The organism is Streptomyces sp. NPDC020898 (genome assembly GCF_044333925.1).
Lineage (GTDB): Bacteria > Actinomycetota > Actinomycetes > Streptomycetales > Streptomycetaceae > Streptomyces.
This window is the reverse complement of the sequence record NZ_JBIRRV010000007.1, coordinates 112,517-169,028: the sequence shown is the minus strand read 5'-3', so window position 1 is coordinate 169,028 and position 56,512 is coordinate 112,517. Positions and strand designations below refer to the sequence as shown.

The window sequence follows — 56,512 nt, the reverse complement described above, 5'->3', positions numbered from 1 at the left end:
ACTGGGACGTTCCGGCGGTGATCGAGCAGCTCGCCGGGGTGGTGACCCTGTCCCGGCGGGCGGACCGGGCGGCGGACCGCGTCGCGGCGCGAGCCGGGGCCGGGACCGACGCGAAGGGCGGCCGATGAACGCCGACGCGCCGGGAACCCGGGACGCCGACAGGCCGGCAGGACCTCTGAACCCCGACAGGCCGGCAGGACCTCTGAACCCCGACAGGCCGGCAGGACCTCTGAACCCCGACAGGCCGGCGGGACCTCTGGACGTCGACAGGCCGGCGGGACCTCTGGACGTCGACAGGGTCCCGGGCACCCTGGACCTCGACAAACTCTTCGCCGCCCGGCTGCATGCCGTCCGGGCCCGGCCGTACCTGGCCACGGCACTGTTCGCCCTGCACCCCGTCGAGACACGGCAGGTACCGACGATGGCCGTCGACCGGCACTGGCGGTGCTACGTCTCGCCGGCGTTCGTGGACCGGACCCCGGTCGAGGAACTGGCCGGGGTGTGGGTGCACGAGGTGTCGCATCTGCTGCGCGACCATCACGGGCGCAGTGACCGCTTCGCCCGGGAGCACGGGCTGACCGGCCCCGGGGAACGCCTGCGGATGAACATCGCGGCGGACTGCGAGATCAACGACGACGTGTTCGGCGACGGGCTCGTCCGCCCCGAAGGCGCTGTCGAGCCGGAGGCGTTGGGGTTGCCCGAGGGGGAGCTCATGGAGGAGTACCTGCGCCGGTTCCGGCTCGGGCCGAACACGCTGGGCCTTTCCTGGCTGGACTGCGGCAGCGGTGCCGACGGGCTGGGGCGCGAGTGGGATCTCGGTCCGGACGGCGCGCACGGCCTCAGCGAGCAGGAACGGGACGCGGTGCGGTTCCGGGTGGCGCAGGGCATCAACGGCCGCCCGGGGGACACCCCGAAGGGATGGCGGCGCTGGGCCGAGGAGGCGTTCCATCCGCCGCAGGCGTGGCGGGAGTTGCTCGGAGCGGCGGTCCGCTCGGCGGCCTCCGGCTCCGGCGCGGGCGACGACTACACCTACGGCCGGCCGTCGCGCCGCTCGGCCGGGCTGCCCGGCGTCGTCCTGCCGAGCCTGCGGCGCACACCGCCGCGGGTGTCCGTGGTCGTCGACACCTCCGGGTCGGTCAGCGACGCCGAACTGGGCAGCGCGCTCTTGGAAGTTGCGGCGATCGCCCGGGCCGTGGGCGGCCGACGCGACCTGGTCTCCGTACTGCCGTGCGACGCGTCGGCGCGGATCGTGCACCCGCTGTGCCGCGCCGAGGGAATACCGCTGGTGGGCGGCGGGGGTACGGATCTGCGCACCGGCTTCGCGAAGGCGCTCCGGGCACACCCCCGCCCCGATGTCGTCGTCGTCCTGACCGACGGCCAGACACCCTGGCCGGACGCACGACCACCGTGCCGGACGGTGGTGGGCCTGTTCCGGCGGCACACGGTCCGGGCGTGGGACGAGAACGGTGACGAGTACGTGCCGGACGCACCGCCCGACTGGGCGCGGGTGGTCGACATCGGTTCGGCTCCGGCCGCCCGGTGAGCGCCCTCCGCGTACGGGGTGCGCCAACAGGGCTGATTGGATGGGCCGATGCGCACCCCTTCCTCACTGTTGTCGGCCTTCCGGCCCAAGGTCCAAGAGCGTCTCTACGACTTCTACGAGGAGGTGCGGACCGCCGACGACCTCTTCTGGGACAGCCGCACGGACGCCTGGATCGCGACCGGGCACGCAGTGGTCAGCAGCGCGGCGAGCCACCCGGGGCTGTCCTCGGTGCGTTATCCCGACATCGAGGCCGTCTCGGAGGAACTGCGGCCGCTGGCCCGGGTCCTGAGCCGGCAGATGCTCTACAACGACGCTCCCGAGCACCCCCGGCTCCGGGCCCTGATCAGCAAGGCGTTCGCGCCCCGGGCGGTGGCGGCACTCCGCGCCCGGATCTTCGAGGCCGTCGACCGGATCATCACCGCCGCGGCGCCGGACGGCCGGATGGACATCGTCGCGGACCTCGCCAAGCCCCTCCCGCTCACCATCATCTGCGACCTCCTCGACGTACCGGAGGAGGACCGCCCCGCGGTCGCCGCCTGGTCCGAGCCGGTCGCCGAGGCCATCGGCAACTCCCGTCTCGACGCCGACCGCAACCGCGAGGCCTCGCAGAGCATGGCGGACATGCTCGCGTACCTCCGCGAACTCCTCACCCGCCAGGACACCCCGCCGGCCCCGCACACCCTGCGCGCGATGGTGACCGACCGGGCGGAGAGCGCCGACCAGGATCTCGACGAACTCCTCGCCAACTGCGCCCTGTTGCTGATCGCCGGCCACGAGACCACCACCCACTTCATCGGCAACGCCACCCTCGCCCTGCTCCGCAACCCGGACGCGGCCGACCAACTGCGCCGCCGGCCCGAGCTGTTGCCCGCGGCGGTCGAGGAACTCCTGCGCTACGACGCCCCGGTACAGCTGATGCTGCGCCGGGCGCGGCACGACCTGGACCTCGCGGGCCGCTCCGTCGCCGAGGGGCAGACGGTGCTTCTGGTGTGCGGTGCCGCCAACCGGGATCCGGCGGTGTTCCCCGATCCCCATGTGCTGGACTTCGAGCGGCCCGTCTCCGGCGGACGGCACATGTCGTTCGGGCACGGCCCGCACTTCTGCCTCGGCGCGGCGCTCGCCCGCCTGGAGGGCGTGATCGTCCTGGAGGCACTCCTCACCCGCCTCCCCGCCCTCCGCCTCGACGACACGGAACCCCCCAAGTGGCAGCGCAGCCTCAACTTCCGCGGCCTCACCCGCCTGGACGTCACCTTCACCCCGCCCTCGGCCGCCCCCGCCGATCCCGACCCCGCCAGCGCCCCACGGTCCCTGCCGACCGACGCTTCCGCACCCGACCTCGCCCCCACGACACCCGCCGGCGTGTGCCCGGTCAGGCCGGGAACCGGCGGAACCACGGGCGCCTGACGGACTCTCGGTCAGTAAAGCCGCACACGGGTGTGCATGCCGGCCCGTGTGCTTGAGTTGGGCGCCCGACTGCCTCCGCCTCGCCGACACCCTGCGGCTCCGCCCCGCCCCGCACCGCTCATGAACGGACCCGGACCTCCATGCACGTACTGATCCTCGGCGGAACCACGGAGGCCCGTCGCCTCGCCGAGCTGCTGCACGGCACGCCCGGTCTGGAGCTGACCAGTTCACTCGCCGGACGGGTCGCCGGTCCCCGGCTGCCCCCGGGTGAGGTCAGGCTCGGCGGCTTCGGCGGGGCCGAGGGGCTGGCCGAGTGGCTGCGCGAGCACGCGGTGGACGTGTTCGTCGATGCCACCCACCCCTTCGCGGGGACGATCGGTTTCCACGCGGCGCGGGCCGCCGCCGAGGCCGGGGTTCCTCTGCTCGCGCTGCGGCGGCCGGGCTGGGTCCCGGTGGCAGGCGACGTCTGGCACGAGGCCGGCTCGCTGGAGGAGGCCGCGCTGTTGCTGCCCGCGCTCGGCCGGCGTGTGTTCCTCACCACCGGCCGTATGGGCCTGGCCGCGTTCGCCGCCCTCGACGACCTGTGGTTCCTCGTCCGTTCCGTGGACGCGCCCGTGGATTCGCCAGAGGCCCCGCATCCGGCCCGTATGGAGGTACTCCTCGACCGGGGCCCCTTCACCCTCGACGGGGAGCGCGAACTGCTGCGCCGCCACCGCATCGACGTGGTCGTGACGAAGGACAGCGGGGGAACGGCCACCGCGCCGAAGCTGACGGCCGCCCGCGAGGCCGGGCTGCCGGTGGTCATGGTCCGCCGGCCGCCGGTACCCGAGGGCGTCCTCGTCGCGGCTGATCCGGAGGAGGCGGCCCGCTGGGTCGGGGAGCGCCTCGGCGGGAGCGCTTTTCCGGACGCCGACTGAAACCTGACAAGGGCTTTGCCGCCGAGTAGTTGTACCTGCAAGTCATTCGCAGAAGCCTGAGGGGAGCGGTCGAAAACGATCGCTCGCCGACAAGTAAGGCCCGCGCCCCCATGACCACCGCTCCCGATTCCGCCCCTCCGGTCCCCGCCGGAGGACGCGGTCTCTCGTGGCATCGCATCCGCACGTCGATGACCCGCAAGGAGTGGGCGAGTCTCGGCGGGATGGCCGCGTTCATCCTGGCGCTGCATGTCATCGGCTGGTTCACGCTCGTGGCGATCGTCGCCCCCGAGCACTACAGCCTGGGCACCAAGACCTTCGGTATCGGCATCGGCGTCACCGCCTACACCCTCGGTCTGCGGCACGCCTTCGACGCCGACCACATCGCCGCCATCGACAACACCACCCGGAAACTGATGAGCGAGGGCCAACGCCCGCTGTCCGTCGGTTTCTGGTTCTCCCTCGGCCACTCCAGCATCGTCTTCGTGCTCGCACTCCTGCTGTCCGTCGGCGTCAAGGAGCTGGCGGGTCCGGTGGCGGACGACGACTCCGCGCTGCACAGCGTCACCGGCTGGATCGCTACGACGGTGTCCGGCACCTTCCTCTACGTCATCGCGATCATCAACCTGGTGATCATGACGGGGATCTGGAAGGTCTTCCGGCAGATGCGCTCCGGTCACTTCGACGAGGCCGCCCTCGAAGAGCAGCTCAACAACCGGGGGTTCATGAACCGGCTCCTGGGCCGCCTGATGAAGTCGATCACCAAGCCGTGGCAGATGTACCCGATCGGCATGCTCTTCGGCCTCGGTTTCGACACGGCGACGGAGATCGCCCTCCTGGTCCTCGCCGGTTCGGGCGCGGCCTCCGGGCTGCCCTGGTACGCGATCCTGTGCCTGCCCGTCCTCTTCGCGGCCGGCATGTCGCTGCTGGACACGATCGACGGGTCGTTCATGAACTTCGCGTACGACTGGGCGTTCTCCAAGCCGGTCCGCAAGGTCTTCTACAACCTCACGATCACCGGTCTGTCCGTCGCCGTCGCGCTCATCATCGGCACGGTCGAACTGCTCGGCCTGATCGCCCAACAGGCGGACCTGCACGGCCCGTTCTGGGACGGCGTCGCCGGGCTCGACCTGAACATCATCGGTTACGTCATCGTCGGGCTGTTCTTCGCGACCTGGGTGGTGGCCCTGCTGGTGTGGAAGTTCGGGCGGATCGAGGAGAAGTGGACGGCGGGCCTGGCCCAGGACGGTGTCCCGTCGGGCGGTGCGGCGGTCAGGATTCGTGAACGCGCGTCCGGTACTCGCTCGGACTGACACCGAACTCCCGCTTGAACGCGGCGCTGAAGGCGAAGGCGTTGGCGAAACCGACACGGTCCGCCACCATGGCGAGCGTAGCCTCGGGCGCGCGCAGCAGGTCGGCGGCCAGGGCGAGGCGCCGCTCCCGCAGATAGGTCATCGGCGGCCGGCCGACGAGGGCCGTGAAGCGCCGGGCCAGGCTCGCCCGGGACACACCGGTCCTCGCCACCAGGGCCGGCAGGGTCCACGGGTGGGCGGGGTCGGCGCGCAGCATGCGCAGGGCCGGCCCGACCACCGGGTCGCTGTGGGCCCGGTACCAGGCGGGGACCTCGGCGCCGGGGCGGGTGAACCAGGCGCGCAGGGCGGTGATGAGCATCAGGTCCAGCGCCCGGTCCAGCAGGATCTGCTGCCCCGGCTGCTCACGGGCGATCTCCTCGAAGGTCGCCCGGGTGACCGGGCAGGCGCCGACACTCGCCTCGACGACAGCCAGCGCCGGCAGCGCGGCGAGCAGCCGGCCGGGGGCGCCGCCGTCCACGCCGTACATGCCACTCACCAGGAGCGTGCCGGCCGCCCCTTCCGCGTCCCAGGTGCCGGCGCCCGGCGCCCGGGCACCGACCAACTCCTCGCCCCGGGCGCTCGTACAGCGGCCCCCGGCGCGGATCATCACGTTCGGTTCGGTGGCCGGATCGTCCGCGATCACGTACGGCGCGCCGCCGGACAGCACTGCGACGTCACCGGGTCCGATCCGGACCGGGTCGCCGCCCTGGGGAGTGATCCAGGCGGAGCCGTGCAGCAGGACCGCGAGGGCCAGCGGCGAGCCGTCCTCGAAGCGTGCCGCCCAGTCGCCGGTCAGCGCGGACAGGTTGAAGAGGGCGCCACTGGTCCGTACCCCGTTCAGGAGATCCGCCAGCGGATCCGTGCTGGTCAGCGCCGATGGATCCATGCCGGTCAGCGTAGACGAACGCGTATGGAGGTGAGTCCGCACGGCATGGCCGGGGCCCAGGGCGGCTGGTTCAGTTGAGGCCATGAGCGACGAGATGATTCTGGTGACAGGGGCCACGGGCAAGACCGGCCGCAGGGTGGCGCGGCTCCTTCAGGAGCGGGACGTGGCGGTCCGGGCGGCGTCCCGTTCGGGTACGCCGTCCTTCGACTGGACGGACCGCACCACCTGGGAGCCGGCCCTGCGGGGCGTGACGGGGATGTACCTGGTGCTCCCCGACCTCGGCACCCCTCGGGCCGCGGAGAACGTCGCCGCTTTCGCCCGGCAGGCCGCGGCTGCCGGCACGCGGCACGCGGTGCTGCTGTCCACACCCACCGACGCCTGGGGACCGGCCGAGAAGCACGTCCTGGACGCGGAACGGGCACTGGAACACGCGGGTCTGGAGTGGACCGTGCTGCGGGTGCGGTGGTTCTTCCAGAACTTCAGCGAGGACTTCCTGTACGAACCCGTGATGAGCGGCGAGGTGAGGCTGCCGGCCGCCGACGGCAAGGAGGCGTTCATCGACGCCGACGACATCGCCGAGGTGGCGGTCGCCGCCCTCACGGAGGCCGGGCACGCCGGGTGGCACTACGAACTCAGCGGCCCCCGGCTGCTGACCTTCGGGGACGCGGTCGCGGAGATCGCCCGGGCCACCGGCCGCGACCTTCGTTACGTCCCGCTGACACCGCAGGAGTACGCGGACGAGCAACGCGCGCAGGGCGTGCCCGAGGAATGGGTGCAGGCGTCGACCGGCCTGTACGAGCACGTCCGCTCCGGCGGCCTCGCCTCGCTCGGCGACGGCGTCCAGCGTGCGCTGGGCCGGGCTCCCCGGGACTTCGCCGGATACGCCGACACCGCCGCCCGCGAGGGCGCCTGGACCGTCTGACCGTGCCTGCGCTCGCGGCAGGTGGTCCTGTTCATTCGGGACGCCCTACACCTTGATGAGCCCCGCCCCCCCCGCCAGGCCGAGGCGATCACGCTCTCCGCGTGGGGCCACCAACTCGGCGTCACCACGGCGGCTGACCCGCGCGTCGAGCGGTTCATCACCGCCTACGTCCAGGGCCCGCAGACCCCCGAGCCGGGCGCCCCCTGCACGGGCGGCCTCACAACCCCTGACGACGGAGCGTTTTCCGCGCACAAAGATGCGTCAGTACGTCGTTGACCTGCACTCCGCGACAGGGCGAGGGTGAGGGAGCCACATCGGATCCCCAACCACTCGTTTCCGGTCACCGGACTGCGTGCAGGAGGCCGTGATGCTCCAGACAGACACCCGTGAACACACAGCGTTCAGAGAAGACCACGAAACCGCTGCCGCCGTCGCAGCCACCTCCCCGTTCGCCACGCCGAACGCACCGACCGTCTCCCGCGAACTCCACTTCCAGCGCTGCCTCTGGTGCGCCACTCCGGCCTACCGCCGCTCGTACTGCCGAGCCTGCGGGTCCACCGCCTTCACACGGCAACGCAGCGAGGGCGCCGGGGTCGTCGTGCGCCGGAACGGCCATGCCCCGCACAACACCTGGTTCGTCGCGATGGACGAGGGCTTCAACCTGCTCTGCGAGGTCACCGGGACGGCGCCGGTGGCGGTCGCGGTGGGCGCACGGGTGAGTGTCGTACGGTCCGTCGCCCCCCTCGGCCAGGGCCTGCCCCTCGTCGAACTCGCCTACCCGGCACGCTCTTTGGGGCGCTGGTGGTAACGGGGAAGGGCCGAGGCGCAGCCACCTCGCAGTACAACGCGCCGGACGGACCGGTCGCCGTTCCCGACGGAGCGGGACGCGGCGCGCTGGACGGTCTGCGCATCGCCGACTTCTCCCGGGTACTCGCAGGGCCCTACGCCACCATGCTCCTCGCCGACCTCGGCGCCGATGTGGTGAAGGTCGAACGGCCGGGCACCGGGGACGACACCCGGGCCTGGCACCCTCCGGCGGACCACGACGGCACCTCGACGTATTTCCTGAGCGTCAACCGGAACAAGAGGTCCGTCACCCTGGACCTCACGACCGACGCCGGCCTCGAACAGGCCCGCGCCCTGGTCGCCGAGTCCGACGTACTGGTGGAGAACTTCCGTCCCGGCACGATGGAACGGCTGGGCCTCGGCCCTCGCGAACTCCGGTCCCGGCACCCGGGGTTGGTCTACTGCTCGATCAGTGGCTTCGGCGCCGGTGCGGGCGCGGCGATCCCCGGATACGACCTGCTCGTACAGGCCGTCGGCGGGCTGATGAGTGTGACCGGGGACGCGGCCGGGGAGCCGGTGAAAGCGGGCGTGGCCCTGGTCGACGTGATCACCGGCCTGCACGCCTCGCTCGGTATCCTCGCCGCCCTCCGGCACCGGGACGCCACCGGGAAGGGACAGCACGTGGAGGTGAACCTCCTCAGCTCTCTGCTCTCGGCCATGGTCAACCAGGCGTCGGCGTTCGCCGTCGCCGGTGTGGTTCCGGGCCGCATGGGCAACGCCCACCCGAGCATCGCCCCGTACGAGACCTTCCCGGCCGCCGATCGTCCGATCGCGCTCGCGGTGGGCAACGACCGGCAGTTCGCGGCGCTCGCCGAGGCCGTCGGGGACCCAGGTCTCGCCGCCGACGACCGCTTCCGCACCAACACCGACCGGGTCGCCCACCGCGCGGAACTGCGGGACATCCTGAGCGAACGGCTGGGCGCGGCGGGCGCGGACCACTGGTCGGCCGTCCTGCTGGCCGCGGGCGTGCCCGCCGGACCGGTCAACACCCTCGACGAGGCATTCGCGTTCGCCCACAAGCTCGGCCTCCCCGGCATCGTCGAGATGCCCGGGGCAGCCGCCGACGGAGTAGACGGAGCAGCCGAAGCACCGGGCAGGCCCTCCCGCCAGGTCGCGAGCCCCATCGCGCTGAGCGGCACGCCGGCGCGGTACCGCCTGCCGCCGCCGAGCCTGGGCCAACACACCACGGAGATCCTCCACCGCGTTTCCGACCACACCTGAGCGCCGGGAAGAGCGGTCACCCGACCGTTCCCGGCGCGACTGCCACCACCGAACCGATCACCACAACCCCCAGGAGCTCACCATGAGCAGCGCCAAGCCGATGAAGGACCCCCTCGACCTGCTCGACTTCGCCTCCACCCTCACCGACGAGGAACGCGAGATCCAGGCCACCGTCGCCAAGTTCCTCACCGACCGGGTGCGCCCGCACATCGGCGAGTGGTTCGAGAACGCGCACTTCGCCCGCGAACTCGCCCCCGAACTCGGCAAGTTGGGCGTTCTCGGCATGCACCTCGACGGCTACGACTGCGCCGGGACGAACGCGGTCAGCTACGGCCTCGCCTGCATGGAACTGGAGGCGGCGGACTCCGGCTTCCGCAGTTTCGTCTCCGTGCAGGGCTCGCTGTCGATGTTCTCCATCTGGAAGTGGGGCTCGGAGGAGCAGAAGCAGGAGTGGCTGCCCCGGCTCGCCGCCGGTGAGGCGATCGGCTGCTTCGGCCTGACCGAGCCCGACTTCGGCAGCAATCCCTCCGGGATGCGCACCAGGGCCGTCCGCGACGGTGGGGGAGACTGGATCCTCAACGGTTCCAAGATGTGGATCACCAACGGCGGCATCGCCGATGTGGCCACCGTCTGGGCGCAGACCGAGGACGGCATCCGCGGCTTCCTCGTGCCGCGCGGGACGCCCGGCTTCACGACGCAGGACATCAAGCAGAAGATGTCGCTGCGCGCGTCGATCACCTCGGAGCTGTCCTTCGACAACGTACGGCTGCCCGACTCGGCGCGGCTGCCCCTCGCGGAGGGCTTGCGCGGCCCGCTGTCCTGCCTGAACGAGGCCCGCTTCGGCATCCTGTTCGGCGCGGTCGGCGCGGCTCGCGACTCCCTTCAGGCAGCCATCGAGTACGCCGACTCCCGCGTCCAGTTCGACAAGCCGATCAGTGCCTTCCAGCTCACCCAGAAGAAGCTCGCCGACATGAGCGTGTCCGTCGGCAACGCCGCCCTGCTCGCCGTCCACCTGGGCCGGCTCAAGGACCAGCACCGTATCCGGCCGGAGCAGATCAGCGTCGGCAAGCTCAACAACGTCCGGGAAGCGATCGCCGTCGCACGGGAGTGCCGCACGATCCTCGGCGCCAACGGCATCTCCCTGGAGTACTCGCCGCTGCGCCACGCCAACAACCTCGAGTCCGTCATGACCTACGAGGGCACCAACGAGATGCACACGCTGGTCATCGGCCAGGCGATCACCGGATACCCGGCCTTCCGCTGACACTGGTCGTACGCGAGCAGTGAGCCAGGACGATCCCCAGTCCGGCTCTCGGGCCGTGATGCCGCCCGGCCGCCTTCGGCTCTCGTGCCGGCTGCGGGGCCGCACCAAGACGCGACCGGTCAGCGAGGCTCTCCTTGCGAACGCCGCGGAGTGGCAAGCGGCGATGAACGCCGGACGCAGGTCAGTCCGTTGACCGCGTTCCGCCCGCGTCGGCGAGGGTCTCCTTGGCGTACTGGAGGAACGTGCGGGCCCGGTGCGTGGGAGTGACGTTCGAGGCGTGGGCGATCACGAGCGCGACGTCGTCCAGCGGGTCGCTGAGCGGCACGGATGCCAGGGGGAGCCCTTCGACGCTCGTGTCGGTGGGCCAGGACTGGATCAACGTGGCGAAGCCGAGGCCGCGGGCGACCATGCTGCGGACCGCCTCGATGCTGGAGGTCCGGTACCGGATGTTCGGTCGTGCTCCGGCGAGGGAGAACCAGTGGTCGGCGTTCTGCTGGGCGGGCGGCTCCGCGTAGATGATCAGCGGCTCGTCCGCCAGTTCGGCCAGTGAGACGGACTCGCGCCCCGCGATCGGGTGGCCCGCGGACACGATGACGTACGGACGGCTCGCGCGGAGCGTCGTACAGGACAAGCCGGGTTCGTCACCGAGTGCGTACAACAGGGCCACGTCGCACGAGCCTTGGACCAGGGCCTGTCGCATTTCGTCCTGCTGACCCTCCATCAGCTCCAGGTTGACCGCCGGGTGGAGCCGGGTGAACCCGTCCACCAGGAGGGGGATCAGGAAGGGGGTCAGGGCCTTGTAGCAGCCGATCGTCAGGCGGCCGGCCAGCCGCCCTTCCTCGGCCTGGGCGCTGGCCGTGATTTCGTCGGCCTGAGTCAACATCGCCTGGGCGCGTCCGAGGATCCGGCTGCCGGCCTCGGTGAGAGTGACACCCTTCGCCCGGCGCCGTACCAGCAACTGGACCCCGAGACGGCGTTCGAGGTCGGCGATCGCTGTGGAGATGCTCGCCTGGGACGCATGGCACCGCACCGCTGCCGCGCTCATCGAGCCGGTGTCCGCCACCGTCACGAAGTATTCCAATTGACGGAGGGAAAAATTGGCCGTCATTTCTCTCCTGCTGTTATGGGAACTCTCAATAAGCCTTATAGGAAATTTCTGTTTTTCCTGGCCGTAACGCGGATGTCATCCTAAGCCGAATTCACCTGTTGAAGAAGGCTCGGAATACGAGCAGGCCCCCGCACGTCCCGGCTAGGAGACCCTCATGACCACGCTTCTTGACCCCACTCGAACCCAGGACCGAGGAACCGGCGACAGCGTCCTCGACCGCGTCCGCGCCCTCCTTCCCGAGATCGCGGCACGCTCCGCCGAGGGCGAGGACGCCCGGGCGGTTCCGGCGGAGGTCGTCGCCGCACTGCGCGAGGCCGGAGTGTTCCGGATGGCCCTGCCCCAGGTGTGGGGCGGCGAGCAGCTCGGGCTGGTGGAGGGGGCCCGGGTGGTGCGGGAGATCGCCCGAGCCGACGGATCGACCGGCTGGACCGTCCAGGCCGCTTCGATGGCGTGGTTCTTCGTACGGTCGCTGCCGCGGGAGACGCTGGAGAAAGAGGTGTTCGGAGGCGGTGCGAACCTGATGCTCCGAGGAGCGGTGGCTCCGAAGGGGCTGGCGAGGCCGGTGGAGGGCGGGTACCGGATCAGTGGCCGTTGGCCGCTGGCGAGCGGCCCGTTCACCCCGGACTGGATGCTCGGGGGTTTCCTGGTCGAAGGGGCGCCTCCGTTGCCGGACGGCCGCCCGGACATGCGGGTCGCGCTGTTCCGGCCGGAGCAGGTGACGTTCCTCGACACCTGGGACGCGGTCGGCCTGCGTGCCACGCAGAGCACCGACTTCACGATGGACGACGTCTTCGTGCCCGAGCACCACACGGGCCCGATGTTCGGCGACAACAACATCCCCGCTCCCCTCTACGACCTGCCCTATTCACCCACCGGGGCCTCGCACGACGCCGTCGTCCTCGGCGCCCTGGACGGTGCACTCGACGATCTCGCCGGACTCGCCGCGACCAAGCGGCCGGCGTTCAACCCCAAGGCACTGCTCGGCGAGGACCCGGTGTTCCAGGAGAAGTTCGCCGAGCTGAAGTTGCGGGCGGCGGCGCTGGCCGCCCTGTCGGAGCAGACCGGACGCACCGTCATGGACCGTGCCCTCGCGGGCGAGGCGCCCGCCCCGGCCGAGTGGTTCAGCTACAAGGGCACCACCCAGCACATCCACCACGAGGGCATCCGGATCCTCAACGAGATCATGACCCTCTCGGGCAGCGCGGGCCTCTACAGCACCAGCCCTCTGCAGCGCCGCTGGCGCGATGTCCGCTGCGTCTCCCAGCACGTGGTCGGCAACACAGGTGCGATGCGGCAGCTGGGCGCGGTCCTGTCGGGACAGAACTGACGCCTGGCCGCCGAGAGGAGCCGCTGGGCACTCACCAGCGGCTCCGCGTACGAGCTCCCGCCCGCCAAGAACTCATCCAGCATCTCGGAGCAAGCAATGAGCCCTCTCAACGTGACACCGACCAACCCTGCCCTGCTGCGCCAGGCTTTCGGCTGTTTTCCGTCCGGGGTGACAGCACTGTGCGCACTCGACTCCGGCAGCCCGGTGGGCATGGCCGCGAGCACATTCACCCCGGTCTCCCTCTCACCCGCCCTGATATCGGTCTGCGTGCAGGACACCTCCACGACATGGCCGAAACTGCGCGGGCGGAGCCATATGGGCGTCAGCGTGCTCGCCGAGGGACAGGACACGATCTGCCGGTCGCTGGCCAGTAAGGAGGGGGACCGGTTCGCCGGAGTCGACTGGGATGCCGACGACGTCGGCGGCGTGTACATCCACGGCGCCAGTCTCTGGCTGAACTGCTCGCTGCACGCCGAACTCCCCGGCGGCGACCACACGATCGTCCTGCTGGAAATCCAGGGTCTGAAGGCCGAACCCGACCGAGAGCCCCTGGTGTTCCACAACAGCAGGTTCCGGCGCCTGGCCGTCTCGTAGGCAGGTGCCCGGCCTGTGGCCGTTGCGGCACATCGCGGCCTCTCGCGCGAAGGCCGGCGCACTCTCCCGCTGTCCCGCAGACGCCCAGCTGAGCCGTCTCGTGAGGGAACTGCGCCCCTGCGCATGGTTACGTACACCGCAGTGACCGGCAGCAGCGACGCGGGGAAACTCGACCTTCTTCGCGTCGCCGGCGGCCGTACTGCCGACCCTCAGGCCGCCCGGTAACTGAAGAAGCCCTCGCCCGACTTGCGGCCCAGCAGGCCCGACTCGACCATGCGGCGCAGCAACGGGGGAGGGGAGTACAGCGGTTCGCGGTACTCCTCGTACAGCGCCTCGCCTATCGCGGCCACGGTGTCCAGGCCGATCAGGTCGGCGAGGCGCAGCGGGCCCATCGGGTGGGCGCAGCCCGCCGTCATCCCCGTGTCGATGTCCTCCGCCGTCGCCGTGCCGGAGCCGACCATCCGCACCGCTGCCAACAGGTAGGGAACCAGGAGGGAGTTGACGACGAAGCCCGCGCGGTCCTGCGCCACGACCGTCTTCTTGCCCAGGATCTCGCCCACGAAGGCACGCATACGCAGTTCCGTGGCCTTCGAGGTCTGGAGCGACGGGATCACCTCGACCAGCGGCATGACGGGAACCGGGTTGAAGAAGTGCAGCCCGACCACCGCCTCCGGGCGTCGGGTCGCGGCCGCGAGCCGGGCGATGGGGATCGAGGAGGTGTTGCTGGCCAGTACGGCGGTCGGGTCGGTGACCACCTCGTCCAGTTGCCGGAACAGCGCCGTCTTGGCCGGCTCGTCCTCGACGGCGGCCTCGATGACCAGGTCCGCACCGGACAGCCGGGTGAGATCGGCGGTGACCGACACCCCGGCCAGAGCGTGTGCGCGGTCTTCCGGGGTGATGGTTCCGCGCTTCTCCGCCTTGAGCAGGGAGTCCGCCACGCCCGCCAGTCCCGCCCGGGCCCTGTCCTCGGTCACGTCGCACAACGTGACGTGCAGCCCGGCCCGGGCGCAGACCTCCGTGATGCCCCGGCCCATCTGCCCGGCCCCGACGACTCCCACGTACTTGATCGATGTCATGTGTTTCTCCGCCTGTCCTTCCGTCCCGCGCGGTCGACCGCCGCCGCCACGGTCCGTGGCGCCGTGTTGAGCCTAGGTCGGGTACAACCCCTCTGACCTGCTCGGACAGTGCGTCATCCGCGCACAAACATGCGTCGGTTCGTCGCTCGTCGGCCGCTGCGGGAGCACCGTGGCATCAGCCGACGGCGGTCGTGGCCGCAGCCGCCTCCCGCAGCCGGCGGATCACGCCGCGCACCGCCGGCGAGGTCTCGCCCCTGCGGTACGCGCCCACCAGACGGGTGGTCAGCGGTACGTCGGCCAGTGGGCGGTAGGCGACACCCGGTATCCGTACGCGGCGCAGTGAGTCCGGAACCAGGGCCACGGCGAGACCGCCGCCCACCAAGGTGAGCGCGGCGATGAAGTCCCGTACCGGAGGCGCGCACTGCGGGCTGAAGCCGCCCCGCTGCGCCACCTCCAGGATCTGGTCGCGGCAGCCGTACTCCTCGTCGAAGTGCGGTGCCACGAACTGCTCGTGGCGCAGCTCCGCCGCCGGCACCGTCTCGTACGCCGCCAGCGGGGCGCCGTCAGGCAGCGCCAGGACGACGTCCTCGGTGAGCAGACAGGTGGCCGTGACCCCGGCCGGGTACTCCGGGCGCCAGCGCAGGAAACCGATGTCGATGTCCCCGCAGGCCAGCGCCTCCAGCTGGGCCGGGGTCTCCAACTCGCGGACCTGTACGGTGAGATGGGTGTCGAGGGCCGCGCACCGGGTGAGGACGTCGGTCAGCACACCGGAGAACGCGGCGGAGGCGACGTAGGCGATCTCGGCGTGCCCCAGCTCCCCGCGACCGGCCCGCCGGCCCACCGCCTCCGCCCGGGCGATCTGCGCAAGGGTCAGCCGTGCCTCTTCGAGGAACAGCCGCCCGGCGCCGGTGAGCGCCGGGCGGGTGCGGCGTCCGCGGTCGATCAGCCGGACCCCCAGGTGTGACTCCAGCGCCCTGACCTGGGCGCTGAGTGCGGAAGGAGCCAGATGCAGCCGGTCCGCCGCGCGCGCGAAGTGCAGTTCCTCCGCGACGGTGACGAACGTTTCCAGCCAGCGCAGTTCCACCGGCTCCTCCGTCCTGCTGGGTGGAATGGACACCCCGCGGCGCCGTCAGGGCAGGACAGGTCCGCCGCGGGGTGGGTACGGGACGTCAGGACGTCACGGAATGACGACGTAGTTGCTGAATCCGCCGTCGCGGTCCGTGAGTCCGGAGATCGCTTCGTTGACCCTGGACAGAGGGAACGGCTTGGCCTGGAGATAGGACAGGTCCAGCGCTCCCGTGGCCACCATGTCGGCGAGTTCCTGACCCTGCGCGGTACTGAACCAGTTGGAGCCGATCAGCTGGACCTGCTCGTCCATGAGCCACTTCACGTCCACGGGCAGCCGGTCGGCCACCCCGCCCACATTGACCACCCTGCCGCCCCTGCGGACGCCCTGCATGGAGTCGAGCATCGTCTCCACCGGGGCCTTGGCGCCCAGGGCACTGATCACGTAGTCCGCGCCCTCGCCGCCGGTGCGGGACTTCGCCCACTCACCGGTGGAGCCGTCGCCCAGCCGGAAGACCTCGACGCGGTCCGGGTCAAGTTCCCTGACCCGCTTGAGGAGTTCCTCGTTGCGCCCGGTCCCCAGGATCCGGGAGGCACCGGAGGCCAGCGCGAGCACGGTCGACGCGACACCGAGGGTTCCCGTGATCCCGTCGATGAGCGCGACCTGACCGGGACCCGCCGCGGCGTTCTTGAGAGCACCGTAGGACGTGCCGATGTAGCCCAGCTTGCCGGCCTGCTCGAACGTCATGTTGTCCGGGATATTGACGATCGAGTACTGCGGAGCCGTCATGTACTCCGCGAAGCCCCCGTAGGGATAGAGGTCGAAGATCCGCTGTCCGTACCGGGAGGTGCTGAAGTAGCCGTTCAGGGTGAAGTAGCGGCACAGGCTCAGTTCACCGCCCCGGCACACCTGGCAACTACCGCAGGAACGAAGGGGGTTGACGTACACCCGGTCACCCGGCTTGGTGTGCAGCACCGCCTCGCCGACCTGCTCGACCACTCCCGCGGCGTCCAGGCCGAAGATGGCGGGGAACTTCGGCAACGGCTGGTGCGGGAACCAGGTCGGCCAGTTGTTGATCACGTTGGCCATGTTCGGCACGATCCCGCACGCCTTGACCCGCACCAGTACGTCGGTCGGCCGCGGGGTGGGCACGTCGATCGTGTCCATGGACATCGGCTCACCGAGAGCGTGCAGTCGTGCAGCGAGCATTTTCGCCATTGAAATACTCCTTGAAACCGCTCCGTCCCAGTGGCCGGGGCGGAAGGTATGAAAAATTCCCTACGAATTCGGAAGAGAACCAGGGAAAGGGTTCGGGTAGTTGTCCTCGAGGTCGATTCCCAGCAGCCCCATGATGCGGACGCCGGAGTTGTACCAGGCAATGGACAACGACAGTTCGACCATCTGCCTGTCCGTCAGCAGGCCGGCGGCGGCACGCCACGTCTCCTCCGAGACGTCGACCCGAAGCGTGGACTCCTTGGCGAGGCGCATCACCGCCTTCTCCGTGTCGTCGAACAGATCGGACGACTCGAACTCGGCGACCGCCGCGAGCTGTTCCTCGGTGAGACCGGCCCCCAGCCCGTGCGACTGGTGGTGCGCGACCTCGTACGCCGACCGGGTCGCGTACCCCACGGTCAGGATCGCCAGTTCCCGCAGCTTGGGGCTGAGGTCGGCCGCCCGCAGCGAGTTGGCGTAGGTCAGGAAGCCGTCCAGCTGGGTCGGCGCGTTGGCCAGGGCGAGGAAGATGTTCGCCGTCGGCACCTTGCGCTCGGCTTCCAGCCGGTCGTACAGGGGCTTCTGCGACTCGTCCGCGTCCTCGCGGCGCAGATAGGGGACTCGTGCCATGGTGACTCCTGGAAGTCTGGAGATCTTGGTGTACGGAAGTCCGGAAGTACGGACGGTCAGTGCGCGGACTGTTCGAGCAGGAACCGCTCCAGTGACATCGGCTTCGGAAGCTCGGCCGGCAGGATCTGCGGCACGCCGACGAAGGGCGACGCCTCGAAGTACCACTTCTCCAGGGCCGGGAGGCCCCAGCGGGCGTTGGTGCTCAGCGATCCCGCGTCCCAGCGCACCGGTTCGATCTCGGTGTCGATGGTCTGGTAGTGGCTGTTGAAGACCTCCACCCGGTGCCCGTCCGGGTCGCGGAGGTAGACGAAGAGCATCCCGCCGGGACCGTGCCGTCCGGGGCCCCGCTCCACGCCGTCGCCGTAGCCCTGGATGCCCGCCCAGTCGCAGGCGGTGAAGATGTCATGGCTCTCGGAGACGGTGTAGGCGAAGTGGTGCAGGGCGGGCCCGGTGTTCTCGACGATCGCGAGGTCCAGGCAGGTGCCCTTGCGGTACATGAACGCGCCCAGCAGCTTGTCGCCGTGCTCCAGGTACTCCGAGTTGCGAAAGCCCAACTCGCCGTAGAAAGCGCACAGTTCGTACGTGTCGGGCGCGAAGGTCTGGAAGTGGTCCAGCCGCTGCGCGTGGGCCCCCTTGTACTGCTCGAAGTTGATGTGGAGCCGGGGACGGGTCTCCATGTGCGCGCACAGTTCGAGCGGCGTGCCGATCGGGTCGCTGACGTGCAGGGTGCGCCCCTGGTACGGCAAGTCGACCCACTCGGCGGGCAGGCCGCGCTCACGGAACCAGTCGTACGCGAGGTCGAGATCCTCGTCGAAGAACACCCGGAAGCCGATCCTCCTGCACCTGCCCGCACCCTCTTCGTCCAGTTCCAGGACGAGGCTGTGGTGGCAGGCTTCGGCGAGGCCGCGGAGGTAGCAGGTGCGCTCGTCCTCGTCGCTGACGACCAGCCCCAGCACGTTCACATAGAAGTTCCGGCTCTCGGCCAGATCGGCGACCGTGAGACGAACGTGACTGGAGCGGGTGATATTGAAACTCGGGCGCAGATTGACGGGTGGCAGCATGCTGGTCTCCGTACTCGGATCGGCTCTGGATTTCGGTGACTGTAATACGTAGTACTTCGTGAATGCGTAGTACTACGCGGTTTTTCTACGGCTCGACAGTGAGGGCCCCGGCCCCTGCTCCGGCGAATGTGAAGGCGGACCAGCCGCTGAATTCCGCGGATTCACCGAGGGACTCCTCGATGCGCAGAACCTCGTTCCATTTGGCCATGCGCTCGGAGCGGGTGAATGAGCCCACCTTCAGCTGGCCGGCGTCCCAGCCGACGCTGAGGTGGGCGATGGTGATGTCCTCGGTCTCCCCGGACCGCGCCGAGACGATCGTGCCGAAGCCGGCTTCCTTTCCGGCTCGCAGGGCCTGGAAGGCCTCCGTGACCGTGCCGGCCTGGTTCGGCTTGACCAGGACGGCGTTCGCGGTGCCGCTGGTCGCCGCGGCCTCGACCCGCTTGGCGTTCGTGACCAGGTAGTCGTCCCCGATCACCTGGCAGCGGTCGCCGTAACGCCGGGTGAACTCCAGCATGCCCTCGTGGTCGTCCTCGCCCACCGGATCCTCGACGGAGAGGATCGGATACTGCTCGATCCAGCCGCCCAGCATGTCGATCAGCGCGGTGGTGTCCAGCGTGCGGTCGTCCAGCGCCAGCGTGTACCGCCCGCCGCTGCCGAACTGCGAGGCGGCGACGTCCAGCGAGATGCCGACCTGGGTGGAGGGGGTGAAACCCGCGCTCTCGATCGCCCGGGTCAGCGTCTCCAGCGCCTCCTCGTTGGAGTCGAACGCCGGCCAGAAGCCGCCTTCGTCGGCGACCCCCTGAGCCTTGCCTGCCTTACGCATCAGACCGCCGGCGGCACGGTAGATCTCCGCCGTCCAGTCCAGGGCCTCGGAGAAGCTCCGCGCCGCGGGGCACATCACCATGAAGTCCTGGACGTCGACGCGGCGGTCCGCGTGGGCGCCGCCGCCGAAGATCTGGATCTCGGGGAGGGGGATGCGGACCGGGCGTCCGCCCGCCAGGTGCTGCCACAGGGGTACGCCCGCCGACGCGGCGGTGGCGTGCAGGACCGCCATGGACGTGGCCACGAGCGCGTTGCCGCCGAGACGGCTGCGGTCGGGGGTGCCGTCGAGGTCCACCAGAAGCCGGTCGACGGCTTCCTGATCGGTCGCGTCGCGGTTCAGAAGGGCGGGCGCGATCTCGTGGTTCACCGAGCCCACCGCACGCCGGACGTCGAGGCCGCCGAAGCGGCTGCCACCGTCACGCAGGTCGAGTGCCTCGCCCTGGCCCGTCGAGGCCCCCGCCGGGGCGATGGCCCGCCCGATCGCACCGTCCGCGAGGTGGACCTCGACCTCTACGGTCGGCCGACCGCGTGAGTCCCACACCCTGCGGCCGTAGAGCTTGGCGATCCGCGCGTCTGTCATTGCGGTGCGACCTTTCGGAGTTCGGACGATGTCTGGGCGATGAGCGGACGCCCTCGCGGGGCGGAGCCGGCAAGGAGACGACGAGGGTCGCTCGTTCAGCTCGTTCAGCCCGCTCGGTTCGGTCACTGCGGCGCCGAGCGTGCTATCGATAGCGCAATCGTGCAAAGCGACAGCAACTCTGTCAAGAGGTGGGCTGTAGTTCGAACCCTTGGTCCCGTGGTTTGTTTACGTCCCCTTGGTCCGCCGGAGCGTGAATGCTATCGTTCGCACAACCCGTGGCGCTCCGGCAACAACTCCGGCGGACCCGCGCTCTCCTGGACGGACGGACAGCACAGGCGGCGTGGGTTCGCCGGTCCCGGAGCCCGGCCGACAGGAAAGCGAGCCCGGCATGACATCCCAGCCCTCCGCGGCGCCCATGACCCTCACCACCGTTGTGGCCAGCACGCGCCCCGGACGTGTGGGCAGATCTGTCGCCGACTGGTTCACCCTCCGGGTGGCGGAGTGCGACCAGTTCGAGTCGCACACCGTCGACCTGCACGAACTCGCTCTCCCCTTCTTCGACGAGCCGCATCCGCCCGCCCTGCGGCAGTACACGAAGAGCCACACCCGCGAATGGAGCCGGATCGTCGACGCGTCGGACGCGTTCGTCTTCGTCACCCCGGAGTACAACGGCGGCTTCCCCGCCCCGCTGAAGAACGCGTGGGACTACCTCGCCGTGGAGTGGCAGCACAAGCCGGCCGGGTTCGTCAGCTACGGCGGCGTTTCGGCGGGCACCCGCGCGGTGCAGATGGGTAAGCAGGTCGTAGCGAACCTCAGGATGCTGCCGATCGGTCCGACCGTGAGCATCCCGTTCGTCAGCGGGCTCGTCGAGGACGGCGACTTCAGACCCGGCAAGATTCACGAGGCCGCCGCCGAGCAGGTCCTTGACGAACTCGCGCGCACGGCCCGTGTCATGCGGCGGCTGCGCAGCGGGACGTACTGACCCGGCGGCGTACGCATGCGAAGGCGCCCGGAACGATGTGCTCCGGGCGCCTTCGGTGTCTGCGGTGCTTTGGTGTCTGCGGTGTCTGCGCGGGGCGGGTTCGCCGCCGGTTCAGACGGGCCTGGACGGGGCTTTTCCGTCCGGCGGTGCCGTGCTGCCGCGCAGGATCAGTGATCCGGGGGAGACCGAGGTGTAGGGACCGTCGTTGCCCGGCTTGGTCTTGAGCCGGCGCATCAGCCACAGTGCGCAGCCGGTGGCCATCTCCTGGATCGGCAGACCGATCGTGGTGAGTCCGGGACCCCACCAGGAGAACCCCGGCTCGTCCCCGAACCCGACCACGGACAGTTCCCCGGGCACCTTCACGCCCTGTGCGGACAACTCCTCCAGGACCCCCAGGGTGAGCTGGACCGATCCCAGGACGAGGCCCGTGGGCGCGTCCGGCCCCTTGAACAGCCGGCGCACCGCCTGGCGCCCGTGGTCCACGGATGCCGGCGGCCCCAGCTCCGTAAATCCGGCGTCGTCCGGCAGGCCGCCCTCGCTCAGGGCGCTGCGGAAGCCGCGCAGACGCTCCGCGCCCGTGGGCAGTTCCTCGGGGCCGCCCAGATACGCGACGCGCGTGTGGCCCAGCGCCACCAGGTGGGCCGTGGCCTGACGCAGCGACTCGTGGTCGTCCACCCCGAACCACTGGGAACCGAGCGACGGGTGGCGGCGCAGCAACTGGAGGTGCGGCACGGCCTTGAGCAGCTTGACCGACTCGCTGTGCGGGCGGGCGGTGGGCACGATGATGACGCCGGCCACGCGGTTGGCGGACAGTTCGCGCAGGTGACGCAGCTCCACCATCCGGTCGTCGTCGGTCTCGGAGAGCATCAGCTGGAAGCCCTCGGCCTCCATGTTCTTGGACAACTCGTGCGCGATGGTCGAGTAGAAGCTGTTGCGGATGTCCGGGATGACCAGCGCGACCACGTTGCTGGACGCGCCGCGCATCATCCGGGCGGCACGGTTGCCGACGTACCCCATCTCGGAAGCGGCCTGACGGACCCGGAACTTGGTCTCCTCGCTGATGCGGGGATCGTCGGAGAGTGCCCGGCCGACCGTCGAGACGGAGATTCCGAGGCGTTCGGCGATGTCCCTGGTCGTGATCACGTAAGGCCCCCCTTGGACTGGCTGATCCCGTTGCCGTCACTTTCCGTGTGCCAACGATAGCGCTCTCGTCGCGCTCAGTGGTCGGCGAAGTGGAGGTGCCGGGCTGGCCCTCATCTTTATGCTAACGTTAGCACTGCTGAATGGGCCGTGCAGCCGCCCGCGGCTGCCTAGTTGCGGAGGTGTCCGTGCGGATCGTCAGGTATGCCGTCGACGGCGTGCGTCACTACGGAGAACTCGAAGCCGGTGACGCCAGGATCGCGAGATTCGAGGGTGACCCCTTCACCGGACTGCTCCCTACGGGAGATATCGACGAAGTCGGCGACGTGGTCGTTCTCGCGCCGCTGGAGCGGCCCCGGATCTTCGGGTTCGCCTACAACTACGCCTCGCACGTCGACGAGACCGATCGTGAGGTTCCGGAAGTTCCCGTGTGCTTCATGAAGCCGAGCACCGCGGTGATTGGACCGGATGACGCCATCGTCTATCCGGCGGATGGTGAACTGATCCATTTCGAGGGCGAGTTGGTCGTCGTCATCGGAAAGGAAGCCCGTCATGTGAAGCCCTCCGAGGCCCATGAATACATCCTCGGTTATACGTGCGGCAATGATGTCAGTGACCGCATCGTCCAGCGCAAGGAAAGCGCGTTCGGAACGCTTCTCATCGGCAAGGGGCAGGACACCTTCGCTCCCCTCGGGCCGGTCATCGCGACCGGACTCGACCCTGCGGCACTGGCACTGACGACCCGTGTGAACGGCACCGTCGTGCAGTCGGCGAGCACCGCCGATCTGCTGCTCGCCGTGCCCGGCATCGTCAGCTACCTCAGCCGCTATCTGACGCTGCTGCCCGGAGACGCGATCATGACCGGCACGCCCGCCGGAGTCGGGCCGATCCGTCCCGGGGACGAGATCGAGGTCGAGATCGAGGGCATCGGCGTCCTGCGCAATCCCGTCGTGGCCGACAGCCGCTGACTCCGGACGCCTGCCGGACGAGCCCGCACAGGGGCCTGCCCACCGCACCGAGCGGTGGGCAGGCCCCTGTTGCGTGATGGCGCCGGTCGGCAGGCCGAGCGGGTCGGGCGAAGTCCGGAGCCGTTCGGCTGCGCCCCAAAGGGGTGCAGGGGGACTGCGTGACCAGCCGCGCCGGCCCCGCAGTCCCCCTGCCGCACTTCCCGCAGAACCCTTACCGGACCGCGTTGTTGAACTGCCCGGGGCGGACGAAGAGCAGCGCCAGGACTCCCAGCAGCGGCAGGGCTGTGACCTGCAGAAGTCCTGCGCGGCTCCAGCCGAAGGAGTCCACCAGGGCGGCGAAGAGCAGGCCCGAGAACGCCGCCGTCCCGTAGTAGCTGGTGACGAAGAGACCGGAGGCCCGCCCGATCTGCCCGGGGCGGACGGACCGCTGCATCGCGCTGTTGGTGTTGGGATAGACGAAGCCCAGGCCGAAGGCGCCCATGAGGAACGCGAACACGCACTGCAGGCCGACTCCGGCCTGTGTCTCGTAGATGCACACGCTGATGGCGGAGACGGCCAGCATGCTCCCGATCAGCAGGTTGCGCTGGTTCACACGGTCGCCGAGCCAGCCGCCGAGAACGGCGGACATGCCGCCGAAACCGAGGAGGCTCATGGCCAGCGCGGCCTGCTCGGTGGAGTAGTGCAGCGAGGTGATGAGGTACGTCGGGTAGAGGCCGAGGAACCCGTAGATGGCCACGCCGCTGATGACCGAGTGGACGGCCAGCGCGATGGTGTTGCGGTTGTAGGCGGAGGCCGGCATGTGCCCGTAGGTCCTGGTCGAGACGATCTTCTCGGCGGAGTGCTCGGTCAGACCGGATTTCACGAGGAACAGGCAGGCCGCGGCGATCAGCAGCCCCGCCGCGCCGAACAGGTAGAAGGGCGCGTGCCAGGTGCCGTGCAGACTCATCAGCCGGACGCCGATGAGCGGGGCGATGAACACGCCGACGGAGTAGCCCATGCCGATGATGCCGAAGGCGAGGCCGCGCCGGTGGGCGAAGAAGGCGCCGAGCGCCGCGAAGATGGCGGCGGACTGCATGCCCTCGCCGAAGCCCGAGACGACCCGGTACAGCGTCATGTCGGCGAATCCGGTGGCCAGCGGCGTGGCCATCGTGCCCAGGGAGTAGATCACGATGCTGACCAGTAGCACGGTCTTGCGGCGGAAGCGGTCCAGGAGATAGCCCGCCGGCAGACCGGCCAGGGCCATGCCGAGGGTGAAGTTCGTCGCCAGCAGCCCGCCCTGCTCCAGGGAGAACCCGAACTCCGCGCGGATGTTGGGCAGCAGCGGAGGAAAGACCTGGCGGTCCATCGCGTTGACCATGTAGGAGAGGACCACCAGCAGGAAGCCCACGCCGATCATGAGGCGGGAAATGGGAGCGGGACTGCTTTCCCGCGTTTCGGCTGCGGGCACGGTACTGGTGTCGACTTGCGCTGCGTGAGTCATAGCGGCTCCTGAGAAGGAATGGGCCACGGCAGGCCGCGGCGGACCCCATCACCCATGCGGGGCGGTAAGGGCACGACGGGAAGCGGTGAGCTGAACACGGACTCGAGACGGCGACGGAAGTGCCGTCGCCGACTGGTGGAATGCGGGCGACGTGCTGCCGCGCGGTCGGACACCGCATGCGGAATGCAGCCGAATATCGCCCGTCGGGGACGTCCGTGGCTATGGCGTCTTCGACAGCCGGACCCTGTGCGGACACTTATCGGTCACACGGTCGGCGCTGGCTGAAACCATGAGGGGGAAGTCTCCGGCGCGTCAAGATGTGGACACCGCATTTCTTCCGAGTTCCTCGTTTTCGCGTGATGAGGGGGTTCCCGGGCTCGGAACGGAGCCTGCCGCGGGCCGTCCGGAGGCCGGAGGGGCGCCGCACTCTTGACGCGTTGAAGACCCTCAGTGCTATCGTTAGCACCGCGTGGCTGTGACAAAGTGATTCGACGTGCCCCGGCATCTCGTGACCCGTTCCACCGGGCGTACTTCGGCTCCCGCACCGACCACAAGTCGGCGAGCGCCGGTGACACCAGACCCGAGCCCAGCGACCCCCTCCGCCCACCCCGGGCGGCCGACGGCCCAACGGACATGCCGACGGCTGCCCTTCCGGGTGGCGATCAGACCCGCTCACCGGACACGACCGGGAAAGACGCCCGGCAGTCCGCAGCGGCCGCACGATTCTGCGAGGACGACCTGCCATGAAACCACCGAGCCGCCCCGGCACCGTGCTGCTCACCGACTTCGCCTGGCCCGACGACTCCGTGGAGCGATCGGTCATCGAGAAGGCGGGCCACACCCTGGTGACCGGCCCCGCCGATCCCGCCTCCGCAGAGGCCATCGAGGAACTGGTGGCCGAGCACCGGCCCGCCGGGATCCTGACCTGCTGGGCCCCCGTCTCCGCCACCGCGATCGGCACCTCGCCGGATCTGCGGATCGTGGCCAGGCTCGGCGTCGGCCTCGACAACATCGCCGTGGACACCGCCACCGAGCGCGGCGTGTGGGTCACCAACGTGCCGGACTACTGCGTCGGGGAGGTCTCCGACCACGCCGTCGGCATGGTGCTGGCCTGGACGCGGGGCCTGGCCGTCTCCGACCGGAAGGTCCGCGCGGGCCGCTGGGACCCGGCCGGCGCCCGGCTGCGCCGGCTGTCCACGCTGACCTGCGGCGTCGTCGGATTCGGCCGCATCGGTCGCGCCACCGTCGGCAAGCTCGGTGCGTTCGGCTGCCGGATCCTGGCCCACGACCCGCACCCGCCGAAGGACGCCCAGGGAGTGGAGATGGTGGGCCTGGAGGACCTGCTGCGCAGCAGCGACGTGGTGATCCTCCACGTGCCGCTCACCCCCGGCACCCACCACCTCATCGGCGCCGAGCAGCTGGCGCTGATGCCGGCGGGCGGCCTGCTGGTCAACGTCAGCCGGGGCGGCCTGGTGGACACCGACGCGGTGATCAAGGCGCTGGACAGCGGGCACCTGGACGGGGCCGCCTTCGACGTCCTGGAGACCGAACCGCACGTCCCCGCAGGGCTGTTGGACCAGCCGGGCGCCCTGCTCACCCCGCACATCGCCTTCTCCTCCGACGCCTCGGTCACGGAACTGCGCCGCCGCGCCGCCGAGGAGGTCGTACGGATCCTGGCGGGCGAGGCACCGGCCCATGCCTGCAACACGCCCCGGGGTCTGCCCACCGGGCCGGGGGAGCGTCGATGAACCGGCCACCCGTGCAGGCGAGCCCGGAACCCGAGCTGACCGACTTCCTGACCGTCCACGAACTCGCCGGCCCCGGCGAAGCCGCCCACTGGACGCCGCTGGCCGGCGGGGTCTCTTCCGACCTGTGGCGAGTGGACCTGCCGGGACGCTCCCTCTGCGTCAAACGCGCCCTGGCCAAGCTGAAGGTCGCCGCCGACTGGCAGGCACCGGTGTCGCGCAACGCCTACGAATGGGCGTGGATGCGGTTCGCGTCCCGGCACCGCCCGGACAGCGTGCCCGAACTGCTCGCCCACGACCCCGATGCCGGCGTCTTCGCGATGGCGTTCCTGCCGCCCGAGCGCTACCCCGTGTGGAAGACGCAGTTGCTGGACGGAGAGGTACGGGTGGAGACCGCGGCGGCCGTCGGGGAACTGCTCGGCACCCTGCACGCGGCGAGCGCGCGCGACGCCGCCCTCGCCGCGGAGTTCGCCACCGACGACAACTTCCACGCCCTGCGCATCGAGCCGTACCTGCTGGCCACCGCCGCCGCGCACCCCGGCCTGAACGACATCATCCAGGGCCTCGCCGACCGCACGGCCACCACACACCTCGCCCTGGTGCACGGCGACGTCAGCCCCAAGAACATTCTCGTCGGACCGTCCGGGCCCGTGCTGCTGGACGCCGAGTGCGCCTGGTACGGCGACCCGGCATTCGACCTCGCCTTCTGCGTCAACCATCTGCTCCTCAAGAGCCTGGTGGTCCCCGGGCGCCGCGCCGATCTCCTGCGGTCCGCCCGGGTGCTGGCCGAGATGTACGGCCGGTGCGTCGACTGGGAACCCCGGCCGGCCCTCGACGCGCGGGCCGCGTCACTGCTGCCGGCGCTGCTGCTCGCCCGCGTGGACGGCAAGTCCCCGGTCGAGTACCTCACGGACGACCGGCACCGGCTGTTCGTACGCACGGCGGCATCGGCCCTGCTCCGGGCACCCGCCCCGACCGTGGCGGACGTCCTGGACGCCTGGGCGACCGCACTGTTGGCGCCGACCGGGTCCGGCAGCGGCCGACCGGTCTGACCCGAGGAGAGACACATGCGCAGAGTTGTCACCGGCCATGACGCGAACGGCAGATCGGTCGTCGTCAGCGACGGTCCCGTCCCGCGCAGCCGGACGTTCACCAGCCTGCCGGGCTGGGTGTCCCGCCTGCCGTGGGCCACCGAACCCGGCGAGCAGGTCAGCATGGCCGGAGAGGACCCCACGCCGAAGGTCACCAGTCTGCTTCCGGCGCCCGGCGGCACGCGGTTCATCGTCCTGACCTTCCCGCCGGACACCGCGATGGCCGACCCGGCGTTCGACCCTGTCGCCTTCGACCAGGAGCAGCGCGCCGACTCGCCCGGCCTCGCGGAACTCATCGAGCCCGACGGCATGCACGCGACACCGACGGTGGACTACGGCATCGTCCTCCAGGGCGAGATCGTCCTCGAACTCGACGACGGCCGGTGCACCCGCCTCTCGGCCGGCGACATCGTGATCCAGAACGGCACCCGGCACGGCTGGCGCAACCGCACCGACCAACCGGTCACGGTGGCATTCGTCCTCGTCGGCGCGGAACGCGACGGCTGACTCCGCGACCGGCTCCGCGATATCGCCGGACAGCCATCGGAAACGGCGGCCCACCGCCGCCGGAATCCACAGGCTGACCTTGACCGCCGCACGCGCCGACCCTCCTCCTTCGCCGGCGTCACTGTCCCGAAAAGCCCCGCCATCAACAACCCACCCCGTGGGCACGAGGCCCCCCGCCCCGACCCACCAGCAGGCCCAGGATGCCTCGATCCTCGTTGTCGTACCCCACCCCTAAGCTCCACGCCATGCTGAGGCTGTCCAGCTGTCCCCAGGTGTCGGATCTGCCCGCCCAGGTGACCCACCTGGAAGCGGGCGAACTTCCCTGGCGGGACCTCTCCCTTCTGAAGCGGCTCACCGCCCTGACCACGATGAACCTGCGGCACAGCGCCCTGACCGACATCGGCGGGATCGGCGCCTTCCCGGAACTCGAGCAGCTCAGCCTCCTGGGCTGCGACCGGGTGGAGGACCGGACGCCCCTGTTGGAGGTCCCCCGGCTGCGGGAGCTGCAACTGACCCAGGACCGCGGATCCGAGCAGCCGTCCGCCCCGGTGCTCGAGCGGCTGCTGGCGGCCGGAGTCACCCGGGTCCCCTGGTACGTGCGCTGGTGAGACCCGGGGCACTTCGCCCCCTCCGTCTGCCGCAGCTCAGGCAGCCGCGAGCTTCCGGATGCGCGGGTGGTTCTCCAGGGCCCACCGCACGGTCTTCGGCGGGCGCCCGAGGAGGGTTTCCAGCTGGTCGGTGGCGCCGCGGTATCCGCCGCCGCCCATCAGCCGGGTCAGGGTCTTGAGGTGCTCGGCGGTGTGCGGGAACGCGGCCAGGGCGGTGTCGACGTAGGTCTCGTTCCAGGTTTCGACGTCCATGGGGACGTAGGTGACCGGGCGTCCCAGTACGGCGGCGTAGTCCTGCGCGAGGGCGTGCATGTCCTTGAGTTCCGGGCCGTTGAGGGCGTAGGACTTCGAGATGTGCGGCGCCGGGTCGACAAGGATCTTCACGCACAGCTCCGCCACGTCGTAACCCGCGATGGGCGCGAGCCGGTGGTCGCCGAAGGGCAGGCGCAGTTCACCGTGGGCCAGCGGCTCCAGGGCCAGCCAGGTCATCAGGGGGTTCTCGACGAACATGGCCGCCTGGATGTTGACGGTCGGCAGGCCGGACCAGCCCAGCACCTGCTCGGCGACCCAGTGGGCGCGTTGCTGCGGCGACCACTGCGTGACGAGTCCACCGAGCCACGCACGCCGTTCCTCCTCCGGTGCGGTCATCTTGTCGAACGTCATGAACGACTGCTCGTACTCGGAGATGTTGACAAAGGCCTCGATGCCGCCCTGGGCCCGCGCCGCGGCGGCCATCAGACTGACGGCGTCGGTGTAGTACGGCGACAGGCTCATGCTGAAGTAGATGCGCCGGACGCCCTTCAATGCGGCGCTCACGTCGGCGATGTCGAGCAGGTCACCGACGAAGACCTCGGCGCCGGCCTGCCGGAGCGAACCAGCGCGTTCGTCGTCCTGGCGCACGAACGCGCGCACCGGGTGCCCTTGTTCGAGCAGCATGTCGACCATCGTTCGGCTCACACCGCCGATTTCGCCGGCGGCACCGGTGATCAGGATGGGAGTGCGCTCTGACATCAATGTGTCCTCTGTCTGGTGGGGGAGATTGTCTGGTGGGGGAGGTGTCGGCTGTTCGGAGAGCCCCCGGGCCGACAGCGGGTGTCGGCGACCGAATCGGCGCCGCCCCGTATGAGCCCGCGTGTCAGCCGGTCAGCCGGTCAGTCAGTCAGCCGGCCAGTTGGTTCATCTTGCGGATCTGCTTGTCGAAGATCCCGGCGGGTGCGAGGCGGCGCAGGATGCGCGCGCGTCCGGCCAGGGGGCCCGCGGTGTAGCGCACGTTCGGGTTGGTGTCGGTCGCCGCCGTGACGATCGCCTTGGCGACGACGGTGGGGGCGTCGCCGTCCCTGACCGCGTCCGCCATCACGCGGTCGATGGTCTGCCGGCCCTTCGCGTAGATGTCCAAGGGCATGTCGGGCCGCGCGCTGTTGGTCTCGAAACCGGTCCTGGTGTAGGCGGGTTCGACGATGACCGCCCGGATACCGTGCTCACGGACCTCGTGGTCCAGGGACTCGGAGTAGCCCTCGACTGCGTGCTTGGACGCGGCGTAGGCGGCCATGTACGGCTGGGGCAGGAACCCGAGTACGGACGAGATGTTGATGATGCGTCCGTGTCCCCGGGAGCGCATGTGCGGCAGGACCTCGTTCACCATGCGCATGACCCCGAACACGTTGGTGTCGAAGACGCCCTGGGCCTGTGCGACGGAGGTTTCCTCGGCCGCACCCATCGAGCCGACGCCGGCGTTGTTGACCAGGACGTCGATCCGTCCGAACAGCCCGATCACCTTCCCGACGGCAGTGGCGACCGAGGCGTCGCTGGCCACGTCGAGGTCGACGAACGTCACCCCGTCGAGCGGGGCGACACGCGAGGTGTCGCGGCCTGTGCCGACCACCTCGAAGCCCGCCGCGACCAGCGCGAGTGCGGTCTCCTTCCCGATGCCGGATGACGCACCCGTCACGAGTGCCACCGGTCGGTCTGTCGTCATCATGGACTCCCACGCTCATTGCAAAACTGATCGGTTTCCAACGACTGTAAACCGATCGGTTTCCGCGTGCAAGTTCAAGGTGGGAGTGAGTGAGGGTCCGGGTGGTGCCGGGATGCCGGTCGGGTTCCTTGTGGGCGGGAGGCCCCCTGCGGGAACGGCGGCATGGCCAGGATCGGTTGCGTGGGGGAGGTGCGCGGGAAGCGGCAACCGAGCCTTCAGGAAAGGCGATGCGTCAGCGGCGCACGCCTGCCGCGTCGAGCAGGATGGTCACCGTGGGCTCCACGAGCCCCGTCAGCTTGTCGGCTCCGATCCCCGCGCGGGCGTTGGCGCCGTCGAAGACCAGGATGAGCTGCCGGGACAGCAGGTCGGGATCGCTCGCCCCACCCTGTTCCGCCTCGGCACGGAAGAACGCCGTCAGGTTCGCCTTGATCCCGTGGGCAACCCGGCAGGCGGGGTGGGTCTGGTCCTTGAGTTCGACCTGGACAGCCAGATACCGGCAGCCTCGGAAGTCGGGCGTATCAGCCTGCGACTCGACCTGCTCGAAGACGTGCAGGATCCGCTCCCGGGGGGAGCGGCCGTCGTCCGCCGCCGGGAGGAGGGTCGCCACGAAGCCGGAGGCGCGCTCTGTCAGGCTCACCGCCAGCAGCTCGTCCTTGCTCTCGAACAGCTGGTACAGGGAGCGCTTCGACACCCCCGCCGCCTTGCACAGCGCCTCGACGCCGATGCCGACCCCGTCTCGGTAGGTGAGCGTGGCCGCCGCCTCCAGCAGCCGCTCCCTGGTGCTTGGCTTCACTTCAGTGGTCATATCGCGAGGTTAACTCGATGTGGACGAAATGAAAACCGATCGGTTTTCAGGCCGGGTCGGGCCGGGACGGAATGGCGCACCGGAGCGGACGCCAGTGAGAATCCGTTCCGGATCACGTCACGTCCGCGACCCCCGCGACTTCCGTGCCCCCCGCGACCGGAACCTCGCTCTCCCGCCACCCCGTCACCAGCGCCCGCAGCGCCCGCTCGTAGCAGTCGGCGACCGCGAGGCCCGGCGGCTCGTTCCCCGACAGCACCAGGGACACGAGGCCGTGGGCCGTCGCCCAGACCGACAGTGCGATGACCTCGGAGTCGGACGCGGTACCGAACTGCCCGGCCTGCTGTCCGCGACGCACGGCGTCGACGAGGGGTCGGTATGTCTCGGCGACCTCGCGCGGCCTCTCCGAGTCCGACGGGCAGTGGGCCCTGCGGTCGGAGAAGAGGATCGCGTAGAGATGCGGGTTGGCGACGGCGTACTCGCGATAGGCGAGCCCGAGGCGGATCACGTCGCCGGCCGGATCTGCCGTCGGACGGATGGTGGCCAGGCGCTCGACGAAGAGGTGCACGGCCTCCTGGTACAGGCTGCTGAGCAGGCCGGCCTTGTTGCCGAACAGCGAGTAGACCGCCGTGGTCGAGGTTTTCGCGTCGGCCGCGAGCTGTCGCAGGCTCAGCGCGGCGGTACCGCGGTCGAAGACCGTGGCGGCCGCGCGGTGCAGGAGCCTGAGCCGGAGCGCTTCGTCATGTGTCTTGGGCTTGGCCATGGCGCCAGCATATTGCAACAGCGTTACGAATGACTCCGTGACGTCGTATCGCCTGCGCTTCGGTGGCCCGGCCCTGTCTCGGCATCCGTCAACCCTGTGTCAGTCGTCTCTGAATAGGAGCAGGTCAGGGCGATATAGGTGATCCCCATCTGGCTGGGCGGTGGGCGAGCGGGTTTGGAGCGAGCAATCAAAACGCTGTTATGGTTCCTCGTATGCACATCGAACGAACACCCGACGAGTGCTTCGCCGGCCTCTCCGGCTGGCCGTACGAGCCTCGGTACGGCCCGGTCGGTGAGGGCCTGCGCAGGCACTACGTCGACGAGGGGCCGCCCGACGGTCCGGTCGACCGGGCCGCGTTCACCCCGGAGGACTTCTCGCAGGCGGCCGGAGCGTTCCTGCACTGGCGGGAGCAGTCCGAGTCGCCGAACCTGACCGCCTCGTGGGCGGTCGGCAGCCCCGACAGGGCCCTGAACCAGACCGCTCACCGCCTCACCGTTGAGGAAGCGGCCGCCTGTGACGCCCCCTTCCCGTCCGGGCGGTACCTCGCCGGAGTGCGGCAGTTCCCCCGCCTGGTGTCCCTCGACGCCGCGGACCCGCCCGCCTCGATGCTGGTCGACGCCGTTCCCGGCCTCGGCTGACAGCCGGTCCCGAGCGTCGACAGACCCTCGCTCTCCGGCACTTGCACGCCCTGTCGAGCTCGGCAGGGCGTCAGCTTCCCGCCCACCCTCATGAGCCGGTCAAGCCTGTCAAGCCGGTCGTAGGGCTTTGCCATGCGCTTTTCACTGATCCAGGAGACAACATGTTTGAGAGATTCGGGCGTCTGATTCACCGGCGCCGAAAGCCTCTGCTGGTACTGACCTTGCTGTTCGCCGTCCTGTCCGGGGCCTATGGCGCCGGTGTCTTCGGCTCGCTGACCCCGCTCGGCTTCCAGGACCCCGGCTCCGACAGTGCTCGCGCGGCCAAGATCGCCGAGAAGGCGTTCCCGCAGCGGACACCGGATGCGGTGATCGTCTACCGCGACGAGGACCGCACCGTCGACGACCCGTCGTTCCAGCGGGCGGTCGTCAAGCAGGTGGAGTCCCTGCCGAAGGCGGACGTGACCGGCTACCTGCACTACTGGCAGACCAAGATGCCGGCGCAGGTCAGCCACGACCGGCACGCCACCTATGTCGCGCTGAACCTCCACGGCAGCAGCGAGAAGGCCAAGGAGGACTCGTACAAGGCGATCATGGACAAGATCCCGGCACCCGGCCTGGAGACCTTGCAGGGCGGCACGGTACCCACCGGCCATCAGGCCAGTGAGAAGATCGAACACGACCTGAGAACCGCGGAGATCATCTCGGCCCCCGTGCTCTTCCTGCTCCTGCTGGTCGTGTTCGGCAGTCTGGCCGCGTCCTTCCTTCCTCTGATCGTCGGCGTGCTCTCCATCATCGGGTCGATGGCCGTCCTGCGGACCATCGCCAACATCACCGACGTGTCCGTGTTCTCCATGAGCCTGGTCACGATCCTCGGCCTCGCGGTCGCCATCGACTACGGCCTGCTGATCGTCAGCCGCTACCGCGAGGAACTGGAGGCCGGCTACTCCGGGGAAGAGGCGATCGGGCGCACCATCGCGACGGCCGGGCGCACCGTCGTGATCTCCGGCACCACGGTCGCGGCGGCGCTGGCCGGCCTGACCCTCTTCCCGTCGACGTTCCTGAAGTCGATGTCGTACGGCGGTGTGGCCGCGGTCGTGCTGGCGGTGCTCTTCTCGCTCGTCGCCCTGCCCGCACTGCTCGCCGTGATGGGCCCGAAGGTCAACGCCTTCCCGCTGCGCCGCAAGAAGGCCGCGCGCCCCACGGCGGCCGGCGAGGGTGCCTGGTACCGGTTCGGGCACGGCCTGATGCGGCGGCGCTGGTTCGTGGTGGTGGGCGCGGTGGGCCTGCTGCTGACACTCGCCCTGCCGTTCTCCAAGATCGAGTTCGGCTCCATCAACGCGCAGCAGCTGCGGAGCACCTCCGAGGGCCGCCAGGTCTTCGAGGCCATGGAGCACGACTTCGACGGCGACGCGGTGAAGTCCATCGACTCGCTGCTCGTGCTGAAGTCCGACGGGACCTCGAAGGCACAGGGCGCGGCGCTCCAGGCGTACGCCGAGCGCCTCGGCGCCACGGAGGGCGCCACGAGCGCTCGGATCAGCGGAGTGGAGGGCGCCACGGCCCGGGTGTCGGTCACCTACGACGGCAACCCCATCTCGACCCATGCGCGGGACCTGGTGAACCGGATCAAGGAGGTACCGGCACCACCGGGTGCCCAGGCCTACATCGGCGGTGAGTCGGCGATCTACGACGACACTCTGGACGCGCTCGGCGAGACCCTGCCGTGGATGCTGCTCTACATCGCGGTGATGACGTACATCCTGCTGTTCCTCGCCTTCGGCTCGGTGCTGCTGCCGTTGAAGGCGATCATGATGAACATGCTGTCGCTGTCCGCCACCTTCGGGGTCCTGGTCTGGATCTTCCAGGACGGCCATCTGAACGGCCTGCTCGGCTTCGATCCGACGGGCAACATCGAGCCCAACATGCCGATCATGCTGTTCGCTCTGATCTTCGGACTCTCCATGGACTACGAGGTGTTCCTGGTGTCCAGAATGCGGGAGCAGTACGACAAGTCGGGCGACAGTACGGAGGCCGTGGCGACCGGGCTGCAGTCCATCGGCCGCCTGGTCGTGAGCGCCGCGGTGCTGATGTGCGTGCCGCTCGCGGCGATCGGGATGAGCGAGGTGCTGACCATCAAGCTCTTCGGCGTCGGCATGGTGTTCGCGGTCCTGGCGGACGTGCTGGTGGTGCGCGTTCTGCTGGGAACGGCCGTCATGAGGCTGCTGGGCAGGGCGGCCTGGTGGGCCCCGGGCCCCCTCGCCCGCTTCTACGACCGGTTCGGCATCAAGGAGGGTGACATGCCGGAGGTCACCGACGTGCCGGCGGACACCGACAGGCGGGTCCCCGTCGCGCGCTGAATCCGGCGAGAGGCGAGGCGGCTTGCATATGGAAACCGATCGGTTTACGGTGGTGGAACCGATCGGTTTCTCATTGCGAGCATTATGGAGGCAGTCATGACCGCACTCAAGGGCGCCAACGTCTTCGTCACCGGCGGCAGTCGCGGCATAGGCAAGGCGCTGGTGGAGGAGCTCTATGCACGCGGTGCGGCCAAGGTCTACGCCACGGCCCGCGACCCGCGCAGCGTGACGCACCCCGACGCCGTCCCGGTGGCGCTGGAGGTCACCGACCCGGCTTCCGTGGTGGCGGCCGCCGCGCAGGCCGAAGACGTCACCGTACTGATCAACAACGCCGGCGCGTCGGTCGGCGCGTCCTTCCTCGACTCCCCGGTCGACGACGTGCGCCGGGAGTTCGAGACCAACTTCTACGGCCCGCTGCTGGTCGCCCGGGCCTTCGTGCCCGTCATCGAGCGCAACGGCGGCGGCCACCTCCTCAACGTGCACTCCGTGCTCTCCTGGATCGCCCTCGGCGGCTCCTACAGCGCCTCCAAGGCCGCCCTCTGGTCGCAGACCAACTCCCTGCGTCTGGAGCTCCAGCCGCGCGGCATCGCTGTCACCGGACTGCATGTGGGATACGTGGACACGGACCTGGCGGCCGGCGTCGACGCACCGAAGTCCGACCCCCGTGCCGTCGCCGCCCTCGCCCTCGACGGCGTCGAGACGGGAGCGTACGAGGTGCTCGCCGACGACATCTCACGGCAGGTCAAGGCGGGCCTGGCCGGGGACCTGGCAGGGCTGTACGCCCAACTGGCGAAGTAGGGCGAAGGCGGGCCGCTTCATCGCGCTGGAGCGGCACGATGTGCCGGCCGACCCCGCGGTCAGGTCCCTGTTGCCGGGGGCGTGGCCCCGGGTCGGGGCCGGCCCCGGGTCAGTCCGGCCTCCACGGCGGCGAGCAGGGTGAGGGCCGCGTCGAGGTGGCGGGTGTCCTGGTCGGCGGCCTCGGAGACGGCGGCGGCCCATTCCTGTCGAACGAGGTCGGAGTTGCCGCGCCCGCGCTCCGTGGAGTGGACCGTGACCCCGCGACCGTCGCTCGAGTGGGCGTGCCGCTCGATGAAGCCCTTGTCCTCCAGTCCGCGCAGGACGGTGGACAGGTTGGTGCGCTGCAGCCCGGTCGCGGAGGCGATACGGCTGGGCGTGGCGGCGGGGTCGTGCTTCAGGTAGCGCATCACCATGCCCTCGGACTGGGACAGGTGGACGGCCCGCTCATCCGCGTAGCGGCGGAACTGGATCTCCCGGCTGATGATCAGCACGAGGTCGGCCAGGTCGGCCCATCGCTGGTCCCCGTTAGCCCCTTCCGCCCCCTCGGCCCGGTCGGCCCCGTCCGGTCCGGCTGTGGGGGCCGTCTGCTGGGCTCTGTCGTGCATCACATCTCCCGGGTGCGGGTTGCCAAGAAACTAGTTATGACATCATACTCGTCATGCCCTCATAGTTATGAGTGCATAATCACTAGCGAGGATCTGTCATGACGACAACCTTTCCCCTTGGGCAGGCCGGGACCGCGGCGGCCTCGCCCCGGGCCGTGGCCCGCGCGGGTGGGCTGCACCCGTTCGGAGTGTTCGTCCTGCTGGCCGGCGCGTTCCTGCCGATCATGGATTTCTTCATCACCAACGTGGCCCTTCCCAGCATCGACGCCTCGCTGCACGCTTCGGCCTCGTCGCTCGAGCTGGTGATCGCCGGATACGGCGTCGCGTACGCGACCCTGCTGGTCCTCGGAGGCCGGCTGGGCGACCGCTACGGCCGCCGCCGTGTCTTCCTCGGCGCGCTCGTGGGCTTCGTCCTGGCGTCGCTGGCCTGCGGTGTCGCCCCTGGCGTGGGCGCGCTGATCGCGGCCCGCATCGTCCAGGGCGCCACCGCCGCCCTCCTCGTCCCGCAGGTGCTCGCGACCTTCCACCACGTCCTCGAAGGAGAGCGCAAGGCTCGCGCCGTGGCCCTGTACGGGGCGACCTCCGGCATCGCCGCCGTGGTCGGGCAACTGGTGGGCGGTCTGCTGGTCAGCGCCGACATCGCCGGCACCTCCTGGCGTCCCATCTTCCTGGTCAACGTGCCCATCGGCGTGGTCGTCCTCCTGGTCGCGGCCCGCATCGTGCCCGCCACCCGCTCGGACCACCCCGTCGGCATCGACCTGCCCGGCACCATCCTGTTCGCCGCCACCCTGACGGCCCTGCTCGTCCCGCTGACCGAGGGTCACTCGCTGGGCTGGCCCTGGTGGACCTGGCTGCTGCTCGCCGCCGCGGTCGTCCTGGGCGCCGCCACCTACGTCGTGGAGAAGCGTGCCGAGCGACGCGGCGAGGTCCCGCTGCTGCCGCCGTCCCTGCTGCGGCTGCCGTCGATGTCCCGAGGCCTGGCCATGGTGTTCGCCTTCAGCATCGGTTTCGGCGCGTTCATGTTCGTCTTCGCCCTCACCGTCCAGAACGGCCTGCACGCCGACGCCCTGCACAGCGGCCTGGCGATCCTGCCCATGGCCCTGCTCTTCTTCGCCGGTTCGCTGGTCGCACCCCGCCTGATCACCCGGTTCGGCCGGGCCGCGCTGTCCGTCGGCGCCGCCGTCCAACTCGCCGGACTGGTCTCACTGGTGACGCTCCTGCTCCGGAACTGGCCGCACGTCAGCCTGTGGTCGATGGCCGTACCGCTCGCCCTGGTCGGCGCCGGACAGTCGATGCTCTTCGCCGGCCTGTTCCGCAGTGTGCTCGCCGACGTCCCCACCCACCTGGCCGGTATCGGCAGCGGCGTGCTGATCACCCTGCAGCAGAGCGGACTGGCTCTCGGCGTGGCCACCCTGGGCACCCTCTACCTGGCCCTGGCGCCGCATGACGTCGCCCACGCGTTCGCCGGAGTCGAGTACGTACAGATGGGCATCGTCGCCCTGCTCGCCGTCGGCGCCGCCGCCCTGCCGCGCTTCACCAAGGCCACGCCCGCCGCCACTCCCGTCGTCGACGCCTGAAGCCGACCTGCTCGAAAGAGACGACCACCTCGCAAGACACCGTCGGCGCCCGAGGGTCGAGCGGTGCCTGAGGTCAGGGGCGGTGGGCGGTGAGATCTGCCAGGAGCGCGGTGATGACGCGGTCCGCAGCGGCGGCCATGTCGACCGCGTCGGGGGCGAGCAGCCACTGGATCTGAAGGCCGTCCATGACGGCGATGATCGCGTTGGCTGCGTCTTCGAGGTTCAGGTCCGCCCGGGTCTCGCCGAGTTCGCATGCTTCGGAGAGGGCTTCGGTGACCATGGTGCGCAGTCCGGCGTAGCGGTCACGGAAGTAGTCCTGCGCGGGGTGGCCCTCGGTGGCGCTCTCCGCCGACAGGACGGCGTACAGCCGGACGATGCCTCCCCGTTCGGCGTTGTGGCGGGCGGTGTCGACCAGGTGGCGCAGGAACGCCAGGCCTCGTGGGCGCTCGCTGCCGAGCTGCTCGATGTCCGTTTCGTCGCGCAGTGCGAGAACGCTGGTGAGCAGCTGCGCCTTGGAGCCGAAGTAGTGCAGGACACCGGCCTGGGTGACTCCCGCACGGTCGGCGATCTCCTGCAGGGAGGTGTTGTTGTAGCCGCGGGCCGCGAACGTGTCCATGGCGATCCTGAGGATCTCCTGCCGCCGCTGCTGGGCTTTGAGGCTCTTCCCCGCGCGGGGCTGCCGTTCGCCGTTCGGCCTGCTCTCGGTCACCGTGCGGAGTTTACGTGGCTGTCGATCAGTGGTCACGTTCACATCAAACCTGGGAAAGAACTTACGCACAAGCACTTACTAAGCACTTAGTAAGTGTGCTTTCCTGCTCCCGTTCCGCCCACTTCGTGCCGCGCCGCGGCCTGGAAGGACGAGCATGAGCCGCCCTGCCCTCCCCGATGACACCGAGCTGTCCGACCGCATCCGGACCCTGGACCTGGAGTCCAAGGTCAGGCTGCTGACGGGCACGAACCTGTGGAGACTCCCGGCAGAGCCCCGCCTCGGACTGTCGGCGGTGACGATGTCGGACGGCCCGCAGGGCGTGCGGGGGACCGGTGAGGACCCGGCGGAAACCGGTCTGCTGGCCCCGGCGCCGAGCGCGCTCGCGGCCACCTGGGACACCGAACTCGCCGAGCGGCTGGGGGACTTGTTCGCGACGGAGGCGCACCGCAAGGGCGTCGACGTCGTCCTCGGCCCGGTGGTGAACCTGCAGCGCACCCCGGTCGCCGGACGGCACTTCGAGTACTTCTCGGAGGACCCGCTGCTCACCGGCACCCTGGCCGCCGCCCTCGTACGCGGTCTGCAGAACCGGGGCGTGAGCGCGTGCCTGAAGCACTTCGTGGCCAACGACTCCGAGACCGACCGCACCCGCTACCTCTCCCGGCTGGACGAACGCACCCTGCGCGAGGTCTATCTGGCCCCCTTCGAGCAGGTCATCGCCGAGGCCGATCCCTGGAGCGTGATGGCCGCCTACTCGGGCGTCGACGACGGCAACGAGTCGGCGCCCATGACCGAGAACGCCCGGCTGCTGCGCGAGGTGCTGAAGGAGGAGTGGGGATTCTCCGGACCCGTGGTCAGTGACTGGGCCGCCACCCGCTCGACCGTGGCCTCGGCGGTCGGCGGCCTCGACCTGGCGATGCCCGGACCCGAGCCCCTCTGGGACCTTCCCCTCGTGGAGGCCGTCCGTGCGGGCGAGGTGGACGAGCGGCTCATCGACGACAAGGTGCTGCGGCTGCTGCGCCTGGCCCGGCACACCGGCCGACTCGGCGAACCCGGACAGCACCGGGTGCTGCCCGCCGCCCCCGCGGGGCCCACGGAGGAGGAGTTCCGTCTCCTGCGCGAGGTCGCCGCCCGGGGGATGGTGCTGCTGCGAAACCAGGGCGACCTGCTGCCGTTGGCACCGGGCGGCAGCCACGACCAGGTGGATCTGCCGGCGCCCGCGGCGGAAGGCAACCGCAGTGAGCCAGACCTGCTGTCGGTTCCGGACGGCATCCGTAGCGTTGCGCTGATCGGCCCCAACGCCGTGACGCCGTACCTCCAGGGCGGCGGCAGCGCCTTCGTCCCTGCGGTGCGCACGGTGTCGTTCGAGGACGGGCTGCGCGCCGCGCTCCCCGAGGACGTGCGCCTGTCCGTGCACCGGGGCGGCGACTCCCGCCTGCGCCCGCCGTACCTCACCGACGCGCTGCTCACCGACCCCGACCCCGACACCGGCACCGTCGGCGTGCGCGCCGACCACCTCGACGCCGACGGCAACCAGGTCGGCGGCCGGATACGACCCTCCGGTGACTGGAGCGGGTACACCGACTTCGGCCCAAAGACGCACCGCGTGGTGCTCCGCACCGTATTGACACTCACCGAGCCGGGCACGCACCGTCTGGAGATCGGATGCGTCGGCCGCTACGGCGTGACCGTGGACGGTGAGGAGGTCCTCGCCGGGAACGACGACCGGGGCGTGGAGCTGATCCTCGACTCCACGCACAACAACCCGCCGCTGCGGGGCATCGACCTGGAGGTGGGGCCGCGGCCGCGCCGGATCGCCCTCTCCGTCGACCTCACCGTGGTCGAGCCCGGCGGCTACGACCGCTTCGTCACCGCCCAACTGCGCCACGCCCCGCCCGGGTCCACGCCGTACGAGGAGATCGCCGAGGCTGCCGCCGCGGCGCAGGCGGCCGATGTGGCCGTGGTCGTGGTGGGCACCAACGAGGAGGTCGAGTCCGAGGGCTGGGACCGCGCCGCGCTCGATCTGCCCGGCCACCAGAACGACCTGGTCCGCAAGGTGCTCGCCGCCAACCCGCGCACGATCGTGGTCGTCAACGCCGGCGCCCCCGTGCTCCTGCCCTGGGCCGACGAGGCCCCCGCCCTGCTCTGGGCATGGCTGCCGGGCCAGGAGGCCGGGCACGCCCTGGCCGACGTACTGCTCGGCCGCATCGAGCCGTCCGGCCGACTGCCGTGGACGCTGCCCGCCCGGGCGGAGGACGTGCCCGTACCCGACGCGGTGCCCCGCGACGGGGTCGTGGACTACGGCGAAGGCGTCCACATCGGCCACCGGGCCTGGGACAAGGGCGGTCTCGTCCCGGCCTTCCCGTTCGGTCACGGGCTCGGCTGGACCCGGTGGGCATACGAGTCCGTGGCCGTCTCACAGTCGTCCGTCTCCACCATTCTGCCCAGCCCCGCAGGTGGAGACGGGCTCAAGCTGACCGTGGAACTGACCAACACCGGGCCCCGGCCCGGTCGTGAGGTCGTCCAGGTCTATGTGGAGCCGCCGCAGGACGGCATCGACCGGCCGGTGCGCCTGCTCGCCGGCTTCGCGACCGTCCGGGCGGCAGCGGGCGCCCGGACGACCGCCGACCTGCACGTGGCGGCCCGCGCCTTCCAGGTCTGGGACGTCGGCACGGGCGGCTGGCGCACCCCGGCCGGCCGCTACCGGCTGCACGTCGGGCGCTCGAGCCGTGATCTGTGCCTCATGGCCGAGGTGACCGTCGAGGACAGCGGGTTCCACGCCGCACGCTGACCCACCCGGCCCCTCCAGTCCCCCTTGTTCTCGCCACCCCCTTCTTCACCTGTTCAACCGCAAGGAGCCGCACGATGAGAACCCCCCGTCCCACCACCAGAACCCTCCAGATAACCTGCGCCACCGTGGTGGCCGCCCTGCTGGCAACCGGCTGCGGCCGCGGGGACGACTCCACGAACGCCGACGCCCCGACGAAGATCAGCAGTGGCGAGGCCAAGGGCAAGCTGGTCATGTGGTCCATGGGAGACAAGGCCGACAAGCCGCTGCAGGAGCTGGCGAAGAAGTTCGAGCAGCAGAACCCGGACGTGAAGGTCCAGATCACCGCTGTGCCGTGGGACGCAGCGCACGAGAAGCTCACCACCTCGATCGCCGGCGGCAACACCCCCGACCTGTCCCTGATCGGCTCCACATGGATGGCCGAGATGGCCTCCATGGCCGGCTTCCAGGCCACCCCGGCCTCGTTCCAGTCGTCCGCGTTCTTCCCCGGCCAGTGGGACACCACGAAGTACAAGGACACCTCCTACGGCGTCCCGTTCACGGCCGACACGTCGGTGATCTACTACCGCACCGACATCACCACGAAGGCCGGTATCAAGGGCGCTCCCGCCGCCGACTGGGACGGCTACCTGAAGGACCTCAAGGCCATCCAGGCCACGGCCGGCAAGGCCAACTCCAAGCTGCGCCACGCCACCCAGCTGCAGACCGGCTTCAACTCCTGGCTGTTCTGGCTGCCGTTGGTGTGGCAGCAGGGCGGTGACATCTACGACGCCGAGACCAAGAAGTTCACCTTCGACTCGCCCGAGGTCACCAAGGCCCTGGAGTACTACAGCGGCGTCTTCAAGGACGGCCTGACGCCGAACGACAAGACCGACTCCCGGCAGAACTTCCAGAACGCGCTGATCGGCACGGTGCAGCAGGGCGCCAGCACCGGCGGCGACCTCCACCTCAACGCCCCCGACCTGGACAGCAAGTGGCAGACCATGCCACTGCCGCAGGGCAAGCAGGCCGCGGGCCTGGCCGGCGGCAGCGACCTGGCGGTCTTCAAGGACGCCGGCAACCCGGACGCGGCGTGGAAGTTCGTCCAGTTCCTCACCGACCCCGAGAACCTCGCCACGTACGCGGATGCCACCGGCAACCTCCCCGCCGCCGTCCGGTCCTGGTCGGAGGGCAAGCTGGGCGAGAACCCCAAGATGGCCGCCTTCGAAACCCAGCTGAAGGTCACCAAGGCCCCGCCGGCCATCACGACCTGGCAGCAGATCGCCGACGCCGTCGACAGTGAGTTGGAGAAACTCGCCTACGGCAAGGCCACCGTCGCCGAGACACAGAAGGCTCTGCAGTCCAAGGCGACCAGCATCGGCACCGGCCGCTGACCGTGCGCCGCGCGCGTATCCCTCGTACGGACGGATGACAACCATGCCCACGAGCACCATCGCCGGGCAGGGCGCCAAGGAAAGCGGCGCCGCCGGCCCACAGCCGGCGGCCCGCCGCAACTCTTCGCTGCGGCGCACCACGCAGGGCCGCCAGACCCGCGCCGCGTGGACCCTGGCCGCCCCGTTCCTCGCCCTGTTCCTCGCCTTCATGCTGCTGCCAGTCGTCTGGTCGACGCTGATGAGCCTGACCGACACCAAGAGCGCCGACCTGCGCACCCCGCTGAGCGTGTCGTTCACCGGCTTCGACAACTACGTACGGCTCTTCCAGGACCCGCAGTTCTTCACCGCCCTGCGCAACACCGCCGTGTTCGTCCTGGTCGGCCTGCCTCTGACCCTGGCCGCCGGGCTCGCCGCGGCGGTCGCCCTCGACCGGGGCATCCGCCGCTTCCGGGCCGTGTTCCGCGTCGGCTTCTATCTCCCGGTGATCACCAGTGTCGTGGCCGTCGCCGTGGTGTGGAAGACCCTCCTCGAACCGCACACCGGTCTGGTGAACACGGCACTCGGCTGGTTCGGGATCGACGGCCCGGCCTGGCTTGCGGACACCCGCTTCGCACTGCCCGTCATGATCGTGATGGCCGTGTGGCGCAACCTCGGCACAGTCATGATCATCATGCTGGCGGGACTCCAATCCGTGCCCCAGTCCCTGATGGAGGCGGCCGAACTCGACGGCGCCGGACCCTGGCAGCGGTTCTGGCGCGTCACCTTCCCGCTCCTGCGCCCCGCCCTGCTGCTCACCGCCGTGACCACCGGCATCGGCTACCTGCAGTTCTTCGACGAACCGTTTGTGATGACCGACGGCGGACCGCTGGACTCCACCCTGTCGGCGACGCTGTACGCCTACAAACAGTTCGGCAACGGCAACTACGACATGGCTTCGGCCGCCGGATACGTCGTCTTCGTCCTGATCATCGCTCTCACCGTGCTGCAGTTCCGCGTACTGCGGGACAAGGACTGATGCCCCATGACCACCACCCTCACCTCCGCGCCCACGTCGTCATCGGCCGCCGCCGAGAAGGTTCTGCGGAGCCGCCGCATCCGCCGGGAGTGGGGCCGGCCCTGGCTCTACCTGCCGCTCACCGGCCTGCTGCTGCTCATGGTCACACCGTTCCTGTGGATGCTGTCCGGGTCCTTCAAGCCCGAGGCCGACATCCGCAAGATCCCGCCGGACCTGGTCCCCACCCGCCCCACGCTCGCCAACTACCGGGAACTGCTCGGCACGTTGGACTTCACGAGCATGTTCGCCAACTCCGTGATCGTGGCGCTGGCCGTCACCGCCGGGAACCTGCTCTTCTGCTCGATGCTCGGCTACGCCCTGGCCAAGCTGGAGTTCCGCGGCAAGCGCGCCGTGTTCACCCTGGTCATCGCCACCCTCATGGTGCCGGGCCTGGTCACCTTCGTCCCGCTGTACGTGCTGGTGTCCAACATGCAGCTGACCGGCTCCCTGCTCGGGCTGATCCTGCCGTTCCTGGCCACCCCCTTCGGGGTGTTCCTGATGCGGCAGTTCATCTCCACCCTGCCCGACGAGCTGATCGACGCCGCACGCGTCGATGGCTGCCGTGAGATGGCCATCTTCTGGAGGATCATCCTGCCGCTGACCCGGCCGGCCCTCGCGACCCTCGGGATCATCACCTTCCTCGGCTCCTGGAACAACTTCCTGTGGCCCCTGGTCGTGGCCCAGAACGAGAGCCAGTACACCCTCCCCGTCGGCCTCGCCCTGGCCAGCAGCGGACAGGACTTCACCCGATTCGGCATCCTGCTCGCGGGTTCCGTCGTAGTCCTGCTCCCGGTGACCATCGTCTTCCTTCTCTTCCAACGCCACTTCGTCGCCGGTATCGCCACCACCGGCCTGAAGTAGGCCCTCCAGCTCCGGCGCCCTCCCTGGCCCCCACGCGCCGGCTTCGCACCACCGCCGTCATACGCACGCCTCGCGTATGACAGCCATGTCCGCAAGGAGCCGCACCATGAGAACCATCACCCGGCAATGGCGCCGGACCGCCCTGGCAGCCGCCACGACCCTGCTCGCCACGGTCCCCGTCCTACCGACAGCCACCCAGGCCTCGGCCGACGCCGCGTCCGCCAAGGCATCGGTCTGGCTCACCGACCTGTCCACCGACACCCACCTGGCCAAGCAGCGGTCCGTGACCTGGAAGACGGGACACGCGCCGGCCGGCCCAACCGGCTCGACGATCACCGTGGACACCACCCGCGCGTACCAGCCGATGACAGGCTTCGGGGCCTCCTTCACCGACTCCTCCGCCTGGCTGGTCGGCACCAGACTCGACAAGACACAGCGCGACGCTCTGATGCGCGACCTGTTCAGCCGCCGCGACGGCATCGGCCTGAACGTCCTGCGTCAGCCCATGGGCGCCAGCGACTTCACCGCGAGCGGCAACTACTCCTACGACGACCTGCCCGCCGGCCGGACCGACCCCGAGCTCACGCACTTCACCGTCGACCACGACCGCGCGTACACCATCCCCCTGCTGAAGCAGGCCCGCGGCCTCAACCCGCAGCTCGCCGTCATGGCCACCCCGTGGAGCCCGCCGGGCTGGATGAAGACCAGCGCCTCGATGATCGGCGGCCGGCTGAAGCCGGACGCCTACCAGCCGTACGCCGATTACTTCGCGAAGTTCCTCAAGGCGTACGCGGCGGCCGGTGTCCCGGTCCGCTACGTCACGCCGCAGAACGAGCCGCTGCACGAGCCGTCGACCTACCCGGGCATGTACCTGCCCGCCGACCAGCAGAAGGCCTTCGTCACCGACCACCTCGGCCCGACCCTGAAGAAGCAGGGCCTGTCCACCGGCATCCTGGGCTACGACCACAACTGGGACGTCACCAGCTACCCCGAGTCCCTGTACGCCGACCCGGCCACCGCCCAAAACGTCGTCGGCACGGCCTGGCACTGCTACGCCGGCGCCGACTTCGTCCTGAACCAGACCGCCGTCCACAACGACTACCCCAACAAGCCGGCCTTCCAGACCGAGTGTTCGGGCGGCAACTGGGAGGGCGACGAGAGCGGCGCCTTCGCCGGCGTGATGGACAACGTCATCAACGGCCCCCGGAACTGGGCCCAGAGCATCGTCCGCTGGAACATTGCCCTGGACGCCGGCGGCGGCCCCAGGAACAACGGATGCGAAGGCTGCCGCCCGGTGGTCACCGTCGAGCAGAACGCCGACGGCACGTGGTCGTACACGCCGACGGCCGACTACTGGGGTCTCGCCCAGGCCAGCAGGTTCGTCCAGCCCGGCGCCCACCGGGTCGCCTCCAACACCCTCGGCAAGGGCAGCGTCGAGGATGTCGCCTTCACCAACCCCGATGGCTCCACGGCCCTGGTCACGTACAACTCCGGTGCCACCGACCGCACTTTCACGGTCCGCTGGGGCAAGCGGCACTTCACCTACACCCTGGGGGCGGGAGCGGCCGCGACCTTCACCTGGACCGGCAAGCAGAGCGGCAGCCCCGCCCCGGCCGCCATCGGTTCCGTCGACATCCCCTTCCGCAACGCCGATGGCAGTCAGGCCCTGATCACCTACGACAACAAGCTCCTCGCCCAGCAGCCTGAGGTCCGCATCGGCGACCAGTGGCTCGGCTACTCCCTCCCCACCGGCGCCGCCCTCACCCCGTCCACGGGTGAAGTGCCCCTGTCCCGCGAGGGCTGGCAGGCATCCGCCTCCGCGAGCAGCTCGGACGATCCGCCCAGCAAGGCCATCGACGGCGGTGCGGCCACACGCTGGAGCTCCGGCCACGGCATGCAGTCCGGCGACTGGTTCCAGGTCGACCTGGGCTCGACCCAGACCTTCGACCAGCTCGTCCTGGACAGCAGTGCCTCGTCCGGAGACTTCGCCCGTCAGTACGAGGTGTACACCTCCGACGACGGCACCAGCTGGGGCCGTCCGATCGCCACCGGCCCCGGCAGCACCGTCACCCGGATCCTGCTGCCCACCACGACCGCCCGCTACATCCGCGTGGTCAACAAGTCCAACTCCGGCAGCTGGTGGTCCATCCACGACGTCTCCGTCCTCGCCCCCGGCGGCAAGGCCACCTCCAACACCGATGCCACCAAGGGTGTCCAGCGCAAGAGGGCTCAACTGCCCGACAGCACCCACCTGTTGGTGACGTACAACTCCGGCAGCGACACGGCCGCGTTCGACGTCCCGTGGGGCGCGACGACGTACAGCTACCGACTGCCCGCCGGTGCCGCCGCAATCCTCACCACACGGCCTGCCTGAACGCCCGCCCGCGGAAAGCGCCTGAGTCAGCCCGTGAGTCTCCTGGTCACCGGAGTGTCCAGGTCTGGTTGTCCCGCCCGTTGCATTCCCAGAGGACCGCACCCGTTCCGCTCGCGCCGCCGAAGATGTCGACACACTTCTGGGACTGATCAGCCATCAGTTGCGTACCGGCGAGGTGGAACTGCTGGTAGGCGTAGCCGCTGCAGCCCGTCAGCTGGATCTCCGTCCGGTCTTCGCTCGCCCCTCCGGCCACGGTCATGCACTTCCCCGCCGACCGGAGGGTCCCACCCGCTCCGGTCAGCCATCGCTGCGCCGCGGAGCCGTCGCACGTGGCCTGGAACAGTTGCGTTCCCTCGGCACCGTCGCCGCTGCTCAGGCACTTCCCGGAAGCAGCGACCAGCAGGGCGCGGCCGACCGGGGTGGCCGATGCGCCGGCTTCACTCCTCGTGGCGGTGTCCGTGCCCGCGGATTCCGGCACGGGTGCCTCCTGCGTGACGTCGGACGCCGGCTGCGACGCGGCGGGCGGCAGCGTAGGTGACAGGGCGTCGGAACTCGCGGAGCGCGACGGGCTGGGAAGGGAGGCCGCCGGTGCGGACGTGTCCGTGGACCGCGGCGTGGTGTCGTCGGCCGGGGACGGGCTGTCCGAAACCGTGGCGCTGGTGACGTTCTCCTCCGTCGGCGAGCCGAGCAGGAAAGCGGTCGCCATGAGTATGACCGCGGCGACCGAGGCGGCGAGCACCGTCCTCTTCCACGACCGACCCGCGGGTCGCCGCGCCCGCAGGCCGGTCGTCGTGGGCCCCTCGACGGCGGATGCCCCGCCCGTTTCGCGGCCCGGGTTCCGCCCCGTATCCGCATCCGGCTTCGCCGCCGGAGCAGCGGATGAGCCCGCCGCGCCGAGCAGCGTCCGCAGGAGGCGCTCGGCGTCCTCGGCCGACAGCCGATCGGCCGGTCTGGCGACGAGCAGGCCCTGGATCAGCGGGGTGAGCGGCCCGGCGCCCCGGACCTCGGGCGGCGGCTCCATGGCAATGGCGTACATCGTCTGCGCCACCGTGTCCCTGAGGAACGGTGACCTGCCGTCGACCGCCTGGAAAAGCGTCGCGCACAGTGCCCACAGGTCGGCCTCCGGACCCGGGGTGGCGCCGACGAGGCGCTCGGGGGCCATGAAGTCGACGGACCCCACGAGTTGGCCGGTGCGGGTGAGATCGGAGGTCTCGGTGGCATGGGCGATACCGAAGTCGGTGAGCACCACCCGGCCGTCCTCGGCGAGCAGCACGTTGGCCGGCTTCACGTCCCGGTGCAGGACCCCGGCCCGGTGCGCCGCCCGTAGCGCCGCGATCACACCACGGCCGATCCTGGCGACCTCTTCGAGCGGGACGGGGCCGTGCGCTCGGATCAGGTCCGCGAGGGTGCTGGAAGGCACGTACTCCATGACGATGGTGGGCAGCCCTTCGTCGTTCACGACGTCGTGGACGCCAACGACATTGGGGTGGCTGATCCGGGCGGCGCTGCGGGCCTCGCGCCGGGCGCGCTCGAAGAGGGTGGCGAGTTCGGCGTCGTCGAGATGAGGCTGCGGGTGGAGCTTCTTGACGGCGACCTGGCGGCCGAGGAGATCGTCATGGGCGCGCCAGACGGTGGCCATGCCGCCCCGGCCGATCCGGTCGAGGATGCGGTATCGGCCGGCGACGAGCCGTCCTTCGTCGGACACCGTGGCTTCCCTTCCGCTGCTGCGGGGCCGATTTCGGCCAACGGCACCAGGCGGTCCCGACGGCCGGGGAGCCACCCAACGGCCCGTTTCCTGCCGCCTGTTGACGCTACCCGTCTGCTGAGGGGGGATCATATGCCGCCCCGGCGACACGGCGACGCCGGGCGCGAGGAGACCACTCGCATGACTTCTCCCCACACCCTCACCGGACCACCGCAGTCATCACGATCCACGATGTCGTGAATTCAGGAATCCGTGTACTGTCGTGAGTGTGCTGACTGTTGCCTCCGACATCGAAGTCCTCGCCCGGTTCGGCCGCGCGCTCGCCGACCCGATCCGTTGCCGCGTCCTGCTCGCCCTGCGCGAGGCCCCGGCCTACCCCGCCGACCTCGCCGACCGGCTCGGTGTCTCCCGCACCCGGCTGTCCAACCACCTCGCCTGTCTGCGTGACTGCGGTCTGGTCGTCACCGTGCCCGACGGCCGCCGCACCCGTTACGAGCTGGCCGACGAACGCCTCGGCCACGCGCTCGACACCCTGCGTACCGCCGTGGTGGCCGTCGAGACCGACCGCACCTGCGTGGACGCCGACGAAAAGGGGTGCTGCTGATGACGGCGACATCCCTCGGCCCCTCCCCGGTTCGCCGTGACGCGCTGGCCCGCCGGATACGTCTGCTGGTGGCCGCGACCATCACCTACAACGTCGTCGAGGCGATCGCCGCCCTCACCGCCGGCACCCTGGCCTCCTCCACCGCCCTGATCGGCTTCGGCCTGGACTCCGTCGTCGAGGTCTCCTCGGCCGCAGCGGTCGCCTGGCAGTTCTCCGCCCGCGAGCACGTCGTACGCGAAGCACGTGAGAAGACCACCCTGCGCATCATCGCGGTGTCGTTCCTCGTGCTCGCCGCCTACGTCACCGCCGACTCCATCCGCTCGCTGACCGGCACCGGCGAGGCGGAACGCTCCCTCCCCGGCATCGTGCTCGCCGCGCTCTCCCTCGCGGTCATGCCGTTCCTGTCCGCGGCCCAGCGCCGCGCGGGCCGCGAACTCGGCTCCGCCAGCGCGGTCGCCGACTCCAAGCAGACCCTGCTGTGCACGTACCTCTCGGCCGTCCTGCTGGTCGGCCTCGTCCTGAACGCCGCACTCGGCTGGTCCTGGGCCGACCCCGCCGCCGCTCTCGTCATCGCGGCCATCGCCGTCAAGGAGGGCCGCGATGCCTGGCAGGGCAAAGGATGCTGCGCGCCGGCGACCGTCGCGGTGCCGACCGCCGACCCCGAGACAGACGACGCGTGCGGCTGCCGTCCCGACTGCGGCTGCTGCGGCTGATCTCCAGTCGAGGACGCGGGACGGCGGGTGAGCGACAGGCACCTCACGTCGCTGTCCCGGCTCACCTCGGAGGCCCTGACGGCGGCCGCCTCGCTCGGCGACGAGGTCCGCGCGGTCACCGTCTGCTACCCCGATCCGGAGGACCGGGCAGCCCTGCACGCCCTGGAGCGCTCCTGGTCCGAGTGGGACCCCGGCGTGCCGCTGGTCCGCCTGGCCTGCGCACGCCGCAGTCTCGGCCGGCCCATCGCCGCGTACGTCCGTGAGGTGACCGCCTCCGAGCCCGGCATTCGGGTCACCGTGCTGATCCCGGAGACGGAACCGGAGCGGCTGTGGCAGCGGCTGCTGCAGAACCAGCGGGGTGCTGTGGTCGCCCACGTCGTGCGGCGGGAGACCGACGCGGTGATCTGCCGGCTGCGGTTCCGGCTGTTCTGACGGCGCTGCCGCCGAGACGCCCGTATGGGATGCGTCAAAGGCGTACCGACCGCCGTAAGGGACCCGTCAACGGCGCTCGAATCCGGCCAAAGACGGGGTTTCCTTCTCTACGTCGATCCGCTCCTGCGGATGGTTTCCGAATCTCATCTAGGAGTTCGCGATGGCCGACGTGGCCTTCGTCGTCACCGTGCTCGCTGTGTTCGCGCTGGTGGCTCTGGTCGCCAAGGGGGTGACGAAGCTGTGACCGTCGAAAACGTAGTCGGCCTGATCGTGGCCGTCGCCCTGCTGGGTTATCTCGTCCTCGCCCTGATCTTCCCGGAGAGGTTCTGAGAACTGCAATGGGTCCTGTACTTGCAGGCGTGCTCCAGCTGCTCGCCCTGATCGGCGCGCTGGCTCTCGCCTACGTCCCCCTTGGCAACTACATGGCCAAGGTCTACTCCTCCGACCGGCACTGGCGCGTCGAGAAGTGGATCTACAAGGGCATCGGTGCCAACCCGAACACGGAGATGCGCTGGCCTGCGTACCTGCGCGGTGTTCTCGCCTTCTCGGCCGTTTCGGTTCTCTTCCTGTACCTGCTCCAGCGGCTCCAGGGCGTCCTGCCCGGTTCGCTCGGGTTCTCCTCGATCGAGCCGGCCCAGGCGTTCAACACCGCCGTGTCCTTCGTGACGAACACCAACTGGCAGTCGTACTACGGCGAGCAGGCCATGGGCCACGTCGTCCAGACCGCCGGGCTGGCCGTGCAGAACTTCGTCTCCGCCGCTGTCGGTATCGCCGTCGCCGTGGCCCTCGTACGCGGGTTCGCGCGGTCCCGCACCGGTGAGCTGGGCAACTTCTGGTCCGACCTGGTGCGCGGTGTCGTACGCATCCTGGTGCCGTTCTCCGTCGTCGTCGCGGTCATCCTGGTCGCGTGCGGTGTCATCCAGAACTTCTCCGGGATTCACGAGGTCGGTCAGTTCGTAGGGGGCTCCCAGCAGTGGAACGGGGGCGCTGTCGCCTCGCAGGAGGCCATCAAGGAGATCGGTACCAACGGCGGCGGCTACTTCAACGCCAACTCCGCGCACCCCTTCGAGAACCCGACGCCGTTCACCAACCTCCTGCAGATCTTCCTGCTCCTGGTGATCCCGTTCTCGCTGACCCGCACCTTCGGGGTCATGGTCGGCTCGGTCAAGCAGGGCTACGCGATCCTCGCCACCATGGCGACCATCTGGCTCGGCTTCGTCGCCCTGATGATGTGGACCGAGTTCGCCCACCACGGACCGGCGCTGCAAGCCGCCGGCGGGGCGATGGAGGGCAAGGAGGTCCGCTTCGGCGTCGGAGCCTCGTCGATCTTCGCGGTCTCGACCACGCTGACGTCGACGGGGGCGGTGGACTCCTTCCACTCCTCGTTCACCGGGCTGGGCGGCGGGATCACGATGCTCGGGATGATGCTGGGCGAGATCGCGCCCGGCGGCACCGGCTCCGGCCTCTACGGCATGCTGATCATGGCGATCATCGCGGTGTTCATCGCCGGGCTCATGGTCGGACGTACGCCCGAGTACCTGGGCAAGAAGATCGGCACCCGTGAGATCAAGTTCGCGGCCTGCTACATCCTCATCACACCCGCCCTGGTCCTGATCTTCACCGCGGTCTCCATGGCCCTGCCGACCCCGCCGAACTCGATGCTCAACTCCGGGGCGCACGGGTTCTCCGAGGTGCTGTACGCCTTCACCTCCGCGTCGAACAACAACGGCTCCGCCTTCGCCGGTCTGAACGCGAACACCGACTGGTTCAACACCATGACCGGGCTCGCGATGGTCCTCGGCCGCTTCCTGCCCATGATCTTCGTCCTGGCCCTGGCCGGCTCGCTCGCCGAGCAGAAGCCCGTCCCGGTCACCGCGGGCACCCTGCGCACCGAGAAACCGCTGTTCACCGGTCTGCTGGTGGGCGCGATCCTGATCATCACCGGTCTGACGTATTTCCCGGCGCTCGCGCTGGGGCCGCTGGCCGAGGGGCTGGCGTCATGACCACTCGCACGGAAAGCGAAGAGATGTCCACAGCCACTCCGACCCGGGCGCCGCACAGCGACCTGCCCACCGGGCACAAGCCCGCCGAAGGACATGTCGGCGCGGGCCTCTTCGATGCCAGGCAGCTCGTCAGGTCGCTGCCGGACGCGTGCCGCAAGCTCGACCCGCGGGTGATGGTCAAGTCGCCCGTGATGTTCGTGGTGTGGATCGGCTCGGTGCTGACCACCGTCTTCTCCTTCAAGGACCCCGGCGACTGGTTCGGCTGGACCATCAGCGCCTGGCTGTGGCTGACCGTCGTCTTCGCCAACCTGGCGGAGGCGGTCGCCGAGGGCCGGGGCAAGGCCCAGGCCGACACCCTGCGCAAGGCCAAGACCGACACGGTGGCGCGAAGGCTGGTGGGGGAGTCCGAGGAGCAGGTGCCGGGCACCGAACTGCGCATCGGCGACCTGGTCGTCTGCGAGGCCGGCGACATCATCCCCGGCGACGGTGACGTCGTCGAGGGCGTGGCCAGCGTCGACGAGTCGGCGATCACCGGTGAGTCGGCTCCCGTCATCCGCGAGTCCGGCGGCGACCGCAGTGCCGTCACCGGCGGTACGAAGGTCCTCTCCGACCGGATCGTCATCAAGATCACGACGAAGCCCGGCGAGACCTTCATCGACCGCATGATCAACCTGGTCGAGGGCGCATCCCGGCAGAAGACGCCGAACGAGATCGCGCTCAACATCCTGCTGGCCTCGCTGACGATCGTCTTCCTGCTCGCCGTGGCCACTCTGCCGCCGTTCGCGGACTACGCGGGCTCGCACCTCTCGATGGTCGTGCTGGTGGCCCTGCTGGTCTGCCTGATCCCGACCACGATCGGCGCACTGCTCTCCGCGATCGGCATCGCGGGCATGGACCGCCTCGTCCAGCGCAACGTGCTCGCCATGTCGGGGCGCGCGGTCGAGGCAGCCGGTGACGTGTCGACCCTGCTGCTCGACAAGACCGGCACCATCACCCTCGGCAACCGGCAGGCGTCCGAGTTCGTGCCGGTGAGCGGGACGACGGAGGCCGAGGTGGCGGATGCCGCCCAGCTGTCCTCGCTGGCCGACGAGACACCCGAGGGCCGCTCCATCGTCGTCCTCGCGAAGGAGACGTACGGTCTGCGCGAGCGTCACCAGGGCGAGTTGTCCGGTGCCGAGTGGATCGCCTTCACCGCCCAGACCCGCATGTCGGGTGTGGACGTCGACGGGCGCAAGATCCGCAAGGGCGCGGCCGGTTCGGTCGTCGCCTGGGTGCGGGAGCAGGGCGGCGAGGTGTCCGAGGACGCTGGCGCGCTCACCGACCGGATCTCCGCGGCGGGCGGCACGCCGCTGCTCGTCGCCGTCGAAGACACCGACGGGGCGCGGGTGTTGGGCGTCATCCACCTCAAGGACGTCGTCAAGGAGGGCATGCGGGAGCGGTTCGACGAGCTGCGCCGTATGGGCATCAAGACCGTCATGATCACGGGCGACAACCCGCTGACCGCCAAGGCGATCGCCGAGGAGGCGGGCGTCGACGACTTCCTCGCGGAAGCGACTCCCGAGGACAAGATGGCGCTCATCAAGCGGGAACAGGCGGGCGGCAAGCTCGTCGCGATGACGGGTGACGGGACGAACGACGCACCGGCTCTCGCGCAGGCGGATGTCGGGGTCGCCATGAACACGGGCACGTCGGCCGCGAAGGAGGCCGGCAACATGGTCGACCTCGACTCGAACCCGACCAAGCTGATCGAGATCGTCGAGATCGGCAAGCAACTCCTCATCACCCGGGGCGCGTTGACGACGTTCTCCATCGCCAACGACGTCGCGAAGTACTTCGCGATCATCCCGGCGCTGTTCGCGGCCGTCTACCCGGGCCTGGACAAGCTCAACGTCATGGGCCTGTCCTCGCCCGACTCCGCGATCCTGTCGGCCGTCATCTTCAACGCACTGATCATCATCGCGCTGGTGCCGCTCTCCCTGAGGGGCGTGCAGTACAAGCCGATGAGCGCCGACAGGATGCTCCGCCGCAACCTCACGATCTACGGCCTCGGCGGCCTGATCGCCCCCTTCGTCGGCATCAAGATCATCGACCTGCTCATCTCCCTCATCCCCGGGCTGTAACTTCTCAAAGGCGTGCTGATCATCATGAACAACTCGGTTACCAACACCGCCCGGTTGCTCTGGGCCGGCCTGCGCGCCCTCCTGGTGCTCACCGTGGTGACGGGCGTCATCTACCCGCTGGCCGTCACCGGCGTCGCCCAGGCACTCTTCAACGACAAGGCCAACGGCTCGGAGATCACGGCGGACGGCGAGGTCGTCGGCTCGTCCCTCATCGGGCAGTCGTACAACCTGCCGCTGAAGAAGGGCCAGGAGACCCCGGACGCGGACCTGAAGTGGTTCCAGGGCCGTCCGGCCAACGGCCTCGGCAGCAACAGCGTCAACGCCCAGTACTCGCTGCTGCTGTCCGGCGCCACCAACCTCGCCGCCGACAGCAAGGTCCTCGTCCAGCAGGTGAGGGACGCCAAGGCCGCGGTCGTCAAGGACAACTCGACCGCCGGCTACAAGGTCGACGCGTCCGAGGTCCCGGCAGACGCGGTGACGTCCTCCGCCTCCGGCCTGGACCCGGACATCTCCCCGGAGTACGCGGACATCCAGGTCCACCGGATCGCCGAGGAGAACGGCCTCTCCGTCGCCCAGGTGGCGAAGCTGGTCGAGGACCACACCGACGGCCGCACTCTCGGCTTCATCGGTGAGCCCCGGGTGAACGTCCTCGAACTCAACATCGCGCTCAAGGACCTCGTGGCGAAGAAGAGCTGATGCCGTTACCCGAAGCACCGGCAGCATCCGAAGCACCCCGAGGTATCCGAAGTACGAAAGGCGCACGCCCGTGACCCGGGTGCTGGTGGTGGAGGACGACCCGCAACTCGTACGAGCCCTCGTGATCAACATGCGGGCACGCCGGTACGGAGTGGACGCCGCGCCCGACGGCGCCACGGCCCTCCGGCCGGCGGCCGCGCACCGGCCCGACGTGGTGATGCTCGACCTCGGCCTGCCCGACATGGACGGCGTCGAGGTCATCCGGGCCCTGCGTGGCTGGACCCGCGTCCCGATCCTCGTACTGTCCGCCCGGCAGGCGTCCGACGAGAAGGTGGCCGCGCTCGACGCGGGCGCCGACGACTACATCACCAAGCCGTTCAGCATGGACGAGTTGCCGGCCCGGCTGCGGGCCGCCGTCCGCCGCACCGAGGACACACCGCTCGCCCCCGAGACCACCCTGGTGGTGACGGACGGTTTCACCATCGACCTCCTGGCCAGTAAGGCCGTACGTGACGGACATGACGTACGGCTGACCCCGACCGAGTGGCACCTGCTGGAGATCCTGGTCACCGACCCGGGCCGGCTCGTCACCCAGAAGCGCCTGCTCCAGGAGGTCTGGGGCGTCTCCCGGAACAACAGGACCAACTGTCTTTGGGTCTGCATGGCCCAGCTCCGCCGCAAGCTGGAGACGGACCCCGCCCACCCCCGCTGTCTGATCACCGAGCCCGGCATGGGCTACCGCTTCGAGCGATGACGTGCGGGCCCGGGCCGAGGGTGCACGGGTGGTGACGATATGCTTACGTGCTGGCCCGGAATTCCCGTCGTGTTGTCGTCGAGGGGCGTCGGAGGGTGGGAGCGGGAGAAAGGGCCGGTTCGGTCGAGTACGGGGCCAGGGGGAGGCGATGGGGATGCGGCAGGCAGGTGTGCTCGATGTCGGGTGTCACAGCGCTCTGTTGACAGTGGTGCGGCGGCGTCCGGGGACGGTGCTGGAACCGGTGTTCTCCCGCAAGGTGCGGCTGAGACTGCACGAGACCCTCGACCGCCAGGGGCGGCTGGACAAGGCCGGCATGAAGAGCGTCGAGCGGGCGGTGGCCGAGGCCGTTGCCGCCGACCCGCGTCCGCGTGGACCGGAGGTGTTCGCGTTCGCGACCTCCGTCATCCGGGACGCGCCCAACCGTGACGAGATCATCGCGCGCGTGGCCCGCACCACCGGCACCCGCCT

At 69.8% G+C, this 56,512-nt stretch carries 51 protein-coding genes and 2 pseudogenes (2 of these 53 cut by a window edge); 36 read left to right on the top strand and 17 right to left on the bottom strand.

Annotation, left to right across the window (positions count from 1 at the left end):
* The 5 genes from ACH4TV_RS23275 to ACH4TV_RS23255 form a co-directional block, all read left to right on the top strand.
* A protein-coding gene (locus tag ACH4TV_RS23275; protein WP_398401034.1) for an AAA family ATPase crosses the window boundary here: on the top strand, window positions 1-128 show its 3' portion. It extends 1,153 nt beyond the left edge of the window; 128 of the gene's 1,281 nt are visible here — the last part of the coding sequence; its start codon lies beyond the left edge, outside the window; it ends in the stop codon at window positions 126-128.
* Window positions 125-1,543, top strand: coding sequence for a VWA-like domain-containing protein (locus tag ACH4TV_RS23270; protein ID WP_398401032.1), 1,419 nt, complete (start codon window positions 125-127; stop codon window positions 1,541-1,543). Before ACH4TV_RS23275 ends, ACH4TV_RS23270 begins: the two co-directional genes overlap by 4 nt.
* A 48-nt stretch (window positions 1,544-1,591) precedes the next feature.
* Window positions 1,592-2,947 carry a cytochrome P450 gene (locus ACH4TV_RS23265; protein WP_398401030.1) on the top strand — a complete coding sequence of 452 codons (1,356 nt, stop codon included), beginning with the start codon at window positions 1,592-1,594 and terminating at the stop codon, window positions 2,945-2,947.
* A 140-nt stretch (window positions 2,948-3,087) separates the two neighbouring features.
* Complete coding sequence (locus ACH4TV_RS23260; protein WP_398401028.1) at window positions 3,088-3,864, top strand: cobalt-precorrin-6A reductase; 777 nt, start codon at window positions 3,088-3,090, stop codon at window positions 3,862-3,864.
* A 110-nt stretch (window positions 3,865-3,974) separates the two neighbouring features.
* A complete protein-coding gene (locus tag ACH4TV_RS23255) occupies window positions 3,975-5,174 on the top strand; it encodes a HoxN/HupN/NixA family nickel/cobalt transporter (protein WP_398401026.1) in 1,200 nt (399 codons plus the stop codon).
* Here ACH4TV_RS23255 and ACH4TV_RS23250 read toward each other — a convergent pair.
* Window positions 5,134-6,099, bottom strand: coding sequence for a cupin domain-containing protein (locus ACH4TV_RS23250; protein WP_398401024.1), 966 nt, complete (start codon window positions 6,097-6,099; stop codon window positions 5,134-5,136). The two genes, ACH4TV_RS23255 and ACH4TV_RS23250, sit on opposite strands and share 41 nt — an antisense overlap.
* 82 nt (window positions 6,100-6,181) lie before the next feature.
* Here ACH4TV_RS23250 and ACH4TV_RS23245 point away from each other — a divergent pair, with 82 nt between their 5' ends.
* The 5 genes and pseudogenes from ACH4TV_RS23245 (at window position 6,182) to ACH4TV_RS23225 (ending at window position 10,352) form a co-directional block, all read left to right on the top strand.
* Window positions 6,182-7,021, top strand: a complete 840-nt coding sequence (locus ACH4TV_RS23245) for an NAD(P)H-binding protein (protein ID WP_398401022.1) — start codon at window positions 6,182-6,184, stop codon at window positions 7,019-7,021.
* Window positions 7,022-7,061: 40 nt separating this feature from the next.
* Window positions 7,062-7,297 (top strand): annotated as a pseudogene (locus tag ACH4TV_RS23240) (DUF3105 domain-containing protein); the annotation flags it as partial.
* A gap of 91 nt (window positions 7,298-7,388) precedes the next feature.
* On the top strand, window positions 7,389-7,829 hold the full coding sequence (locus tag ACH4TV_RS23235) for a Zn-ribbon domain-containing OB-fold protein (protein WP_398401020.1): 441 nt from the start codon (window positions 7,389-7,391) through the stop codon (window positions 7,827-7,829).
* Complete coding sequence (locus ACH4TV_RS23230; protein WP_398401018.1) at window positions 7,823-9,088, top strand: CaiB/BaiF CoA transferase family protein; 1,266 nt, start codon at window positions 7,823-7,825, stop codon at window positions 9,086-9,088. Before ACH4TV_RS23235 ends, ACH4TV_RS23230 begins: the two co-directional genes overlap by 7 nt.
* An 82-nt stretch (window positions 9,089-9,170) precedes the next feature.
* A complete protein-coding gene (locus tag ACH4TV_RS23225; protein WP_398401016.1) occupies window positions 9,171-10,352 on the top strand; it encodes an acyl-CoA dehydrogenase family protein in 1,182 nt (393 codons plus the stop codon).
* A gap of 181 nt (window positions 10,353-10,533) precedes the next feature.
* On the opposite strand, the gene ACH4TV_RS23220 is transcribed toward ACH4TV_RS23225, so the two are convergent.
* Window positions 10,534-11,433, bottom strand: coding sequence for a LysR family transcriptional regulator (locus tag ACH4TV_RS23220; RefSeq protein WP_398401014.1), 900 nt, complete (start codon window positions 11,431-11,433; stop codon window positions 10,534-10,536).
* Window positions 11,434-11,614: 181 nt separating this feature from the next.
* Between ACH4TV_RS23220 and ACH4TV_RS23215 the strand changes: the two genes are divergently transcribed.
* Window positions 11,615-12,787, top strand: coding sequence for an acyl-CoA dehydrogenase family protein (locus ACH4TV_RS23215; RefSeq protein WP_398401012.1), 1,173 nt, complete (start codon window positions 11,615-11,617; stop codon window positions 12,785-12,787).
* Window positions 12,788-12,883: 96 nt separating this feature from the next.
* A complete protein-coding gene (locus ACH4TV_RS23210) occupies window positions 12,884-13,381 on the top strand; it encodes a flavin reductase family protein (protein WP_398401010.1) in 498 nt (165 codons plus the stop codon).
* A 209-nt stretch (window positions 13,382-13,590) separates the two neighbouring features.
* Here ACH4TV_RS23210 and ACH4TV_RS23205 read toward each other — a convergent pair whose 3' ends face one another.
* The 6 genes from ACH4TV_RS23205 to eno form a co-directional block, all read right to left on the bottom strand.
* The gene (locus ACH4TV_RS23205; RefSeq protein ID WP_398401008.1) at window positions 13,591-14,457 is read right to left on the bottom strand and encodes a 3-hydroxybutyryl-CoA dehydrogenase; all 867 of its coding nucleotides are present in this window, start codon (window positions 14,455-14,457) and stop codon (window positions 13,591-13,593) included.
* Window positions 14,458-14,632: 175 nt separating this feature from the next.
* Entirely contained in the window at window positions 14,633-15,574 is a 942-nt protein-coding gene (locus ACH4TV_RS23200) for a LysR substrate-binding domain-containing protein (protein ID WP_398401006.1), read from the bottom strand.
* 60 nt (window positions 15,575-15,634) lie between these two features.
* A complete protein-coding gene (locus ACH4TV_RS23195) occupies window positions 15,635-16,732 on the bottom strand; it encodes an alcohol dehydrogenase catalytic domain-containing protein (RefSeq protein WP_398401004.1) in 1,098 nt (365 codons plus the stop codon).
* Between the two features lie 69 nt (window positions 16,733-16,801).
* Window positions 16,802-17,365, bottom strand: a complete 564-nt coding sequence (locus ACH4TV_RS23190; RefSeq protein WP_398401003.1) for a carboxymuconolactone decarboxylase family protein — start codon at window positions 17,363-17,365, stop codon at window positions 16,802-16,804.
* Between the two features lie 56 nt (window positions 17,366-17,421).
* The gene (locus ACH4TV_RS23185) at window positions 17,422-18,426 is read right to left on the bottom strand and encodes a VOC family protein (RefSeq protein WP_398401001.1); all 1,005 of its coding nucleotides are present in this window, start codon (window positions 18,424-18,426) and stop codon (window positions 17,422-17,424) included.
* A gap of 85 nt (window positions 18,427-18,511) precedes the next feature.
* On the bottom strand, window positions 18,512-19,828 hold the full coding sequence (eno, locus tag ACH4TV_RS23180) for a phosphopyruvate hydratase (RefSeq protein WP_398400999.1): 1,317 nt from the start codon (window positions 19,826-19,828) through the stop codon (window positions 18,512-18,514).
* 388 nt (window positions 19,829-20,216) lie between these two features.
* On the opposite strand from eno, the gene ACH4TV_RS23175 reads away from it, so the two are divergent.
* Window positions 20,217-20,810, top strand: coding sequence for an NADPH-dependent FMN reductase (locus ACH4TV_RS23175; RefSeq protein ID WP_398400997.1), 594 nt, complete (start codon window positions 20,217-20,219; stop codon window positions 20,808-20,810).
* Window positions 20,811-20,921: 111 nt separating this feature from the next.
* On the opposite strand, the gene ACH4TV_RS23170 is transcribed toward ACH4TV_RS23175, so the two are convergent.
* Window positions 20,922-21,953 carry a LacI family DNA-binding transcriptional regulator gene (locus tag ACH4TV_RS23170; RefSeq protein ID WP_398400995.1) on the bottom strand — a complete coding sequence of 344 codons (1,032 nt, stop codon included), beginning with the start codon at window positions 21,951-21,953 and terminating at the stop codon, window positions 20,922-20,924.
* Between the two features lie 140 nt (window positions 21,954-22,093).
* On the opposite strand from ACH4TV_RS23170, the gene ACH4TV_RS23165 reads away from it, so the two are divergent.
* Entirely contained in the window at window positions 22,094-22,918 is an 825-nt protein-coding gene (locus ACH4TV_RS23165; protein WP_398400993.1) for a fumarylacetoacetate hydrolase family protein, read from the top strand.
* Between the two features lie 211 nt (window positions 22,919-23,129).
* On the opposite strand, the gene ACH4TV_RS23160 is transcribed toward ACH4TV_RS23165, so the two are convergent.
* Entirely contained in the window at window positions 23,130-24,398 is a 1,269-nt protein-coding gene (locus ACH4TV_RS23160) for an MFS transporter (protein ID WP_398400991.1), read from the bottom strand.
* 743 nt (window positions 24,399-25,141) lie between these two features.
* Between ACH4TV_RS23160 and ACH4TV_RS23155 the strand changes: the two genes are divergently transcribed.
* From ACH4TV_RS23155 to ACH4TV_RS23140, 4 genes are all read left to right on the top strand, one after another.
* On the top strand, window positions 25,142-26,146 hold the full coding sequence (locus ACH4TV_RS23155) for a C-terminal binding protein (protein ID WP_398400989.1): 1,005 nt from the start codon (window positions 25,142-25,144) through the stop codon (window positions 26,144-26,146).
* Window positions 26,143-27,195, top strand: coding sequence for a phosphotransferase family protein (locus ACH4TV_RS23150; protein ID WP_398400987.1), 1,053 nt, complete (start codon window positions 26,143-26,145; stop codon window positions 27,193-27,195). Before ACH4TV_RS23155 ends, ACH4TV_RS23150 begins: the two co-directional genes overlap by 4 nt.
* A 15-nt stretch (window positions 27,196-27,210) precedes the next feature.
* Window positions 27,211-27,741 carry a cupin domain-containing protein gene (locus ACH4TV_RS23145; protein ID WP_398400985.1) on the top strand — a complete coding sequence of 177 codons (531 nt, stop codon included), beginning with the start codon at window positions 27,211-27,213 and terminating at the stop codon, window positions 27,739-27,741.
* A gap of 245 nt (window positions 27,742-27,986) precedes the next feature.
* Window positions 27,987-28,349 carry a hypothetical protein gene (locus ACH4TV_RS23140; protein ID WP_398400983.1) on the top strand — a complete coding sequence of 121 codons (363 nt, stop codon included), beginning with the start codon at window positions 27,987-27,989 and terminating at the stop codon, window positions 28,347-28,349.
* A gap of 36 nt (window positions 28,350-28,385) precedes the next feature.
* On the opposite strand, the gene ACH4TV_RS23135 is transcribed toward ACH4TV_RS23140, so the two are convergent.
* The 4 genes from ACH4TV_RS23135 to ACH4TV_RS23120 form a co-directional block, all read right to left on the bottom strand.
* The gene (locus ACH4TV_RS23135; protein WP_398400981.1) at window positions 28,386-29,360 is read right to left on the bottom strand and encodes an NmrA family NAD(P)-binding protein; all 975 of its coding nucleotides are present in this window, start codon (window positions 29,358-29,360) and stop codon (window positions 28,386-28,388) included.
* A 148-nt stretch (window positions 29,361-29,508) separates the two neighbouring features.
* A complete protein-coding gene (locus ACH4TV_RS23130; RefSeq protein ID WP_398401612.1) occupies window positions 29,509-30,324 on the bottom strand; it encodes an oxidoreductase in 816 nt (271 codons plus the stop codon).
* Window positions 30,325-30,556: 232 nt separating this feature from the next.
* Window positions 30,557-31,129: a TetR/AcrR family transcriptional regulator gene (locus ACH4TV_RS23125; protein ID WP_398400980.1), complete on the bottom strand. Its 573-nt coding sequence runs from the start codon at window positions 31,127-31,129 to the stop codon at window positions 30,557-30,559.
* Window positions 31,130-31,241: 112 nt separating this feature from the next.
* On the bottom strand, window positions 31,242-31,889 hold the full coding sequence (locus ACH4TV_RS23120) for a TetR/AcrR family transcriptional regulator (protein ID WP_398400978.1): 648 nt from the start codon (window positions 31,887-31,889) through the stop codon (window positions 31,242-31,244).
* 212 nt (window positions 31,890-32,101) lie between these two features.
* On the opposite strand from ACH4TV_RS23120, the gene ACH4TV_RS23115 reads away from it, so the two are divergent.
* The 3 genes from ACH4TV_RS23115 to ACH4TV_RS23105 all read left to right on the top strand — a co-directional run bounded on the left by ACH4TV_RS23115 (window position 32,102) and on the right by ACH4TV_RS23105 (window position 35,679).
* A complete protein-coding gene (locus ACH4TV_RS23115) occupies window positions 32,102-32,527 on the top strand; it encodes a hypothetical protein (protein ID WP_398400976.1) in 426 nt (141 codons plus the stop codon).
* Between the two features lie 161 nt (window positions 32,528-32,688).
* Window positions 32,689-34,881, top strand: a complete 2,193-nt coding sequence (locus tag ACH4TV_RS23110; protein WP_398400974.1) for an MMPL family transporter — start codon at window positions 32,689-32,691, stop codon at window positions 34,879-34,881.
* Between the two features lie 96 nt (window positions 34,882-34,977).
* Window positions 34,978-35,679: an SDR family oxidoreductase gene (locus ACH4TV_RS23105; RefSeq protein ID WP_398400972.1), complete on the top strand. Its 702-nt coding sequence runs from the start codon at window positions 34,978-34,980 to the stop codon at window positions 35,677-35,679.
* Between the two features lie 59 nt (window positions 35,680-35,738).
* Here ACH4TV_RS23105 and ACH4TV_RS23100 read toward each other — a convergent pair whose 3' ends face one another.
* Window positions 35,739-36,284: a MarR family winged helix-turn-helix transcriptional regulator gene (locus tag ACH4TV_RS23100; RefSeq protein ID WP_398400970.1), complete on the bottom strand. Its 546-nt coding sequence runs from the start codon at window positions 36,282-36,284 to the stop codon at window positions 35,739-35,741.
* A 98-nt stretch (window positions 36,285-36,382) separates the two neighbouring features.
* On the opposite strand from ACH4TV_RS23100, the gene ACH4TV_RS23095 reads away from it, so the two are divergent.
* Window positions 36,383-37,861: an MFS transporter gene (locus ACH4TV_RS23095; RefSeq protein WP_398400968.1), complete on the top strand. Its 1,479-nt coding sequence runs from the start codon at window positions 36,383-36,385 to the stop codon at window positions 37,859-37,861.
* 73 nt (window positions 37,862-37,934) lie between these two features.
* Here the strand turns inward: ACH4TV_RS23095 and ACH4TV_RS23090 are convergent, their stop codons facing one another.
* Window positions 37,935-38,570, bottom strand: coding sequence for a TetR/AcrR family transcriptional regulator (locus ACH4TV_RS23090; protein WP_398400966.1), 636 nt, complete (start codon window positions 38,568-38,570; stop codon window positions 37,935-37,937).
* Window positions 38,571-38,724: 154 nt separating this feature from the next.
* Here ACH4TV_RS23090 and ACH4TV_RS23085 point away from each other — a divergent pair, with 154 nt between their 5' ends.
* The 5 genes from ACH4TV_RS23085 (at window position 38,725) to ACH4TV_RS23065 (ending at window position 47,017) form a co-directional block, all read left to right on the top strand.
* On the top strand, window positions 38,725-41,358 hold the full coding sequence (locus tag ACH4TV_RS23085) for a beta-glucosidase (RefSeq protein ID WP_398400964.1): 2,634 nt from the start codon (window positions 38,725-38,727) through the stop codon (window positions 41,356-41,358).
* Between the two features lie 74 nt (window positions 41,359-41,432).
* Window positions 41,433-42,728: an extracellular solute-binding protein gene (locus ACH4TV_RS23080; protein ID WP_398400962.1), complete on the top strand. Its 1,296-nt coding sequence runs from the start codon at window positions 41,433-41,435 to the stop codon at window positions 42,726-42,728.
* A 34-nt stretch (window positions 42,729-42,762) separates the two neighbouring features.
* Window positions 42,763-43,743: a carbohydrate ABC transporter permease gene (locus tag ACH4TV_RS23075; protein ID WP_398400960.1), complete on the top strand. Its 981-nt coding sequence runs from the start codon at window positions 42,763-42,765 to the stop codon at window positions 43,741-43,743.
* A 6-nt stretch (window positions 43,744-43,749) separates the two neighbouring features.
* Window positions 43,750-44,643 carry a carbohydrate ABC transporter permease gene (locus ACH4TV_RS23070; RefSeq protein ID WP_398400958.1) on the top strand — a complete coding sequence of 298 codons (894 nt, stop codon included), beginning with the start codon at window positions 43,750-43,752 and terminating at the stop codon, window positions 44,641-44,643.
* A gap of 106 nt (window positions 44,644-44,749) precedes the next feature.
* On the top strand, window positions 44,750-47,017 hold the full coding sequence (locus ACH4TV_RS23065; RefSeq protein ID WP_398400956.1) for a discoidin domain-containing protein: 2,268 nt from the start codon (window positions 44,750-44,752) through the stop codon (window positions 47,015-47,017).
* Between the two features lie 46 nt (window positions 47,018-47,063).
* Here ACH4TV_RS23065 and ACH4TV_RS23060 read toward each other — a convergent pair whose 3' ends face one another.
* Window positions 47,064-48,722, bottom strand: coding sequence for a protein kinase (locus ACH4TV_RS23060; RefSeq protein WP_398400954.1), 1,659 nt, complete (start codon window positions 48,720-48,722; stop codon window positions 47,064-47,066).
* Window positions 48,723-48,990: 268 nt separating this feature from the next.
* Here ACH4TV_RS23060 and ACH4TV_RS23055 point away from each other — a divergent pair, with 268 nt between their 5' ends.
* From ACH4TV_RS23055 to ACH4TV_RS23015, 9 genes and pseudogenes are all read left to right on the top strand, one after another.
* Complete coding sequence (locus ACH4TV_RS23055) at window positions 48,991-49,326, top strand: ArsR/SmtB family transcription factor (protein WP_398400952.1); 336 nt, start codon at window positions 48,991-48,993, stop codon at window positions 49,324-49,326.
* Complete coding sequence (locus ACH4TV_RS23050) at window positions 49,326-50,039, top strand: cation transporter (RefSeq protein ID WP_398400950.1); 714 nt, start codon at window positions 49,326-49,328, stop codon at window positions 50,037-50,039. The genes ACH4TV_RS23055 and ACH4TV_RS23050 overlap by 1 nt, the downstream gene beginning before the upstream one ends.
* Before the next feature lie 42 nt (window positions 50,040-50,081).
* A pseudogene (locus ACH4TV_RS23045) lies at window positions 50,082-50,471 on the top strand (amino acid permease); the annotation flags it as partial.
* Window positions 50,472-50,711: 240 nt separating this feature from the next.
* Window positions 50,712-50,801: a K(+)-transporting ATPase subunit F gene (kdpF, locus tag ACH4TV_RS23040; RefSeq protein ID WP_010351568.1), complete on the top strand. Its 90-nt coding sequence runs from the start codon at window positions 50,712-50,714 to the stop codon at window positions 50,799-50,801.
* Between the two features lie 8 nt (window positions 50,802-50,809).
* Window positions 50,810-52,474, top strand: coding sequence for a potassium-transporting ATPase subunit KdpA (gene kdpA, locus ACH4TV_RS23035; protein WP_398400948.1), 1,665 nt, complete (start codon window positions 50,810-50,812; stop codon window positions 52,472-52,474).
* A gap of 23 nt (window positions 52,475-52,497) precedes the next feature.
* A complete protein-coding gene (gene kdpB, locus ACH4TV_RS23030; RefSeq protein ID WP_398401610.1) occupies window positions 52,498-54,594 on the top strand; it encodes a potassium-transporting ATPase subunit KdpB in 2,097 nt (698 codons plus the stop codon).
* Between the two features lie 24 nt (window positions 54,595-54,618).
* The gene (locus ACH4TV_RS23025) at window positions 54,619-55,290 is read left to right on the top strand and encodes a potassium-transporting ATPase subunit C (RefSeq protein WP_398400946.1); all 672 of its coding nucleotides are present in this window, start codon (window positions 54,619-54,621) and stop codon (window positions 55,288-55,290) included.
* Window positions 55,291-55,360: 70 nt separating this feature from the next.
* Window positions 55,361-56,044, top strand: coding sequence for a response regulator (locus ACH4TV_RS23020; protein ID WP_398400944.1), 684 nt, complete (start codon window positions 55,361-55,363; stop codon window positions 56,042-56,044).
* A gap of 154 nt (window positions 56,045-56,198) precedes the next feature.
* A protein-coding gene (locus tag ACH4TV_RS23015; RefSeq protein WP_398400942.1) for a Ppx/GppA phosphatase family protein crosses the window boundary here: on the top strand, window positions 56,199-56,512 show its start. 640 nt of this gene lie beyond the right edge of the window; the window shows 314 of its 954 coding nt (coding positions 1-314); it begins with the start codon at window positions 56,199-56,201; its stop codon lies beyond the right edge, outside the window.

Bases quoted from the DNA above. Each gene is read 5' to 3' on its own strand.
- ACH4TV_RS23160 (WP_398400991.1), bottom strand. From the start codon at position 24,398: ATGACTCACGCAGCGCAAGTCGACACCAGTACCGTGCCCGCAGCCGAA.
- ACH4TV_RS23085 (WP_398400964.1), top strand. From the start codon at position 38,725: ATGAGCCGCCCTGCCCTCCCCGATGACACCGAGCTGTCCGACCGCATC.
- ACH4TV_RS23185 (WP_398401001.1), bottom strand. From the start codon at position 18,426: ATGCTGCCACCCGTCAATCTGCGCCCGAGTTTCAATATCACCCGCTCC.
- ACH4TV_RS23150 (WP_398400987.1), top strand. From the start codon at position 26,143: ATGAACCGGCCACCCGTGCAGGCGAGCCCGGAACCCGAGCTGACCGAC.
- ACH4TV_RS23080 (WP_398400962.1), top strand. From the start codon at position 41,433: ATGAGAACCCCCCGTCCCACCACCAGAACCCTCCAGATAACCTGCGCC.
- eno (WP_398400999.1), bottom strand. From the start codon at position 19,828: ATGACAGACGCGCGGATCGCCAAGCTCTACGGCCGCAGGGTGTGGGAC.
- ACH4TV_RS23175 (WP_398400997.1), top strand. From the start codon at position 20,217: ATGACATCCCAGCCCTCCGCGGCGCCCATGACCCTCACCACCGTTGTG.
- ACH4TV_RS23105 (WP_398400972.1), top strand. From the start codon at position 34,978: ATGACCGCACTCAAGGGCGCCAACGTCTTCGTCACCGGCGGCAGTCGC.
- ACH4TV_RS23110 (WP_398400974.1), top strand. From the start codon at position 32,689: ATGTTTGAGAGATTCGGGCGTCTGATTCACCGGCGCCGAAAGCCTCTG.
- ACH4TV_RS23165 (WP_398400993.1), top strand. From the start codon at position 22,094: ATGGGCCGTGCAGCCGCCCGCGGCTGCCTAGTTGCGGAGGTGTCCGTG.
- ACH4TV_RS23190 (WP_398401003.1), bottom strand. From the start codon at position 17,365: ATGGCACGAGTCCCCTATCTGCGCCGCGAGGACGCGGACGAGTCGCAG.
- ACH4TV_RS23120 (WP_398400978.1), bottom strand. From the start codon at position 31,889: ATGGCCAAGCCCAAGACACATGACGAAGCGCTCCGGCTCAGGCTCCTG.
- ACH4TV_RS23260 (WP_398401028.1), top strand. From the start codon at position 3,088: ATGCACGTACTGATCCTCGGCGGAACCACGGAGGCCCGTCGCCTCGCC.
- ACH4TV_RS23205 (WP_398401008.1), bottom strand. From the start codon at position 14,457: ATGACATCGATCAAGTACGTGGGAGTCGTCGGGGCCGGGCAGATGGGC.
- ACH4TV_RS23255 (WP_398401026.1), top strand. From the start codon at position 3,975: ATGACCACCGCTCCCGATTCCGCCCCTCCGGTCCCCGCCGGAGGACGC.
- ACH4TV_RS23075 (WP_398400960.1), top strand. From the start codon at position 42,763: ATGACAACCATGCCCACGAGCACCATCGCCGGGCAGGGCGCCAAGGAA.
- ACH4TV_RS23155 (WP_398400989.1), top strand. From the start codon at position 25,142: ATGAAACCACCGAGCCGCCCCGGCACCGTGCTGCTCACCGACTTCGCC.
- ACH4TV_RS23145 (WP_398400985.1), top strand. From the start codon at position 27,211: ATGCGCAGAGTTGTCACCGGCCATGACGCGAACGGCAGATCGGTCGTC.
- kdpA (WP_398400948.1), top strand. From the start codon at position 50,810: ATGGGTCCTGTACTTGCAGGCGTGCTCCAGCTGCTCGCCCTGATCGGC.
- ACH4TV_RS23065 (WP_398400956.1), top strand. From the start codon at position 44,750: ATGAGAACCATCACCCGGCAATGGCGCCGGACCGCCCTGGCAGCCGCC.
- ACH4TV_RS23195 (WP_398401004.1), bottom strand. From the start codon at position 16,732: ATGCTCGCTGCACGACTGCACGCTCTCGGTGAGCCGATGTCCATGGAC.
- ACH4TV_RS23130 (WP_398401612.1), bottom strand. From the start codon at position 30,324: ATGACGACAGACCGACCGGTGGCACTCGTGACGGGTGCGTCATCCGGC.
- ACH4TV_RS23215 (WP_398401012.1), top strand. From the start codon at position 11,615: ATGACCACGCTTCTTGACCCCACTCGAACCCAGGACCGAGGAACCGGC.
- ACH4TV_RS23270 (WP_398401032.1), top strand. From the start codon at position 125: ATGAACGCCGACGCGCCGGGAACCCGGGACGCCGACAGGCCGGCAGGA.
- ACH4TV_RS23135 (WP_398400981.1), bottom strand. From the start codon at position 29,360: ATGTCAGAGCGCACTCCCATCCTGATCACCGGTGCCGCCGGCGAAATC.
- ACH4TV_RS23050 (WP_398400950.1), top strand. From the start codon at position 49,326: ATGACGGCGACATCCCTCGGCCCCTCCCCGGTTCGCCGTGACGCGCTG.
- ACH4TV_RS23115 (WP_398400976.1), top strand. From the start codon at position 32,102: ATGCACATCGAACGAACACCCGACGAGTGCTTCGCCGGCCTCTCCGGC.
- ACH4TV_RS23140 (WP_398400983.1), top strand. From the start codon at position 27,987: ATGCTGAGGCTGTCCAGCTGTCCCCAGGTGTCGGATCTGCCCGCCCAG.
- ACH4TV_RS23125 (WP_398400980.1), bottom strand. From the start codon at position 31,129: ATGACCACTGAAGTGAAGCCAAGCACCAGGGAGCGGCTGCTGGAGGCG.
- kdpB (WP_398401610.1), top strand. From the start codon at position 52,498: ATGTCCACAGCCACTCCGACCCGGGCGCCGCACAGCGACCTGCCCACC.
- ACH4TV_RS23225 (WP_398401016.1), top strand. From the start codon at position 9,171: ATGAGCAGCGCCAAGCCGATGAAGGACCCCCTCGACCTGCTCGACTTC.
- ACH4TV_RS23235 (WP_398401020.1), top strand. From the start codon at position 7,389: ATGCTCCAGACAGACACCCGTGAACACACAGCGTTCAGAGAAGACCAC.
- ACH4TV_RS23100 (WP_398400970.1), bottom strand. From the start codon at position 36,284: ATGCACGACAGAGCCCAGCAGACGGCCCCCACAGCCGGACCGGACGGG.
- ACH4TV_RS23265 (WP_398401030.1), top strand. From the start codon at position 1,592: ATGCGCACCCCTTCCTCACTGTTGTCGGCCTTCCGGCCCAAGGTCCAA.
- ACH4TV_RS23245 (WP_398401022.1), top strand. From the start codon at position 6,182: ATGAGCGACGAGATGATTCTGGTGACAGGGGCCACGGGCAAGACCGGC.
- ACH4TV_RS23250 (WP_398401024.1), bottom strand. From the start codon at position 6,099: ATGGATCCATCGGCGCTGACCAGCACGGATCCGCTGGCGGATCTCCTG.
- ACH4TV_RS23210 (WP_398401010.1), top strand. From the start codon at position 12,884: ATGAGCCCTCTCAACGTGACACCGACCAACCCTGCCCTGCTGCGCCAG.
- ACH4TV_RS23070 (WP_398400958.1), top strand. From the start codon at position 43,750: ATGACCACCACCCTCACCTCCGCGCCCACGTCGTCATCGGCCGCCGCC.
- ACH4TV_RS23095 (WP_398400968.1), top strand. From the start codon at position 36,383: ATGACGACAACCTTTCCCCTTGGGCAGGCCGGGACCGCGGCGGCCTCG.
- ACH4TV_RS23025 (WP_398400946.1), top strand. From the start codon at position 54,619: ATGAACAACTCGGTTACCAACACCGCCCGGTTGCTCTGGGCCGGCCTG.